Annotated in this window: 53 protein-coding genes and 2 pseudogenes (1 of these 55 running past the window's edge); 5 read left to right on the top strand and 50 right to left on the bottom strand. The window is 34.1% G+C overall.

The window, feature by feature from the left end; genetic code table 11:
* Nucleotides 1-196: 196 nt before the first annotated feature.
* From OCV48_RS05125 to OCV48_RS05210, 18 genes and pseudogenes are all read right to left on the bottom strand, one after another.
* Nucleotides 197-1909, bottom strand: a complete 1713-nt coding sequence (locus tag OCV48_RS05125; RefSeq protein ID WP_262559106.1) for an alpha-amylase family glycosyl hydrolase — start codon at nt 1907-1909, stop codon at nt 197-199.
* A gap of 76 nt (nt 1910-1985) precedes the next feature.
* Nucleotides 1986-2567: a hypothetical protein gene (locus tag OCV48_RS05130; protein WP_147591318.1), complete on the bottom strand. Its 582-nt coding sequence runs from the start codon at nt 2565-2567 to the stop codon at nt 1986-1988.
* A 286-nt stretch (nt 2568-2853) separates the two neighbouring features.
* Complete coding sequence (locus OCV48_RS05135) at nt 2854-3750, bottom strand: Bax inhibitor-1/YccA family protein (protein ID WP_021982119.1); 897 nt, start codon at nt 3748-3750, stop codon at nt 2854-2856.
* A 133-nt stretch (nt 3751-3883) separates the two neighbouring features.
* Nucleotides 3884-5422, bottom strand: a complete 1539-nt coding sequence (gene cls / locus OCV48_RS05140; protein ID WP_147591319.1) for a cardiolipin synthase — start codon at nt 5420-5422, stop codon at nt 3884-3886.
* The gene (locus OCV48_RS05145; RefSeq protein WP_147591320.1) at nt 5422-6702 is read right to left on the bottom strand and encodes a glutamate-5-semialdehyde dehydrogenase; all 1281 of its coding nucleotides are present in this window, start codon (nt 6700-6702) and stop codon (nt 5422-5424) included. Before OCV48_RS05145 ends, cls begins: the two co-directional genes overlap by 1 nt.
* Before the next feature lie 146 nt (nt 6703-6848).
* Entirely contained in the window at nt 6849-8690 is a 1842-nt protein-coding gene (gene asnB / locus OCV48_RS05150) for an asparagine synthase (glutamine-hydrolyzing) (protein WP_021982116.1), read from the bottom strand.
* Nucleotides 8691-8774: 84 nt separating this feature from the next.
* Nucleotides 8775-9881, bottom strand: a complete 1107-nt coding sequence (locus OCV48_RS05155) for a Fic family protein (protein ID WP_147591321.1) — start codon at nt 9879-9881, stop codon at nt 8775-8777.
* Nucleotides 9882-10100: 219 nt separating this feature from the next.
* Nucleotides 10101-12137, bottom strand: a complete 2037-nt coding sequence (locus OCV48_RS05160) for an ABC transporter permease (protein WP_147591322.1) — start codon at nt 12135-12137, stop codon at nt 10101-10103.
* 105 nt (nt 12138-12242) lie between these two features.
* Nucleotides 12243-12997 (bottom strand): annotated as a pseudogene (locus tag OCV48_RS05165) (ABC transporter ATP-binding protein).
* A 105-nt stretch (nt 12998-13102) separates the two neighbouring features.
* Nucleotides 13103-14053 (bottom strand): sensor histidine kinase, encoded by a 951-nt coding sequence (locus tag OCV48_RS05170; protein ID WP_021982112.1) that lies wholly within the window; start codon nt 14051-14053, stop codon nt 13103-13105.
* A gap of 1 nt (nt 14054) precedes the next feature.
* The gene (locus tag OCV48_RS05175) at nt 14055-14735 is read right to left on the bottom strand and encodes a response regulator transcription factor (RefSeq protein WP_021982111.1); all 681 of its coding nucleotides are present in this window, start codon (nt 14733-14735) and stop codon (nt 14055-14057) included.
* Nucleotides 14736-14749: 14 nt separating this feature from the next.
* A complete protein-coding gene (locus OCV48_RS05180; RefSeq protein WP_021982110.1) occupies nt 14750-15886 on the bottom strand; it encodes a DHHW family protein in 1137 nt (378 codons plus the stop codon).
* 18 nt (nt 15887-15904) lie between these two features.
* Entirely contained in the window at nt 15905-17323 is a 1419-nt protein-coding gene (locus tag OCV48_RS05185) for an MBOAT family O-acyltransferase (protein ID WP_021982109.1), read from the bottom strand.
* A 72-nt stretch (nt 17324-17395) separates the two neighbouring features.
* A complete protein-coding gene (locus tag OCV48_RS05190; RefSeq protein WP_147591324.1) occupies nt 17396-18472 on the bottom strand; it encodes a hypothetical protein in 1077 nt (358 codons plus the stop codon).
* Nucleotides 18462-18686, bottom strand: a complete 225-nt coding sequence (locus OCV48_RS05195; protein ID WP_021982107.1) for an RNA polymerase sigma factor — start codon at nt 18684-18686, stop codon at nt 18462-18464. The genes OCV48_RS05190 and OCV48_RS05195 overlap by 11 nt, the downstream gene beginning before the upstream one ends.
* A 579-nt stretch (nt 18687-19265) precedes the next feature.
* Nucleotides 19266-20621, bottom strand: coding sequence for an MATE family efflux transporter (locus OCV48_RS05200; RefSeq protein ID WP_147591325.1), 1356 nt, complete (start codon nt 20619-20621; stop codon nt 19266-19268).
* Between the two features lie 88 nt (nt 20622-20709).
* On the bottom strand, nt 20710-21309 hold the full coding sequence (locus OCV48_RS05205) for a GNAT family N-acetyltransferase (protein WP_147591326.1): 600 nt from the start codon (nt 21307-21309) through the stop codon (nt 20710-20712).
* Between the two features lie 80 nt (nt 21310-21389).
* A complete protein-coding gene (locus OCV48_RS05210) occupies nt 21390-21863 on the bottom strand; it encodes a GNAT family N-acetyltransferase (protein ID WP_021982104.1) in 474 nt (157 codons plus the stop codon).
* Nucleotides 21864-22251: 388 nt separating this feature from the next.
* Between OCV48_RS05210 and OCV48_RS05215 the strand changes: the two genes are divergently transcribed.
* Together OCV48_RS05215 and OCV48_RS05220 are read left to right on the top strand one after the other, a co-directional pair.
* The gene (locus OCV48_RS05215; protein ID WP_021982103.1) at nt 22252-22833 is read left to right on the top strand and encodes a xanthine phosphoribosyltransferase; all 582 of its coding nucleotides are present in this window, start codon (nt 22252-22254) and stop codon (nt 22831-22833) included.
* A gap of 81 nt (nt 22834-22914) precedes the next feature.
* Nucleotides 22915-24249 (top strand): uracil-xanthine permease family protein, encoded by a 1335-nt coding sequence (locus OCV48_RS05220; RefSeq protein WP_021982102.1) that lies wholly within the window; start codon nt 22915-22917, stop codon nt 24247-24249.
* 84 nt (nt 24250-24333) lie between these two features.
* On the opposite strand, the gene OCV48_RS05225 is transcribed toward OCV48_RS05220, so the two are convergent.
* From OCV48_RS05225 to rho, 27 genes and pseudogenes are all read right to left on the bottom strand, one after another.
* Nucleotides 24334-24585: a hypothetical protein gene (locus tag OCV48_RS05225; RefSeq protein ID WP_021982101.1), complete on the bottom strand. Its 252-nt coding sequence runs from the start codon at nt 24583-24585 to the stop codon at nt 24334-24336.
* Nucleotides 24586-24675: 90 nt separating this feature from the next.
* On the bottom strand, nt 24676-25101 hold the full coding sequence (locus OCV48_RS05230; RefSeq protein ID WP_021982100.1) for a hypothetical protein: 426 nt from the start codon (nt 25099-25101) through the stop codon (nt 24676-24678).
* Nucleotides 25098-26633: a Y-family DNA polymerase gene (locus OCV48_RS05235; protein WP_147591327.1), complete on the bottom strand. Its 1536-nt coding sequence runs from the start codon at nt 26631-26633 to the stop codon at nt 25098-25100. Before OCV48_RS05235 ends, OCV48_RS05230 begins: the two co-directional genes overlap by 4 nt.
* Nucleotides 26634-26775: 142 nt before the next feature.
* On the bottom strand, nt 26776-28380 hold the full coding sequence (gene pckA / locus OCV48_RS05240) for a phosphoenolpyruvate carboxykinase (ATP) (RefSeq protein ID WP_147591328.1): 1605 nt from the start codon (nt 28378-28380) through the stop codon (nt 26776-26778).
* Between the two features lie 216 nt (nt 28381-28596).
* Nucleotides 28597-29241, bottom strand: coding sequence for a DNA-3-methyladenine glycosylase family protein (locus OCV48_RS05245; protein WP_021982097.1), 645 nt, complete (start codon nt 29239-29241; stop codon nt 28597-28599).
* Between the two features lie 249 nt (nt 29242-29490).
* Nucleotides 29491-31818 (bottom strand): InlB B-repeat-containing protein, encoded by a 2328-nt coding sequence (locus tag OCV48_RS05250; protein ID WP_262559119.1) that lies wholly within the window; start codon nt 31816-31818, stop codon nt 29491-29493.
* Nucleotides 31782-35561, bottom strand: a complete 3780-nt coding sequence (locus tag OCV48_RS05255) for an InlB B-repeat-containing protein (RefSeq protein WP_262559121.1) — start codon at nt 35559-35561, stop codon at nt 31782-31784. The genes OCV48_RS05250 and OCV48_RS05255 overlap by 37 nt, the downstream gene beginning before the upstream one ends.
* Nucleotides 35562-35583: 22 nt before the next feature.
* Nucleotides 35584-36279 carry a TetR/AcrR family transcriptional regulator gene (locus tag OCV48_RS05260; RefSeq protein ID WP_262559122.1) on the bottom strand — a complete coding sequence of 232 codons (696 nt, stop codon included), beginning with the start codon at nt 36277-36279 and terminating at the stop codon, nt 35584-35586.
* Nucleotides 36280-36562: 283 nt separating this feature from the next.
* A complete protein-coding gene (locus OCV48_RS05265) occupies nt 36563-37672 on the bottom strand; it encodes a PDDEXK nuclease domain-containing protein (RefSeq protein ID WP_021982094.1) in 1110 nt (369 codons plus the stop codon).
* A gap of 182 nt (nt 37673-37854) precedes the next feature.
* Nucleotides 37855-38328, bottom strand: coding sequence for a hypothetical protein (locus tag OCV48_RS05270; protein ID WP_021982093.1), 474 nt, complete (start codon nt 38326-38328; stop codon nt 37855-37857).
* 129 nt (nt 38329-38457) lie between these two features.
* The gene (locus tag OCV48_RS05275) at nt 38458-38613 is read right to left on the bottom strand and encodes a hypothetical protein (protein WP_262559125.1); all 156 of its coding nucleotides are present in this window, start codon (nt 38611-38613) and stop codon (nt 38458-38460) included.
* A gap of 257 nt (nt 38614-38870) precedes the next feature.
* Nucleotides 38871-39617, bottom strand: a complete 747-nt coding sequence (locus OCV48_RS05280; protein WP_147591329.1) for a hypothetical protein — start codon at nt 39615-39617, stop codon at nt 38871-38873.
* 43 nt (nt 39618-39660) lie between these two features.
* Complete coding sequence (locus OCV48_RS05285) at nt 39661-40074, bottom strand: restriction endonuclease subunit S (RefSeq protein ID WP_147591330.1); 414 nt, start codon at nt 40072-40074, stop codon at nt 39661-39663.
* Complete coding sequence (locus OCV48_RS05290) at nt 40008-40343, bottom strand: hypothetical protein (RefSeq protein ID WP_262559128.1); 336 nt, start codon at nt 40341-40343, stop codon at nt 40008-40010. Before OCV48_RS05290 ends, OCV48_RS05285 begins: the two co-directional genes overlap by 67 nt.
* A gap of 128 nt (nt 40344-40471) precedes the next feature.
* A pseudogene (locus tag OCV48_RS14040) lies at nt 40472-40696 on the bottom strand (restriction endonuclease subunit S); the annotation flags it as partial.
* A 34-nt stretch (nt 40697-40730) separates the two neighbouring features.
* Nucleotides 40731-41528, bottom strand: coding sequence for a hypothetical protein (locus tag OCV48_RS05295; RefSeq protein ID WP_147591331.1), 798 nt, complete (start codon nt 41526-41528; stop codon nt 40731-40733).
* A complete protein-coding gene (locus OCV48_RS05300; protein WP_147591332.1) occupies nt 41528-42982 on the bottom strand; it encodes an AAA family ATPase in 1455 nt (484 codons plus the stop codon). The genes OCV48_RS05295 and OCV48_RS05300 overlap by 1 nt, the downstream gene beginning before the upstream one ends.
* A gap of 207 nt (nt 42983-43189) precedes the next feature.
* Complete coding sequence (locus tag OCV48_RS05305) at nt 43190-43459, bottom strand: hypothetical protein (RefSeq protein ID WP_147591333.1); 270 nt, start codon at nt 43457-43459, stop codon at nt 43190-43192.
* Nucleotides 43428-43715 (bottom strand): hypothetical protein, encoded by a 288-nt coding sequence (locus tag OCV48_RS05310; protein WP_147591334.1) that lies wholly within the window; start codon nt 43713-43715, stop codon nt 43428-43430. Before OCV48_RS05310 ends, OCV48_RS05305 begins: the two co-directional genes overlap by 32 nt.
* Nucleotides 43716-43897: 182 nt before the next feature.
* Nucleotides 43898-44209 (bottom strand): type II toxin-antitoxin system RelE/ParE family toxin, encoded by a 312-nt coding sequence (locus tag OCV48_RS05315; RefSeq protein ID WP_147591335.1) that lies wholly within the window; start codon nt 44207-44209, stop codon nt 43898-43900.
* Nucleotides 44199-44459 carry a type II toxin-antitoxin system Phd/YefM family antitoxin gene (locus tag OCV48_RS05320; RefSeq protein WP_147591336.1) on the bottom strand — a complete coding sequence of 87 codons (261 nt, stop codon included), beginning with the start codon at nt 44457-44459 and terminating at the stop codon, nt 44199-44201. Before OCV48_RS05320 ends, OCV48_RS05315 begins: the two co-directional genes overlap by 11 nt.
* A gap of 273 nt (nt 44460-44732) precedes the next feature.
* Nucleotides 44733-44864: a hypothetical protein gene (locus tag OCV48_RS05325; RefSeq protein ID WP_262559132.1), complete on the bottom strand. Its 132-nt coding sequence runs from the start codon at nt 44862-44864 to the stop codon at nt 44733-44735.
* 365 nt (nt 44865-45229) lie between these two features.
* On the bottom strand, nt 45230-46303 hold the full coding sequence (gene prfA, locus OCV48_RS05330) for a peptide chain release factor 1 (protein ID WP_021983850.1): 1074 nt from the start codon (nt 46301-46303) through the stop codon (nt 45230-45232).
* Complete coding sequence (gene prmC / locus OCV48_RS05335) at nt 46296-47162, bottom strand: peptide chain release factor N(5)-glutamine methyltransferase (protein ID WP_021983851.1); 867 nt, start codon at nt 47160-47162, stop codon at nt 46296-46298. The genes prfA and prmC overlap by 8 nt, the downstream gene beginning before the upstream one ends.
* Before the next feature lie 30 nt (nt 47163-47192).
* Nucleotides 47193-48140: a DUF1385 domain-containing protein gene (locus OCV48_RS05340; protein WP_147591337.1), complete on the bottom strand. Its 948-nt coding sequence runs from the start codon at nt 48138-48140 to the stop codon at nt 47193-47195.
* A gap of 119 nt (nt 48141-48259) precedes the next feature.
* Nucleotides 48260-48469 (bottom strand): 50S ribosomal protein L31, encoded by a 210-nt coding sequence (rpmE, locus tag OCV48_RS05345; protein WP_021983853.1) that lies wholly within the window; start codon nt 48467-48469, stop codon nt 48260-48262.
* Between the two features lie 93 nt (nt 48470-48562).
* Entirely contained in the window at nt 48563-50008 is a 1446-nt protein-coding gene (gene rho, locus OCV48_RS05350; RefSeq protein ID WP_147591338.1) for a transcription termination factor Rho, read from the bottom strand.
* A 269-nt stretch (nt 50009-50277) separates the two neighbouring features.
* Between rho and OCV48_RS05355 the strand changes: the two genes are divergently transcribed.
* The 3 genes from OCV48_RS05355 to OCV48_RS05365 are packed head-to-tail and all read left to right on the top strand — an operon-like array spanning nt 50278 to nt 52865.
* The gene (locus OCV48_RS05355) at nt 50278-51453 is read left to right on the top strand and encodes an NAD(P)-dependent malic enzyme (RefSeq protein WP_021983855.1); all 1176 of its coding nucleotides are present in this window, start codon (nt 50278-50280) and stop codon (nt 51451-51453) included.
* Nucleotides 51431-52357 (top strand): TIGR01212 family radical SAM protein, encoded by a 927-nt coding sequence (locus OCV48_RS05360; protein WP_021983856.1) that lies wholly within the window; start codon nt 51431-51433, stop codon nt 52355-52357. The genes OCV48_RS05355 and OCV48_RS05360 overlap by 23 nt, the downstream gene beginning before the upstream one ends.
* Nucleotides 52347-52865 carry a DUF4364 family protein gene (locus tag OCV48_RS05365; RefSeq protein WP_021983857.1) on the top strand — a complete coding sequence of 173 codons (519 nt, stop codon included), beginning with the start codon at nt 52347-52349 and terminating at the stop codon, nt 52863-52865. Before OCV48_RS05360 ends, OCV48_RS05365 begins: the two co-directional genes overlap by 11 nt.
* Here OCV48_RS05365 and yihA read toward each other — a convergent pair.
* The 5 genes from yihA to OCV48_RS05390 all read right to left on the bottom strand — a co-directional run.
* On the bottom strand, nt 52843-53427 hold the full coding sequence (gene yihA, locus OCV48_RS05370; protein ID WP_147591339.1) for a ribosome biogenesis GTP-binding protein YihA/YsxC: 585 nt from the start codon (nt 53425-53427) through the stop codon (nt 52843-52845). The two genes, OCV48_RS05365 and yihA, sit on opposite strands and share 23 nt — an antisense overlap.
* 136 nt (nt 53428-53563) lie before the next feature.
* Nucleotides 53564-54841, bottom strand: coding sequence for an ATP-dependent Clp protease ATP-binding subunit ClpX (gene clpX, locus OCV48_RS05375; RefSeq protein ID WP_021983859.1), 1278 nt, complete (start codon nt 54839-54841; stop codon nt 53564-53566).
* 28 nt (nt 54842-54869) lie between these two features.
* On the bottom strand, nt 54870-55451 hold the full coding sequence (clpP, locus tag OCV48_RS05380; RefSeq protein ID WP_147591340.1) for an ATP-dependent Clp endopeptidase proteolytic subunit ClpP: 582 nt from the start codon (nt 55449-55451) through the stop codon (nt 54870-54872).
* A 97-nt stretch (nt 55452-55548) separates the two neighbouring features.
* Nucleotides 55549-56835: a trigger factor gene (gene tig / locus OCV48_RS05385; protein ID WP_021983861.1), complete on the bottom strand. Its 1287-nt coding sequence runs from the start codon at nt 56833-56835 to the stop codon at nt 55549-55551.
* 133 nt (nt 56836-56968) lie between these two features.
* Nucleotides 56969-57671: the 3' portion of a hypothetical protein gene (locus tag OCV48_RS05390; RefSeq protein ID WP_147591341.1), read on the bottom strand. 179 nt of this gene lie beyond the right edge of the window; 703 of the gene's 882 nt are visible here — the last part of the coding sequence; its start codon lies beyond the right edge, outside the window; the stop codon is at nt 56969-56971.

Genomic DNA, 57671 nt, shown 5'->3' on the forward strand with positions numbered 1-57671 from the left:
CTGCGGCGGGTTGCTATAGCAACCCGCCGCAGTGCAATCCTCGCGGAGCGTTTTTTACTTACCAGTACAATTTCAACGAAATTTCCTGGTAAGTTAAAAATAATGTGACAAATAATCCCCCTGGACTATTTGTCACATTAAGTTTGTTCAAATAAATTAGTTTATCCTGACTTTATTAACATTAATTTTATTCACATTATTTAAGAATTACTATTGAATATGGTGGAAGAACTATTGTGTCCTCTACCTGATATGGTTTGTCTTCACCAACTGTTAACATTCCCTGAATACATGTGTAATTATTTTTTTCTCTTGATAAAGTTACTGTCTTTGTTTCTTCTTTATCTGTATTAGCAAGAATTATTATCTTACTGTCATTGTATGTCTTAGAAACTGCGAATATATCCCCATCCTCAACATCTGATAATATTTCAATTGTTCCTCTTGCTATTTCTGGGAAAATATTTCTTAATTTTACTGACTGCTTAACATATGAAAGAATTGATGTCTCATCTTTCTCCTGTTCTTCTACAGAAGCAAATTTGTTAATTACATAATTCTTATCCATATTAATAGGTCCTTTACATTCGCCTGTCTTATCTGTTGACGACCATATCATTGGTGAACGTTTATTCTCATCTGCACCTGTTCCACCGATACCGATTTCATCACCATAGTAAATGTATGTGCAGCCATTCATTATTCCTAACAAACCATGTACAAATTTAATCTTATTTTCATCAAATGCAAGATAATGTGCAGCTCTGTTTAAATCGTGGTTACCAACGAATGTTGCTGAAATTGCATCTTTAGAATATCCCGCAAGTGTATCTTGTGTATTCTTAAGTGCTGTTGCAAAATATTTCCCATTATAAGCAGGATCAACGCCCTGTGTTACAAGACTTATATTTCCATCAAAACTTGAATAACTAAAATCAAATGCACTGTCAATTCCGCTTTCAACATATCTTGCATAGTCTGCACACCATGTTTCAGCTACTATATATGCATCTGGTTTTACTGATTTAACGTAACCATTAAACCATCTTAATACTTCTATATTCTTGTCTGTTTCACCTGAATAATACTCTTTTGCTCCATCTAATCTGAATCCTGCTGCACCTAAGTCTAACCAGAATTTAGCAATATCTTCGAATTCTTTTCGCACATCTGGATTACCAAGATTTAAGTCTGGCATCTGCTGTGAGAATACTCCCTCATAATAATATGCTGAAGTTCCTGCCTGATAATAATTACCAGTCTGCTCGCCTTTTTTAAAGGTATAATAATTAACATATTTACATTCTGATGCATCCGGTTCTTTATCATCAGGAAGATTTTGTAAGTATTCTCTCGCTTCCTTGAACCAAGGATGTCCGATTGATGAATGGTTCATTACAAGGTCAATGATAACCTTAATTCCACGTTTATTACACTCTTCAATTAACTGCTTGAAATCATCAAGTGAACCATATGCTTTATCAATATCGCAATAATCTGTTATATCATATTTGTGATATGATGGTGAGGGAGATATTGGCATAAGCCATATACCATTTATACCAAGGTCTGTATCTGTTGAATCGTCACCATCATTCAGATAATCGAGCTTACTGATTATTCCCTGAATATCTCCCATTCCATCACCATCACTGTCACAGAATGAACCAACAAAGATTTCATAAAAGTTTCTGTTCTTATCATCAATTACATTAAGTGTAGACTGTAACTGTGCCGGAACTTCCTCTCCGTCTATCTTAATCTTCTCAGTTGTCTTATCATTAGCTGGTTTTTTCTTAGTATTGTCTGACTTATTACTCTTTCCACAACCTGATAGTGCAACCGATGTTGCTAATAAAAGTGCTAATGCACTGGTGGCAAGTTTCTTACCAAAGAATCTTTTTCTCATTTTGTTCTTCCTTTCCATAGTTCTTTATATTTTCATTTTATTATGATTTATAATTTATATTTTATTTGATAATCGTCTATTTTTCAATCTTTTTCATTCCTGATTTTTCTTTTAATTTCTTCTTATATGTCATATCAGACGTAAATATATAGCAAATAAATATAACCATTATCGCTTTTTCAAATATAAAGAATGTTAATGCTACTGATTCTATCGGCATAGAAATGTATTCACATAATATGCATAAGAACATTATCTTCCATAACATATTCATCCTCTTAATCTGATAATTACTTTCATTTCCCTGTAATGCGGAAAGATTCTGTATAAACATAAATATATTAAGTAAAAATGCCAATTCCAATATAGCACTTAACATCACTATTATATTAGCATTAATCTTATATAATATTCCGTACATATCAAGAATATATGCAGCATATGATATCACAAATGTTATCACTGCCGTAATCATTCCCTGCTTCGCGGCCACCTTAAGTGAATCATTTTCACTGTTATCTTTCCATAATTTAAAAAATTGATATATCAATATCGCATATCCTATGAAATCAGGTAATAAATCAAGATTTGCTTTCTTGTCCGGACTTACAACGATATCTATCGATATAAACAAAAATGCAACTATTACTTTTAACACACTAAACTCCATTCCGCAGACGTTTACGTCGGAGGAATCGCGAGCAAAATTTAAGATTTTGCTCTGCGATAATGCTATTTGTGACGCCTGCGAAACAAATAGCGGTGCGAAAGGATTGGCGCATCGGCGCAATCCTTTCACACTATCTCCATTCCGTATATACCATTTTAAGAGGTAAGGAGGAGCTGCATATGCAGTTCCTCCTCTGCCATAAAATGTCTGTTATTATCTGTAATCTTACATATACCAGACTTATATTCTATACTTTATAACCGGTTGTATACTATTAGTTCTTCTGTTTTCCAAATATACTTAATAATCTTAAGAATAAGTTAATGAAATCAAGATATAATTCCATACCACAATATAATGCAATAATATTCATATCTGACATCTCACCACTACTTGCAAGTTTCTTCATCTTCTGTGTATCATATGCTGTTAAGCCTACAAAGATAGCTACTCCGACATAATCCATAAATAAATCAATGCCTGAACTATGAATGAAAAATATATTAGCAAGTGTAACAAGTATAACACCCCAAAGAGCCATCATTAAGATTGAACCCATCTTAGTTAAGTTAATACGTGTTGTTGCACCAATTACTGCCATTCCGGCAAACATTCCAGCACAAAGTAAAAATACTTCCTGTATTGAACCAAAATCATATGCATAAAAGATAACTGATAATGTCAGACCATTAATTACTGAATATGCTGCAAATAACACTGCTGCAAGTACTGTCTTTCTCTTTGCAATTGCAAATGACGAACCCATTACTACCGCAAACTCAAGTACAAGCCAGGCTGTAAATCCGGAAAATACCATTTCCTCAATACTTTTGCTGACTAACACTAATGATGCTGAAATTGCTGTAACTAATAATGCAGCTAATACAATTATAAACGACCTTGTCATAATCTTTGACTGTGTCTCTGCTGAATCATAAACTGTTCCATCGTAATAATTACTTGCATTGTAGTTATTATTATAATTATTGTTATAATTATTATAGTTGTTATTATTGTATCCACCATCATTTCCATAATAATTATATCTGTTATCATTAGAGTAATTGTTGCCTGAATAATTATATGTGTTATTATTGTTATTATTCGAATACTGATTACTGCTTGAGTTATCATAGTCCGAATAATAATTGTTATTATCTTCGTTCCTCATATCACTCAGCCCTTTCCACGCTTTTATAAACGTTATTAAATTATATTTTTATTCTTTCGTATCATAGCATAGCGAATTTTTATAGTCAATGCATTTTATACTTTTTTAATAAGCATTTTAGATATGTGATACATTATAACAATGGCGACAACACTCGTAAAAGTGCATCAATGATTCTACCAATAATTCTCTGCTTTCTATCCTCTAAAGTTACCTGATATGATTTTTCAAATGTTTCTAAGCAATCTTCTTTTAAAGGCTGTATTGCTGAAGTCTTATACATATATGTTCCACATTCAAAATGTAGATACAGACTTCTATAATCCATATTAATTGAACCGACTACAGCGAATTTATCATCACATACATAACTTTTGGCATGTATAAATCCTGGCAAGTATTCATAGATTTTAACACCCGCCTTTAAAAGTGGTGTATAGTTTGACCTTGTAAGCCTGTATATTATCTTCTTATCAGGTATGCCCGGTGTGACAATTCTTACGTCTACGCCCCTTTTTACTGCAAGACAGAGTGCATTTAACATTTCATAATCTATAATCAGATATGGTGTGTAAATATATACATATCTTTCTGCCTGATTAAGTATTTCTATATATACATTTTCAGCTATTGGCTCATTCTCTAACGGAGTATCACAGAATGGCTGCACAAAACCATTTGACAGTCTGTCATCTTTCTTAAGTGGCTCTGTCTTGAATTTCATAATATCTTCGTCATCTTTTCTATATGCACGCCACGTTTCAAGAAACATTAATGTGAAATTCCATACCGCTTCACCTTTAATCCGTACTCCTGTATCTTTCCAATGTCCAAATCTTGAATTCTCATTGATATATTCATCTGACAGATTGATTCCGCCATTAAAAGCAACTTTACCATCTATTACCATTATTTTTCTGTGGTCACGATTATTCATAACCAGTGAAGCAATCGGTACAAATGGATTAAATGCAAGACAATGTATATTTGTTCCAAGGCTTTCTAAATATAAATCATATTGTGGTGGTAATGTTGCAACAGAACCAATATCATCATATATAACTCTTACTTCAACACCCATAGCAGCTTTTCGTACAAGAATCTCTAAGATTGAATCCCACATCTTACCCTCCTGAATAATAAAATATTCCAAAAAGATAAAATGCTCTGCTTTCTCTAACTCCTCAAGCATGTCCTCATACATTTCCTCTCCCACTTTATAGTAAGTAGTCTCTGTATTGGTCCATACCGGATAATCTGAATAGTTAGTTATATATTTTGATGTCTGTGCTGCTCTGATATTCATCTCTTCTAAACGTTCTAATGTATCATTATCCTGTGGCATAAATTTCTTAAGCTCATTATGTGCCAGATTAAATTTTCTTCTTAAACGTTTAGATGGCTTCTTATCGCCAAATGACAGGTATAATAAGCCTCCGAATAATGGCGATAATAATATCAGAACTATCCATATAATTCTATATTCGGGGTTATCGTCCTTACTTATCAGATATACGACCATGGCAAGACTTAATATTACTGAAATCACCTCGATAATATCTGAGTATTTCATCAACTTCATCACAAGTAATGTCCACCATGCGATCTGAAATAAAATAATTATAACTGTAAGAAAAATCCTGTTAAATACCTTTCTAAAATGTTCTTTCATTACATCAAATCCTTAAATTTAAAATTACGTTTTCCATCTGCATAATCAGCTACAACATTTCCATTTCCAAATAATTTGTATTTATAAGTACAAAGTCCCTCAAGTCCTACCGGACCTCTTGCGTGTAATTTACTTGTACTGATTCCGACTTCTGCACCAAAACCATATCTGTATCCATCCGCAAATCTAGTCGAACAATTCTGATACACTCCTGCCGAATCTACATACTGCATAAATTTCTCTGCTGCCTTATTATCTTCCGTAATAATGCAGTCTGTATGATGTGAACCATATTTATTGATATGATTAATCGCTTCATCTATATCATTTACTGTTTTTACAGAAATTATTAAATCGAGATATTCTGTCTTAAAATCCTCTTCGGTAGCTTCTTCACAGTCAATTACTTTTCTGATTTCATCAGTACCTCTTACTTCTACTGATTTTGCCTTAAATGCTTCATTTAACTTAGGCATAAGTTCATTTACTATGTCCTTATGTACAAGCAGTGTTTCTGTCGCATTACATACTGCTGTATATTGTGTCTTAGAATCTATTATGACTTTAACTGCCTTATCTATATCAAGATTTTTGTCTGCGTAAATGTGGCAGATACCGTCAGCATGTCCCATTACAGGAATCTTTGTATTACTCATTATATACTGAACAAATGCGTTTGAACCTCGTGGTATAAGTAAATCTACTGACTCATGGCAGGCCAACAATTCATTTATCTCTTCTCTTGCCTCTACCTGCATCATACAATTCTCTGGCAAACCTGCTTCTATTGCCGCATTATATATTGTATCAAATACTATCTTATTCGTATTCATAGCTTCGCTGCCGCCCTTTAATATCGCACAGTTACCACTCTTTATACATAATGTAGAAATCTGTACCATGGCATCAGGTCTGGATTCAAAGATAACTCCGATTACTCCGATAGGACATGATTCCCTGATTAATAATAAATCTGTATCAAGTTCTCTTTTCATCTGTACCTTGCCAAGCGGATCAGGTAATGCAATCAAATCACGTATGCCTTTTACCACATCATTTATCTTATCTTCATTAAATTTTAATCTCTTTAATATAGGTGCGGCAATTCCATCTTCTTTTGCTTTCTCTAAATCTGTTTCATTTGCCTTTTTAATGTTCTCTTTATTAGCCATAATAGCATCTGCTATCGCAATAAGTGCTTTATTTCTATCTTCAAATGTCAGAGCTGACATCTTTGAGCTGTCTAACTTCATCTTTTCTGCCTGTGTTTTGATATCCATTTTCATTCTCCATTTCTATATATATTTCTATTCATTTCTTTAAATGATTGCAAAATAATCGTAAAATTATTATTTTGCAATCACATTTATTAACTATCAACAATTCTGATTACTTCAGTTTACCATACTTTCTGTAAATTTGCACCTTACAAATTGAATTTTCTAAGCCAATAATTAATCTGCAACAGATATGCAAGCATCTGCGGACCTGCCATAAGCTGGCCATACCATGGCTTTCCATAGTCTTTCTTCTCATTAATGAATGCATATACTTTATTTTTGTCTACCAATCGGTTCACAGGTGATGACGTATCTTCGATTACTTCTATCAGGTTGCCTGCAAGAAGTTTCTCGTAATGCGGATCATATGTCTTAGGATATGGACTCTTTTTTCTAAATAATACTTCGTCAGGAAGAAGTCCTTTCATTGCATTTCTAAGCAGACTTTTTTCAACACCATTTTCGCTTTTCATCTTCCATGGAACATTGTACATAAACTGCATTATTCTGGTGTCTGCAAATGGAACTCTCGCTTCAAGTCCCGAACACATACTCGCCCTGTCCATTCGGTCTAATAATGTCTGCATAAACCATTTAATATTAAGATACGATATCTGTCTTCGTCTTGTTTCAGTTTTATCCTCATCATCTAATTCCGGAGTCTCATTTATCGTATTCTCATAGGCATTTCTTATATATTCGTCCATTCGAAGTTCTCTGATGACTTCATCTTTTAACACACTCTGTCTTGCTGTAATATCCATAGACCATGGAAATGTATCTGCTTCAAAACATTCCTTCTTATGGAACCATGGATATCCTCCAAATATCTCATCTGCACATTCGCCTGTCAGAACCACCTTATAATAAGGTTTTACCTGACTACAGAAATACAACATAGATGAATCTACATCAGCCATAGTCGGCAAGTCTCTTACATCAACTGATTCATAGAGTTTATCATAGAGATTACTGTTATTACATTCCAGATAATGATGGTCTGACTGCATATAATCAACCATTATTTTCACAAATGGTTTATCCTGCGATGGTTGAAATGAATTTGCCTTAAAATATTTATCATTATCCACGAAATCAAATGAAAATGTTCCAAGCACCCCTCCCCTTTTCTTTAATTCATCTGAACATATTGCAGAGACTACGCTACTGTCGATTCCTCCCGACAGAAATGTGGCAATCGGAACATCTGAAATCATCTGTCTCTTTATGGAATCTGATACAAGAAAACGGGTTTTCTCAACTGTTTCATCATATGAAAGGGTATGATATTCTGCCTCTAATCCCCAATATTTATGTTCCTGTATCTCTTCTTTATTTATCCTTATAAAATGTCCAGGCTTTACTTCAAGAATATTCTTAAACACACCTTTTCCATAGGTTTTTGCGGGACCTAAGGATAGCACTTCATTAAGTCCCTCTGTATCTATCTCCGGTCTGATACCCTCATATTCAAATATGCCCTTTATCTCCGAAGCAAAAATTACTTCTCCATCTCTAATGCTATAATAAAGCGGTTTTACCCCGACCTGGTCCCTTACTAAATATGTTTCTTTACTCTTGTCGTTAACTACCATAAATGAAAATATTCCGTTAAGCATTTTAAATGCATCACTGCCATACTCTGCAAATGTCACAAGTATTACTTCTGTATCTGAAGTGGTCTCAAAACTCCAGCCTTTACTAATTAAGTCATTTCGAAGCTCCGATGTATTATAAATCTCTCCATTGTATACAATACTAAAGGTATTCCCGCCTACTTTTAATGACATTGGCTGTTTACCATTTTTTAAATCTATAATTGACAATCGTGTATGTGCAAGTCCATAATTTTCTCTTAACACCCGCCCACTTTCATCAGGACCTCTATGGTATAATACCTGACACATTTTCATTAAGATATGTTCATATTTACCTCTGTCTGACAGATAATTTCTTCTATAATTCACAAAACCTGCAATTCCACACATATTCCGCTCCATTCCGCAGTGACTCGTCACTTCACCTGATACATTTGTATCTAGTATATGTGTCGAAATTACAGGTTATTCTTTTTAATCATTCCGTTTGAATTTATATTTTCCTTTACCATAACCCGATACATTTTCGATAATATCAGATTGTAATAATTTAGAAAGTAATTTAGAAACACTTGAATCTTTAAGTTCTAATAGTTCTCTGACAGCACTTCGTCCAAAGACTTCATTATATCCATACTTATTGAACATTTTATAAATATGAGCAATTGTCTTAGTTGAAAAACTACTTAATTTATCAGAAAATACACATTCATCTTCAATGTCTAAATCTTCCTTAACAATATCTGTTCTCACATTATCAAATTTACCACTTATGTGCAAATTACGATTATGAAGTTCATTTTTCTCATTTAAGAGCATATTTCTTAGAAATAATTCAAGATACTCTGTTGTTTCGTGAATACCTATTTGAAGATTTGTATAATTAGCACGTACAAGCGCATTTCTAAAATACCAGGCATTTTCAGCAAAAATATCATTCGTTGTGTAAAAGCCAAGTGTTCGCAGATATTTAATAAAAAATACTGCTGTTGTCCTGGTGTTGCCCTCTCCGAAAATATGAATTTGCCATAATCTCGATATAAATACTGCAAGATGATGAATAATCTCATTCATTGAAAGACCTTTATAACTAAAGTTCCTCTCTTGTGAAAAATCATACTCAAGCGTTGCACGAAGTTCTGAAGCGCTGCCATACATAACAGTTGCTCCATCTAAAACCCATTCTTTTTTAGTAATATTGTAATCTCTTATTCTGCCTGCGTGGTCATAAATTCCTTGAAATAATTTACGATGTATTGAGATATATTCATTTGGTGAAAACGAAAATGCGGTTTCTGACAATATCTCTGCAATACGTGATGCTACCTTATCAGCTTCTTCGGTCCTATCATCATCTGACATATGCACAGGTCTTTCCTCATAATAGCTGTCAATAAGATTCTTAGCTTCCCTAACAGTAATTTTACCATCAATATTCTGTATAGCAGTTTCAACCAGATACTTAGATGGTCGTAGTCCATCTACTGCCTGAAGTCCTATTGCCGTACTCCACGCATATCCTTTACTAACCTTATCAGGTTCAGACTCTTTCAAATACTCCTTAAATGGGTCCCTTTCCATATTCGCCTACCTCATTTCATAATCTTGCATTTTACAACAATAACTACAACTCATTTATACTGATAATTATACCACTTTTTACTGTACTTTTGTCTACTTTTTTGTTCTGAATATCTACTTTTTCGGATTGAATGTCTACTTTTTGTTTTGCAATATTTATTTTTTACACATCAATGTCTACTTTTTATTTTGCAATATCTGTTTTTTACATATCAATGTCTACTTTTTATTCTCTACAATATTATAATATACCTTAGATGTAAGAAGATATACCACTGCATAGACTATAACAAATATTCCTATTGTTCCAAGTGTACATCTTATGAATAATGAATCATTTTTAAGATTTAACGTCATAAGTATATTCTTTATCATTTTAAATGCTCCTGCTACATGAATTGTTGCTGCCACAATCGGAAGCATAAATACCATTAACACCTGGGTTTTAATCGACTTCTTCACTTCTGAATGGCTCATTCCGACTTTCTGCATTATGTCGAACCTTTCTTTATCCTCATAGCCCTCTGTAATCTGTTTATAATAGATAATCAGTACAGTAATGCTTAAGAATAATATGCCTAAAAATATTCCAATGAACAATAAGCCACCATACATTGTATAGAATTCATCTTTTACATAAGCACGACATGAAAACATCACATCATAGTTCAATTTGTCACAGGCATCTAATATTTTATTATAACAATCCGATATTTTTTCATCGGATGCATTAAAATCAATCTTCATCATATAACAAACAGGCTTTACATCTTCATCTTCTGAATTCTCTGCCGTAATTCCTAACTTATCACATTTATCAAGATAAATCTGTCTTAGGACTTCGCTATCTTTAACTACAAGCAAATGCATATTTCTCATATAATCAGCTTCCATATCGAATTTGGCGATTCGTCCTTTTACCTTAAAGCTATAATTACCAATGGTAAACTCGTCTTTTACTTTCTTATCGGCGCTGTATATGTATACTTCGTCACTATTAAGTTCAATCTTTTCTCCGGTAAGATTTTCATAATCCTTAGCTGATATGACATGAAACTCATGAGTATCATCATTTCCATAATATCCGATATAATTATATTTACCATTTTCATAAGTAGTTGTTATAGTACATTCTTCGTATGCTCTGAAATGCTTTACCTGGATCCCTGTTTTAGCTACTGTATTCAATATTATTTCTCTGAAATCTTCATTGGATTCATCCATACCTTCAATGTTATCAACTTCAGAAAATCTATATATTTTCTCAATAGTAATATCATTTGGATAGCGGTATTTCATCTCATCTTCAACACCAGCATACATAGATACCGTAGTTGACACAACGACTAATACCATAGTTGATAGAATACAGATACTTGCAAGACCGGTTGCATTCTTCTTCATTCTGTAAATCATTCCTGATACTGCCGTAAAATTATTAACCTTATAATAGAACTTCTTATTATTCTTAAGCATCTTAAGTATAGCTATACTACCTGCAATAAATAAAAAATATGTTCCAACAATTACGAATAATACTGCTATGTAGAATCTCTTAAGTGCCTCTGTTGCCGATTCCGTTGTCATTGCAAGATAATAACCGATAACTAACATCGTCACACCTAAAATAGCTATTAGTAACTTAGTTTTAGGCTCTTTTTCACCAACATTACTTCCACTAAGAAGCTCTATTGTCTTAGAACGTCCGATTGCAATAAGATTTCCAATCAGAATTATCATAAATATCATTACAAATACTGCCACAGTAATTAAAATTCCTGTTACACTTATGTCAAACTTAATTTTCGAATCAAAACGTACCATTTTGCTAAGAATCATAAGCATCAATCTGCTAAATACTATTCCACTCAAGATTCCAGCAATCAATGTTCCTATTGTTGTATATATATTTTCAATTACCATTATTTTGGCAATGTGTTTCTTCTCCATGCCAAGTATATTGTAAATACCAAATTCTCTTTTTCTTCTTTTTGTCAAAAAGCTGTTCGAATATATCAGAAATATAAATGAAAATATTCCGATAACACCCATTCCAAACTTTAAAATAATTCTTAATGATTCTCCACCTCTTATAACGTCAAGTCCGGTATTAAACGATAAGAAACTTATTATATAGAACATTGCAATTGTAAATATACATGTTATAAGATATGGATAATAAAATTTACCGTTTTTTCTGATATTTTCTAATGCAAGCCTTGGATAAAATGCTTTATTTTTACCTGTTTTCTTCATTTTTCCTCCATTTTCAATGCAATCTCTTAGTTCTGTATGTGTATATATTTAAGCAATTGCATTACACATTTATGATTAATTAAATAATTGTATTATAATATCTGTCTATTTCTGCGAAGTAATCATTGTAAGAGTATCCGAAATCTTTGCAAACATTTCTTCTCTGCTCAATGTGCCTCTGTATAACTGATGATACACCTCACCATCTTTAATAAACATTACTCTTTTCGCACTGCTTGCTGCTTTGGTCGAATGTGTAACCATAAGAATTGTCTGACCATCATTATTAATATCATCAAATAATCTTAAAAGCGAATCTGTTGCTTTAGAATCTAATGCTCCGGTTGGTTCATCTGCAAGTATGAGTCTTGGTCTTGTTATCAATGCTCTTGCCACTGCCGCTCTCTGCTTCTGTCCACCTGATACCTCATATGGATATTTATCTAAAATATCACTTATCCCTAACTTTTTAGCTATCGGCTCAAGTCTTGACTGCATTTCATCATATTTGCAGCCCGATAATACTAATGGAAGAAAAATATTATCTTTTAGTGAAAATGTATCCATTAAATTGAAGTCCTGAAATACGAACCCCAGATTATCACGTCTGAAGGCTCTTTATCTTTAAGTGTCATAATATTTTTTCCGTCTAATAAGACTTCTCCGTCACTTGCTTTATCAAGTGCAGCTAAAATATTTAATAATGTCGTTTTACCCGAACCACTTTCACCCATTATCGCAACGTACTCACCCTCATCAACTGAAAATGTAACATTACTTAATGCCTGGACTTTATTGCCACCGAACCTTGTTGTGTATATTTTCTTTAAATTTTTTACTTCTAAAATTGCTTTATTCATTTTAATCCTCATTTCTACTAGAATATATTACCTGATTACAGATAAGAGTATAATTAAATTTCTTTATTGTTTCCATAGATTTGACTTACAATACAAAAATAAACCTTACATTTTCGTAAGGTTTATGAAAATCTTTGTTCCCTTATGTATCTCTGAGTCTGCTGTTATGTCTCCGCCAATATTTTTCATCACATTTTTACACAGATATAATCCGATTCCTGTCGACTTCATCTCGATTCTTCCATTATAGCCCGTAAAACCATTTTCAAATATTCTTGGCAAATCTTCCTTAGCTATCCCTATTCCGCTATCTTCAATTACAAGCCTTTCATGAACATCCGTGTATATCTTTATCTTTCCCTCATTCGTGTACTTAAGCGCATTTGATAACACCTGTCCGATTACAAATAACAACCATTTCTTATCTGTTATTATTTCCATATCAAGATTGTTAAGTTCTACATTTATCTTCTTTCTGATAAATTGCCTTGCATATTTTCTTACAGACTGCTTTACTATGTCCTCTAAGCAATATTTTTCAAAATCATAATCCGTACTGTCACTTTCCATTCTAAGATATGACAAAACCATTTCCACGTATTGTTCTATCTTAAATAATTCGTTCTCTAATTCCTTATGGTTAGCTGACTCCTTAACTTCATCCTCCTGTAACAGAAAATTAAGTGCTACTATCGGTGTCTTGACCTGATGAAGCCACATTGTATAGAATTCCATCATCTCTTTACGCTTTATGCCATTTTCCGACTTAAGCTTTTCTATCTCTTCTACCTTTTCATTAATAATATCCACATATGCTTCTTCTATCGGAGTTAACTTCTTAGGAATTGATTTTCTCTCTAATACTTTGCTTTTCTTATAGAATCTGAACATACCAAATAATACAACCACAATTCCAATATACAGAATTACACTTGTCGAATACATTATTGCTGTTTTATCAACATTTTCGAAATATAAGATAACAGCATTTAAAATCATTATAGTTATATACAGACTTATCATTTTAATATTCTGTTTCAGATATTTATATAACATACTACTCTCCATTCGCTATATAGTAGCCCATTCCTTTTTTCGTTTCAATCAATCCTTCTAAACCTGCATTTTCTAATTTCTTTCTTAATCTGGTCACATTAACCGTCAATGTATTATCATCAACATAACTGTCTGATTCCCATAATACAGTCATTATATCTTCTCGGCTTACAGTTTTGCCCTTGTTATCCATAAGAATTTTTAATATCTTAAATTCATTTCTGGTAAGTTCGATTGCATTACCATTATATGTAGCAGTCGCATTTCCCATATCTAATATAAGTCCATTATGCTCTATAAGATTAGTCTGTGAAGCGAAGTCATAGGTTCTTCTAAGCATTGCCTGAATCTTCGCTAACAGAAGCGATAATTCAAAAGGCTTTGCAATAAAATCATCTCCACCCATATTTATCGCCATAACTATATTCATATTATCAGAACTTGATGAAACAAATATAATCGGTACTTTAGAAATCTTCCTTATCTCACTGCACCAATAGAAACCATTATAATAAGGCAGGGAAATATCCATTAATACCAGATGCGGATTATATTCCGCAAATTCATTCACTATATTATCAAATTTTCTTACATGTCTTGTCTCATATCCAAAACCATTCAGATACTTCTCAACCGATGATGCAATTATACTGTCATCTTCTATAATAAAAATTTTCTGCATTCTTTTCTCCAATATCAATTCACCAACTTATATATATTTTTATCTTCTACAAAATTTCCAACATTATACAGCACCAGAATATCTGTATAACCACCTTCTTCTATCATCTTTCTAATACTCTCATTATAATATCGCAAGTCAACTACATCTATCTTACTAAACCCACTAATCATAAATGGAATAAAGCAATGTGCAAATGAATCTTTTATAACCAGAACCTTTCTGTCATTCTCAGCATTAGTAGTGATTTGTACTAATGGATTATTGCCCCCAAGAAATATACTGTATTTATCTTTCTTATCAAGTGCTGACATTTCATACAGACTATCTTTAAGTTCTGTAGAATTATTATAACGCACTGATACCTCTTCTTCCTTATCCGGCTCATAGATGTATACCTTATCAGCTTCAATCTCTAAATTCGCCTTTGAACTCATTGTTCCGTAAAATTTATCCGTTACTAATTTAGTCATATATTTTTCTATATTAATTCCTGTTTTATCCGCATACTCCGTAAATGCATAATATGCTCCAAGTGTTGTCCAATGATGGTCTGTCTTATAATACAGATATTCGTCTTTATGAGCCTTAAGCATCTGATTTACATCTACTGTATTATCCTCTCCGATTTCCTTGTAAATGTCATTAATATACCTAGTTTCGTTGAAATTATATGCATACTTTGGAAGCTTTTTCTTTAAAATCTCCGAAGTATTTGGAACTAACATTACACATATATCGGTATTTTTCTTGTAATTATCCACAAATTCTTCTAAATATTCACAGTTTTTATCCGCATTTTCCGTTTCGAACTTATCTTTATCCTGTCTTGCTATCAGATAATTATCTTTACCAAAATACACTCCATTTACGTCCTTTTTAAGGCTTGCAAGCTCGATATACGTCTTTAATTCTATCCATTTATTTCTAAATATGGTCTTATCCGCAAGATACGTTTCGTAATCCTCCTGATATTTGCCATTTAACAGATTCCCGCTGTCTAAATCAGGCTTTATCGCAAGATAACGGTTCTCTTTTTCTGAATATCTTTCATCACCTGCCGCAAAGCCAAATACTGACATTCCTGATAAAATTAATAAAAATATTGTAACTGTAACTTTACTTCTTATGCTTCCTTTTAATTTCTTCATTTTTCACGCTATCCTTATTCAAAATCTGAAATACAGAAATGGATTATAGCTTGAATCAACAAGATAAGCTATTACCATTGCAAATACAACAACATAGAAAACATTTGCAAGGACTGTTTTAACTGCCTCACTCTTTATAATTTCAAACAGCCTGTTTACTAATTTCTTAGCAGCAGGTGTCGATGCCACTATTAATATAATCAATAAAACTACGTGTGTATATAACAGATAAATTGACTGGTCATCATAGATTTTTCCGCCTGTAACATTAAACATTGTTTTAAGATATCTTCCTAACTGTCCCATATCTTCAAACGAGAAAATTACCCAGCCTGTAATTATAATAAGTAAAGTGTATATATGCTGTATAAATGCTGGAAGTCTGTCTATGTATTTCTTAAGAAATATCTTCTCTAGGATAAGAATTACACCATAATATAATCCCCACAACATGAAATTATAACTTGCACCATGCCACAAGCCTGTAAGTATCCACACCACCAAAATATTACGGATATGTTTATATGTAGAGCAACGGTTTCCTCCAAGCGGAATATAGACATATTCCCTGAACCATGTGCCAAGTGAAATGTGCCATCTTCTAAAGAATTCCGTAACACTTTTAGAAATATACGGATAATTGAAATTCTCCTCAAAATTAAAACCAAACATCTTACCTAACCCGATTGCCATATCTGAATATCCTGAGAAATCGAAATATATCTGGAATGTAAATGCGATAATTCCAAGCCATGCAGATAACACCGACATATTTTCCGGATTAACAGCCTTTATTGTGTCCCACAGATTACCAATGTTATTAGCTAATAACACTTTCTTACCTAATCCGGTTATAAAACGCCCTATTCCATCTGCAAATGTATCAATATTTCCCTTGCGGTTATTAAGCTCGTCTGCAACACTTTTATATTTAACAATCGGTCCTGCTATCAATTGTGGAAACATTGTTACATATGTTCCAAATGTAATAATATTTCTCTGGGCTGCAACATTTCCCCTGTATACATCAATCGTATATGACATTGTCTGAAATGTATAAAAAGACACGCCAACAGGAAGTGCAATTTCAAGTAACTGAAACCCACTTCCTGTTAATTTATTTGCTGTGTTAATAAGTAAATCTGCATATTTAAAGAAGCCAAGCACCGACAGATTAACAATAACTGATGCCACAACCATATATTTTGATGCAGAAATCTTATCTTTTTTCTTAAAATCTTCTATTAATATTCCGAAAATGTAATTTACAAGTGTCGAGAAAATCATTATAAGAACATACTTTGGCTCGCTCCAAGCATAGAATACAAGGCTTCCTGATAATAAAACCATATTCTTAAATTTTCCTGGTACTATATAATAAATCAGTAATATTAAAGGTAAAAATCTAAATAGAAATATTAAACTGCTAAAAACCATCTTTATCCTCGTTTACAGTAAACTCTTTTCCGTCATTATAACATCATTGTGTTTAACTGGCTAGGATTAATTCTATTGTGTTACCGAATAGAATTCTGATACAACAATATTTCCACCATCCGATACTCTAAATACTAATTTATGGGTTGTAACATTCATATTTTCTGACATACCCTTATTTGCTATATAATCGAAATATGCTTCCTGATTCTGCGGATATCCCGAACCTTTGAATGTTCCATACATATTTATGCCATTTCTGTCTTCTAATGCATTATTATAAGTAAAATATAATCTGCATTTAGCCCATTCATTTTCAAAATCTGATACCATATCACCAACATATAGAATTGTAATATCTGCCACATATTGGTTATCACTTTGTCTAAGGCTGTCAAGTTTATAATATGCCGGTACTGCTAATGATACACCTCTGGCTTTAAAATCTTCATTATAAATAAATGTATCACTTTTCTTATCGTAATTATAGATAATATCACTGCTGCCATAATATCCGATATCCGTAAGTTCAAGCCCGCTGCTGCTTATACAACTCTTCTGGAAGTAATTTCTTATAAGTTCTCCACTTATTTCCGGTTCACTAAATATGTCAATTTTTTCACCATTACCTACAAGGTTAAGTATATACCATAGTTTATCGGCATTAGTAAGGTTAGTTCCTTTTTCCGCAGATACTTCATTTCTATATAACCATAGGAAATTATTATTATATACTGTCTCTTCTATTATATTTTTAATTATATCCTGTGGAATATCGTTATTATTTGTATTAGTATTCTTAGTCATCTCCTCAGATGTTATATTCTCAGTGGTACTTGTATTTTTACTGTCTGTTTCTTTATCATTTGATTCATTAACAGTATCAAATTTTGTTGCCACCCTCTTAGTAGTCTGGGGTTCATCACCTAACTTAGTTCCATTCTTGATCACAACGGTTAATAAAATAACTATTGCCGCCATCTGTACACATACAACTCCGATGAAAAATACACTTTTTTTCTTCTCTTTCTTATCCTTTACTGCTGCCATAATATCACCTAACATTCTTTCTGTTTTGCTATTATCAACTGCAATTTTGGAATATGAATCTTTTATTTTTGCTTTTAATCTATCATTACTATTCTTCATTATTCTCACCCAGTCTTTCTTTTAAAATCTCTCTGCCACGTTTAAGCAGACTACATACTGTTGATTTATTTTTCTTCAATATTTCACTTATCTCCCGGGTAGAATATTCTTCATAATAGTACATATAAATAACAGTTTTATATTTAGGTGGTAATTTCATAATCTCTATGAAAGTCTCATCAATATCAAAACAATATTCTCCAATCCATTCCATCTTGCAGTCAGATAAAACTGTAAATTATTTGCAAAACACCACCTGATACTATCAGTTCATATTATTATTCGCGAATGTATGTGTTTTGTCTTTCACTATGTATACGTTTTAAGACTTCTTTTGATTGCATAAAATAAAAAATAATTTATATAAGCAGACTTCGCACATATAAGGACTCGTTTTTATTTACTGCTGTAGAATGAATTTGACATATATAAATATTAGAACTCATTGTAAGAATTGCGTAAATTTGTCAGATGTTATCTTTTTGCTCAAAGTTTGTGTACATTCACGATACAGACATTAAGCCGAGGTGTCCGTCTATGACACACTCTCTCATATTTCTTAATCTAGTGGGTGTAAATGCCCACACGATACGGCATAAATCGAGCGTGTGTCATAGACGGATACCTCGGTTTAAATGTCTGGATATTGAATGAACACAAATAATCAAAAGAGCAAAAAGATAATATCGACAAATTAGCAATTTGAAACACGAGTTCTAATATTTATATATGCAAAGTCATTCACCGGTAGTTTCTAAACGAATCCTTATATGTGCGAAATCTGCATTATAAATTATTTTTCTTTTATAGTTTTGCGTAAGAAGTCTTTATAAAAGTATATGCCTAGTGAAGACGTAAGTAATTCGGTAATTATGAACGTAAGCCAGAATTTATTAAGTCCAAATCTTGAGAATATATAGCCTAATGGAACAAATAATACGACAGTTCTTACTATTGTTAATACTGAACTTTTTACTGCACGGCCTATCGCCTGAAAGAATACTGGAAATATTAATGAAGTTACCATCGGAATAAAGCTAAAACCTATAAATCTTAAGCCTATTGTTCCTATTTCTATTACTGTTTTATCGCTTGTGAATACAGAAAGCATCTGTGACGGAATGGTTTCAAAACACAATGTTCCGACTGCCATAAGGCATACCCCTGCTATTAAAGAGGTCAATAATGTCTTTCTGCACCTGTCCAAGCTTCCTGCTGCATAATTGTAGCTTATTACAGGCACTATGCAGGTCTGCAATGCTCCTAATGGAATAAAGAAAAATGTCTGCCATTTATAATATAATCCAAGTGCGGTCACTGCCTGGTCTGAAAAGCCTGCCAGAATAAGATTTAATCCCAATATGTAAAATGTATATGCTGACTGCATTAATATATTAGGTATTCCAAGTATATATATTCTCTTGATTTCAGGAAGAAATTTAGAAATATGTGGTGGTTTATGATATGCTTTTCTGAATACAATTACGGCTGCCACTATCTGTCCTGCCACTGTTGCAATTGCTGCACCTGCGATACCACATTTTCTTACACCAAACATTCCAAAAATCAAAACAGGATCTAATATTATATTAGTTATCGCTCCTGCAATCTGGGCATACATAGGTGTTTTCATATCGCCTCTTGCCTGAAGAATTTTACTCCATATGCTCTCAAGAAATAATCCTATACTTGCCACGCACACAATTCGCCCATATATCACTACATATCTTATGACTTCTTTCGAATCTGTAGACATTTTCGCATACACCGGCATAATAAAAAAGCATATTACCGCAAATAATATCCATAGTACAAGTGCTAACGGAGTTCCGATTCCTGCGTTTTCGTCAGCCTTACCTTTCTTCTTTATTCCAAGATAATAAGCCATATTTGTATTAATACCCACACCCGTTCCAACACCTAAAGCTATCATTAATAACTGCATCGGATAAATTATTGATAATGCTGTAAGACCACTTTCTGAATATTTTCCCACAAACAGGCTGTCAACAATATTATACAATGCCTGAATTAACTGTGCGAGCATCACGGGTGGTGCAATTTTTAGTAAAATCTTCCCAATTTTCTCCTTACCATATAACTCACCCTCTGGAACTATATTTTGTTTATTTTCTGATTTATTATTCATTTTCTTTCACTTCTGCTTACTTATTTTTTATTATCTCTCTACTTACAAGATTCTCTGAAATTGAATAGGATATTTGTCATCTATTTATCTAAATTTCCAAATCTTCAAATTTAATGACTGCCGGCTGGTTATCAGTATGTTCTCCGAGTATTTTCTCTAACCACACCATATCATACCATCTGTTAAATTTATATCCACATTTATGAAATTCGCCAATCCATTCATATCCCATATGTTTATGGAATTTTACACTTGCATTTGTTAAATATTCGTCTTCAACCTCCGTATATGCGATGCAGGCATAAAGATTTACAATATTCTGTTTCTTCAAAATCTTCTCTAACTGGGCATATAGTAATTTACCAAGTCCCATTTTTCTCATATCTTCCTTGATATACACACTTGTCTCAACCGCCCAGTCGTATGCTGCCCTTCCCTTAAATGTACTGGCATAAACATATCCAGTCACTTCTCCATTAATTTCTGCAACTAAATATGGATATTTCTTCAATGTTTTCTCTATACGGCTTCGAAATACATCTACTGCAGGTACATCATATTCAAATGTTATTGCAGTCTTTTCTACATATGGTCTGTAAATATCTAACAGTACTTTTGCATCATCTAAAGCAGCTGTTCTTATTATAATTTCATTTTCACCATTTTTCTCTTCGTATATTTTACTCATAATAATCTCCATTTCGCAGGTACCACAAATAGCTGTGTAAAAAATCAGATATCAATCTGTATTTTTCACACCATCATATTTTATAATTCCTTTGTCATCTGCATATATGGTAACTTTTTATATCCACATTTCTCATATACTGCAACTGCTCTTTCATTCTCCGGTTCCACCTCAAGTCTGAATCTGACTGAATCATCTCCGTACATATCCTGTAATTTTTCAAAGAATTTAGAGCCTATACCCATTCCCCTGTACTCATTTTTAATATATATATCCTCAATCCATACACACATTCCGCCATATTCCGTTGAATAACTCTTTGCAAGCATAGCATAACCTGCAAGTTTATCTTCTTCATTATGTCTCTTCATATTATCTGAATTACATTCAAATACATATCCCTCGATAAATGGACATTTACCAATACAATCGTCTATGTCCTTCTTCAATATTTCCTCAGAAGCTTTATGTAAAACAGCAGGTGATGCGTAAAACACTTTCATCATCTCTAGAACTTCTTCTTTATCTTTATCTTCTATTAATCTGATTAACATTATTTCATCTCCATTTTTATCACTTTATTTTATCGTTTTATTTTGTTTTTTCATTTATTTTTGTGTTTTCTAATATTGGTTTTTGTATTTCATATATATTATTACGTTTGATACTTTTAATTTGACTTTTCATTTTCTATTATCTTCTATATCTTACTATGTAAATTAAAAATGTCAATCCATATAAATACTACATATTATGTTATAAACCTAAACTTCACACACATATTGCAATCAAATCTTCTTTATTAAGTGAATTTGCAAATATAAATATAAAAATTATTGACTTTCCAATTTTTATAAGTAATTTTTCTTATCTTTTGGTTGCCATAATCCATAAAATTTGTTAACCTATTCTTAATATATTGTAGTAGAAAAGAGGATAAAGATGAATTTTTTAGAAGAACGAATTATTAAAGACGGCATTGTTAAAGAGGGTAATGTATTAAAAGTTGACAGTTTTCTCAATCACCAGATGGATATCAGCTTATTTGAACAGATGGGCGAAGAGTTTAAACGTCGTTTTGCAGATAAAACAATCAATAAAATCTTAACTATCGAAGCATCAGGTATAGGTATTGCCTGTGTTGTTGCTAAATACTTCAATGTTCCTGTTGTATTTGCAAAGAAATCAAAAAGCATAAATATCGAAGGTGAGATGTATATAGCTGAAGTAGAATCTTTTACTCATAAATGCAGGAATCAGGTTATAGTATCTAAGAAATTTTTAAATTCTGATGATAAAGTCTTAATTATAGATGATTTTCTTGCGAACGGCTGTGCATTACAGGGATTAATCTCTATTGTAAATGAAGCCGGTGGAACAGTTGAAGGCATCGGTATCGCAATCGAAAAGGGCTTCCAGTCAGGTGGACGTATCATAAGAAATCTTGGTTATCAGTTAGAGTCACTTGCTATTGTCGAAAGTATGGATGCTGCAAACGGTACAATACAGTTTCGTGAACAGTAATTTGGTGTCAGAAAATCTTTTGCCCAACATCACATCTGTAATATTACTGTAATACTATATTAAAAGAGGATAAGAAAATAAATGAAAAGTACAAATTCTACTGTTTCGACAGCTAATCTCTATAAACTTGATGGCAAAATTCCAGTTACTCAGGCTATACCATTTGGCTTACAACATATATTAGCAATGTTTGTTGCTAATATTTCACCTATTCTTATAGTGGCAGGTACTTGTAATCTGTCAGCTTCACAAACTGCAATGCTTATTCAGAGTGCAATGATAATTGCCGGAATAGGTACACTCATACAGCTTTTTCCTATATGGCGTATTGGTTCAGGACTTCCAATTGTTATGGGTATCAGTTTTACATTTGTTTCTGTTTTCTGCTACATCGGACCTACGTATGGCTATAACGCAATTGTTGGTGCAATTCTTGTCGGTGGTATTATCGAGGGTGTACTTGGTCTTTTTGCCAAATATTGGATTAAACTTATTGCACCAATTGTAGCGGCAAGCGTTGTAACTGCTATTGGTTTCTCACTTCTTTCAGTCGGTGCCTCATCATTTGGTGGTGGTTCAGGTACAGAGAATTTTGGTTCAGCTAAGAACTGGATTATTGGAACAGTTACTTTATTAAGCTGTATTGTATTCAATATATTTGCTAAATCTTATTTAAAACAGCTTTCGGTATTATTCGGTTTAATTGTCGGCTATATCGTTGCTGCCTGTATGGGTATGATTGATTTTTCTGCATTACAGAATACTTCGTTTATTGCATTACCATCAATTATGCCTTTCAAACCTGAATTCAATATTAATGCAATTATTTCCGTTACATTAATCTTCTTAGTATCTGCAACGGAAACTATCGGTGATACATCTGCATTAGCTGCTTCAGGATTAAATCGAGATGTGACTCTTAAAGAAACATCCGGCTCTATTGCCTGTGATGGTTTTATAAGTGCATTATCATCAATATTGGGTTGCCTGCCAATTACTTCATTCAGCCAGAATGTCGGTCTGGTAGCTATGACTAAGGTTGTCAACAGATTTGCAATCGCTGCCGGTGCTGTTATAATGCTGCTCGCAGGCATCTTCCCATTCTTTGGTTCGTTGCTCGCAACTCTTCCTGATGCAGTTCTTGGTGGTTGTACACTTATGATGTTCGGTAACATTGTCGTAAGCGGCTTACAGATGATAGGAAAATGCGGATATACACAGAGAAATATCACAATTGCTGCACTTTCATTAAGTATTGGAATCGGTTTCACACAGGTACCTGAAATCTTTTCTATTTTTCCAAAGATTGTAGAAACTGTATTTGCTGAAAACTGCGTAGCTGTTGTATTTATAGTCTCTATTATATTAAACCTTGTATTACCTAAAAATATGGACGTAACACCTGCTTCGAAATAACAATGTCCGTCTATGAAACATACACTATTATTTATAAGTGTGTTCCATAGGCGGACATTTAATTTTCACTATACCAGATTTATCTTAACCTTTAAGTCCTCTTGCCTGTCTGTCCATATCTTCAACTACGATATCATATATCTCGCCTAATGATGAACAGTATTCTAATACTTTCCAAGGCTCATTTGTATGAAAATGAATCTTAATTAATTCATCATCACCTACTGCTAACAGGCAGTCACCTTTAAAATTGTTTGTAAAATAATCACTAATGACATCTTCGTCAAGGTCTTTTCCCTCAATTAATAACTGGGTATCATATTTGAATTCTAACATTTGTCCTCCATTCCACAATGCGTATTAAATTAATTCTCTCTTTGGTAATAACAGATTTTACCATTTATGTCAAGCTATAAAGAATATCATTCAATCAAATGTAACAATTTTCTCATTTATGGAGATATCAACTATCTTAGAGATTTCTATTGATGTCTTATTCTCCATAATTATACAGCCATTATCTTCATCTATTTTCCGGACATTTCCTCTGTATTCAAGATATTTTCCTCCTGCTTTCCTATCATCAGGCTTAAAATATCTGATATATACATTTACTGATTGCCGGTTCTTTAGTTTCTCCCTCAATAGCTGCAATTTCATATCTATTTCAGATTTGATATATTCGTCCATATCAGTTAATTCATCTGTAAGCCTTGCAGTTTCATTTATTACCTCTTCATAACCTGTTAATGCCGAAAATGGTGCAAACTGGGCAGCTCTGTCATGAATTGACATCTGCATATGGTTCTTTGAAACGTGATGTGGAAGATTAATTATATCATCATAATTCACGCTTTGTGTCCTCCTATCTGGCTGTTTCTCTCTCTTCCTGTTGCACCCTCTTCAAAGTTAATTCCTTTAAGCATTGAATTTTTACCATATTTATTTTTAACAGTAAGCATAGCTTCCTGTAATTTTCTTTCTTTATCTAATGCAGCTTTTTCTTTCTTCTTCTCTTTTTCTAATGCCTCATAATCCGTAAATAAGTCCATCTGCATATATTCTTCTACTGCATCCTTTACTTCATCTTCATTTACAATTCTATTCGCTGTAATATTTATTCGTCGTACTAGCAGATTATAATCTACTATTTCATCAAATAGCTTTGAAACTGCATTCATGATAACATTTGAAGATGATGTTTTCATCTTAAGATTTGTAGTTCCATGTGCATGTTTAGGTATGGAACGTCCATATCTGTCTATTGTGATTTCGCCCGAATATTTCTTACGTCTGTTGACATCAGTAATATTTTCTATGTCATATCCAATTGTTAAAACTATCTGGTCGGTAAGAAGCCGTTTCTCCACAAGGCTCAATGCTAACTGGTCGCTCATCTCCATTACAACTACCTTTGCTTTATCCATTGTATAAGGACAAGTAAGCACCTGTCCTGCCCCAAGACTCTTTGTCTCCGGCTTATAAGCTTTAATATCTGCAATTGTACAGGGTTCATATCCCCAGCTATGGTCTATCAGCAATTCCGCATTTATTCCAAATAATTTATATAACAATTCTTCATTGTAGAAATCTCCAGCTTCACCAATGCTGCATCGTGCTACATCTCCCATTGTATATATGCCATTTTCTTCTAATTTCTTTGCATATCCTCTTCCAACTCTCCAGAAATCAGTTATCGGTCTGTGGTTCCATAACATTTTCCTGTATTTCATCTCATCTAATTCTGCAATTCGTACACCATTTTCGTCCGGTTCAATATGTTTTGCCACCACGTCCATAGCTACTTTACATAGATACAGATTTGTTGCAATTCCTGCTGTAGCTGTTATTCCCGTATTCTTTAATACGTCCTCAATTATTTTCATCGTTATCTCTTTAGCAGTCATTCCATATATTTTCAGATATCCCGTAATATCCATAAACACTTCATCGACTGAATATATATGAATATCCTCAGGTGCTACGTATTTAAGATAAATATCGTATATTTTCCTGCTATATTCCATATATAATGCCATTCTTGGCCTGGCAACTATATAATCAAGTTCATACTGTGAATTTCTCAATTCTTCTGAATCATATGAACTGCCTGTAAATCTTCCATCCTTTGTTCTGCCACGCCTTATACGGTTGACCTCTTTAACTTTCTGTACTACTTCAAATAATCTTGCACGTCCCGGTATTCCATATGCTTTTAATGAGGGTGATACTGCTAAGCATATTGTCTTTTCAGTTCTTGACCTATCAGCAACCACAAGGTTCGTTGTTAATGGATTTAAACATCTTTCCACACATTCTACAGAAGCATAGAAAGATTTTAAATCAATTGCAATATAAATTCGGTTATTATTATTTATTTCCATCTTTCCATCTCCTCCTATTAATACTAAAGGTGTCTGATAATTATACCAGACACCTCTATATTCGTCTAATGCTTTATATATCTATAGTCTATACAATTTGTACATTTTCTATATAATATTCATCAGATTTATTTTATTCAGATTATAACTGTGGACCTGCTGAAACAAGTGCTTTACCTGCTTCATTTCCTTCGTATTTAGCAAAGTTCTTAATGAATCTGCTTGCAAGGTCTTTAGCTTTTGTCTCCCATTCAGAAGCATCAGCGTAAGTATCACGAGGATCAAGAATTGCGCTGTCTACACCTGGAAGTTCTGTTGGAACTTCAAAGTCAAAGTGTGGAATCTTCTTTGTTGGAGCTTTATTGATGTCACCGCTAAGGATTGCATCGATAATACCACGAGTATCTTTAATAGAGATACGTTTGCCTGTACCATTCCAACCTGTGTTAACAAGGTATGCTTTAGCACCACTCTTCTCCATCTTCTTAACAAGTTCTTCAGCATATTTTGTAGGATGTAACTCAAGGAATGCCTGTCCGAAGCATGCTGAGAATGTTGGTGTAGGCTCTGTAATACCACGTTCTGTACCAGCTAATTTAGCTGTGAATCCTGAAAGGAAGTAGTACTGTGTCTGCTCAGGTGTAAGGATAGATACTGGAGGAAGTACTCCGAATGCATCTGCTGATAAGAAAATAACATTCTTAGCTGCTGGAGCAGAAGATACTGGACGAACGATGTTCTCAATATGATTAATTGGATAAGATACACGAGTATTCTCTGTTACACTCTTATCTGTGAAATCAATCTTACCATTCTCATCAAGTGTTACGTTCTCAAGAAGAGCATCACGTTTGATTGCATTGTAGATATCTGGCTCTGAATCTTTATCAAGGTCGATAACTTTTGCATAACAACCACCTTCGAAGTTGAATACGCCATTGTCATCCCAGCCATGTTCATCATCACCGATAAGTAAACGCTTAGGATCTGTTGAAAGTGTTGTCTTACCTGTTCCTGATAAACCAAAGAAGATTGCTGTATTTTCGCCATTTAAGTCTGTATTTGCTGAGCAATGCATTGAAGCCATACCTTTAAGTGGTAAGTAGTAGTTCATCATTGAGAACATACCCTTCTTCATTTCTCCGCCGTACCATGTGTTGATGATAACCTGTTCACGGCTTGTAATGTTAAATGCTACTGCTGTCTCTGAGTTAAGACCAAGTTCTTTGTAATTTTCAACTTTAGCTTTAGATGCGTTGTAAACAACGAAATCTGGCTCGAAGTTCTCTAACTCTTCTGCTGAAGGTTTGATGAACATATTTGTTACAAAATGTGCCTGCCAAGCCACTTCAACGATGAAACGGATTGCCATACGTGTATCTTTATTAGCACCACAGAATGCATCAACTACGAAAAGTCTCTTATTAGAAAGCTCTTTCTTAGCGATGTCTTTTAATGAAGCCCATACTTCTTCTGAAAGTGGGTGATTATCATTCTTATATTCATCAGATGTCCACCATACAGTGTCCTTTGAATTTTCATCCATTACAATATACTTGTCTTTTGGTGAACGTCCTGTGTAAATACCTGTCATAACATTTACTGCACCAAGTTCACTTTCCTGACCTTTTTCATAGCCTTCAAGACTTGCCTTTGTCTCTTCTTCAAATAATACTTCGTAAGAAGGGTTGTGAACAATTTCAGTTGTTCCATTAATACCATACTTGCTTAAATCAATTTTTGCCATTTGAATCTAACTCCTTTTCTTTAATAGTTAGTAGAAAGTTTTACATCTGCATGTGCAGAATATGTCATTTCTTTCTATCGAAGTCTTTTTTCAACTTCACTCATAATATTATACATTATTACAAAACAAAATCAACAAAAAATCTTGATTTTCTGAAAATTGTTAATTTTTTATCATTTTTATTCTTTTTTTGCACTATCCTTTATTCATTTTATTTTAATTTTTCCTTTTCTTAGGTGCATAATCTTTCATCTCAGTTATCGCCCCACCTGAAACTGCCCACAAATACAGACTTGCTACGCTACAATACGGACTGAAACGTCTGCGATATTTTTCAAATAATTTTCTGTCAATCTTCCTATGATGATATACCATTCGAAGCCCTCTCTGTATTGCCAGATCATCAAAGCTGAAGATATCTGGTCTTTGCAGACAGAATAGTAAAATCATTTCTGCTGTCCATACGCCAATTCCCTTTAAAGAAGCAAGTGCCTTAATGGCTTCTTCATCAGACATCTCTGAAATATCCTGTAAATTAAAGTTTCCACTATGTACCTTATCCGCAAAGTCTTTTATATACTCAGCTTTTCTAAAGCTCATTCCCAAGGACTGTAATCTTGATATGTCTGTTTTATAAATATTTTCTGCATTAACTTCTCCTAACTCATCCTTCAGACGTTGCCATATAGTCTCCTGTGCTTTAGTAGAAATCTGCTGTCCTATGATATGATGTACAACCGATGAAAATAAATCGGTATCTGTTACACGTTCAATGTGTCCAATTTTCTCAATGACCCCACCTAATATTTTGTCTTTACTTTTTAAATATTCAATTTCTTCATCTCCATATATAAAATACAAACCGATTACCTCCAATTTGACTATTCATTTTGATTACATTATCTTATCACTATTTTACAGAAAAATTGAATATTCGCCAAGAGAATACAGAAAAAAGAACGGATAAATGATTACTTCATAACTTCATCATTTATCCATTCTATAATACTTTATATCTTAGAGTTATAGGGCTAATCGTGTTAATGACTAATCTCAGCCATCAAATGCTTTATCCTATAACTCTCTTTATAAAATTACTTCTCTATAAATTTATTTCTTTGTAAATTTTGCCGTAAGTGTTATCTCATCTGTACCATCATCTGGTATTCTAACTTTGCCATCAGTAACTGTCAACGTTTCACTTTCATAACTAAGTGTATATCCATTGCGTTTAATATCAGGCAGTGTTATTATTTCGCCTTTATTTACAAACAGGCTATAATAATTGTCTGTAACACCATCAATGCTTATCTCGATACCAAGAATAATCGTGTTCTCTGTATCTTCGCAATATCTGCCCCAGAAGTAAACATCACTGTCAGGCATAGTATATATTCCCTCTTTGTTGACAAGTGAAATATCTGTCAGACATATCCATGTTTCATTAAACATATATCCATCTTTCTGCGGCAAATCAATATATGAAAACATTTCTTTACCTACAGGAACATCTGAAATAGTACAATATGGTTCAGTTTCACCATCTATTATATAGTAGATATTATGTGTTGCTGTTGTATAAATACATTCCACACTGACATCATTATGTGGCATTATGAATTTATATTCACCATTTTCTTCATAAATATCTACATCATCCGATTTCCAGTAATAAGTATAGCCACTCTTCTGTGGCGGAACCGGAAGTGTCACAACATTCATGTATTGCTCACTTAAAGGACTATCCTCACTTATTGAACCGTCAATTGTGATACTTATATCATAGAATTTAGGTGATGACGTTGCTCTAAATATAACATCATGAGCAGGCATTACAAATTTTCCATCTGTTACAACTATACCATCTGCTGACCATTCCGTAACATCATAATAGTCTTTTACCGGTTTATCAATAACCGGAATTGTATCACCTATTTTTGCAACTTCCTTAGTCTTATAAATCTGTCCGTCAAACTCATAGGTTATATAGCATTTTGTAGTTGTTGCAATTGCAGTTAATCCTGAAGCAGGCATTGTTTCCGGCTGTTTTACTAAAGCACCTGCTGCCCCTGACCATGACCAGCCATTGAAAATATATCCTGCTGCCTCTGAAGGTGCACCAAATACCGGAAGCATATCGCCATAATGATAATTCTTCCTTTCAATAACTGTACCATCAATCCATATTGCAGTAAGTGTTACATCTTTAGTAAGTGTTATTGTGTCATCTGCTCCATAGATATTTCCATCTTCATCTATCCAGCCTCCGAATATATAATCACGCAAATCATCTGTCTTAGATACCTCTGCCATATCTGACAATTTAATCTCTGCTCCGTAAGCTTCAGTTCTTTCATCATTCCCCGTCAGCTTACCACCATTAACATCAAGTTTTAATGTATGTCTGTGTACATTCTTTTTCCAATTGCCAAATATTATCTCAAGTGACAGCCCATCTGCTGATGGAATACTTGATGAACCCTGATACTCAAGAGTATAACCTTCACCCTCAACATTCTGAGGTATATAGTTGTTATATTTCTCAACAAATGCCAGGTAATCATCATAACCGCCTGTAAATGTATCAGTAGTTTCACCATTCAGAAGCTCACCATATGGAGTTGAAACTTTTACAGTATATGTCTTAGGATTTACTTTATAAATTGCTGTAAGTGTTGTAGCATAATCAATTTTAACCTGTTGACCGATACTATAAACCTGTCCTGTTTTATTATCTTTCCAGCCTATCGGCTCGTAATCATTATATTTATCAGAATCTTTTACAGCCCATCTTGAAATAGTCACTTCATAATCTTCTGAGTCAAAGCTATCTAAATAATCATAGAACAGATTTCTTCCATCACCTGCATCAAGATTAATCCTTACATTACGTCTGATAATCGGACGTATTCTAAGGTCTCTATATATAAGCTTATCTAATTCAAATTCTCCAACATTGTAACCATATTGGTCTTCACACCATTGTATAAATTGATATGAAGTTCCTTCCTGCCAGTTACATGCGGCAAATGCTTCATCTAATTCAGACTTTGGTACAGACGTTCCACCATCAACCTTTAATGTCTTATAAATCTTGAACTCGCGTGCTATGTCATCATAATAGAACAAGTCTACATTGTATACATTGGTTTTATATATAGCTTCATAAACCGTATCTTCATATACTTTTGGTAATTGAGACCATAATTTATAAATTGTCTTACCACCATCTGAACTATATCCAAGTAATGTTTTGCCAAGCGGTGTTGCTGCATAAGGCATATCAGGTGATTTACCATAAGGTACTTCCATTTCTCTGACTACCGGCTCTCCATACATTGTCTGCGATTTGAATTTAACTGACATATTTTTTAATGTATAACCGGCTCTGTAATAATAAATTACCTGATGATATTCCTTGTTATAACTATAAAACAATTGTCTTTCTGCTCCATACAAATCAGATGATGTAACCTAACCGAACACAATGCCTTATCAGTAGGAAGTCCGCTCTTAAGATAGTATTTATCTACCTTATAATCGATTTTCTTCATATTATTTGCGGCATATTTAAACATATTATAATATCCTTGTGGCACACCATTTATTGAATACCAGCCACTAAATTTTATATTTTCATTATCGACTATATCCGGAGGTGTTGCATCATCACCAACATTAACAGCTCTTACTTCTGTCGTCCATATGTCTTTATTAACATCATAATAAGTGAAGCTGACTAATGCCTGCGCTCTCTTTGCATGGTATATAATTTCTGTATTATCTTTAGATACCGGAGTAAAATACGGATCACTTTCCCATTCTTCATCCATGTATTTCCAACTGTCTACAGCTCCATTTGTATCAAAACTGCCTGCATAATTTCCAGCCGGTACCTGTCTTGTACCAACAAGTGTTTTTTCTCCATCAACTTCTCTGAAGAAATTAACAGTGTACATCTTACCTATGTCATCAAAATTAACTCTTGATTTATCATACCATATTACTCTAACTGTTTTAGTTGTACTTGCTTTAGAATCAGCAGTCTTTGTAAACTGTAATGTATTGCCATAATAGTGGACCTGAGCTGTACATTCGTCAGAACTTTGCCTATATGATGAATATGGCTGGTCATATGTCAGATGCCTTCCCTGACGGTCATAAACTACTCTGAATCCCTTACCCGAAACTTTTAATGTCACCTTATTCCATGGTATAGTCGCATTTTTATCAAGTACTCCGGTAGTAATATCTACTACCTGTCCGGACATTGGTGAAAGGTCATTCACGTCTATGCTGGCATATGAGCTTCCATTAGAATAAAATACTATTGGCGTTACCGGATCATTTAAGCATACAACAAGTTTCTTATCACCCATTGAGAATAACGGCCACTTACATTCCGGTATCAATGGTGCATCAACTCTTATATTAAATACTTTAGATTCCGCTACCAGATTTACCTCCAGATAAATACCATCTTCTAAATAGAAGCCGCCCATAAGTGTACTATATACTGTATCATATCTGTGGTCAGGTTTTACAACATGATAACGTGCGTATCCATAGATATCAAGATAAGCCCCTACCTGTACTTCGACTCCGACTTCGCCAAGTCGTCTAAGCCCAATAAATGATACTGTAAGCTGACCTGCAATTCCCATCTTAATTCCTGTATATCCGCATAAAGTCAGATCAAAGCTATATCTGTCAGCTCCAATCAGCTTATTCTTGTACATACTGAATTCTTTTTCTTTAGAATTACCATATGCACCCACCTGTCTTGCATCAAGTACAGAAAATTTACTTCCTATACCACCTGCAAAACTCATTTTTACCACAAAATCAAGTTCAAAGTTAAGCTGGAATAATGCTAACGGCTTTGCCGTAGAGAATAATGGCAGTCTGCAAAGTTCTATATAACCGCCTTTCTTGTTAAGCATGTCCTGAACTTCTTTAACAAGTCCCTGAGTATCATTTTCTTTATCACTTCTAAGCATCTTTGTAACTTCATCAGTGATATTTCTATAACTGTTTGCCCCTACAGAACATACAAGTACCTGCAATTCGATATCAGTCTGCGTATACATATTAGCCGCATAGTTAAATTCAAGTTCAGGCGTATCAAACCATTTAAACTCAAATTGCTTATATCCCTGTAAAGATACATTAATATATTCGGTAATGGTAAATGTTGCATCAACTTTTAATTTACCTTTGACATTTCCCTTATAACCGAGTGTAAATGTAATTGCTGTCCAATAGTCAGGATTAGGATATGTAAAATTATTATTTTCTGCCTCTCCTATCTTAACAGATACCTTAAGGTTCTTGCCTAACCTCTTAGCAAGATCAGCAAGTGTATCCTCCTTAGGATGCGCATAATCAGAAAAATCCTTCAGCCTGTCATCATCCAGCGTACTTCCTACCAGTGATTCCCCATCTAACTCTTCTTTTACTGTCTCACTTTCTGCAAGCACAGCTGCAAGTACATAATTTAATTGTTTTGCTCCCTCGCTGTTATAGATTTCCTGTTCAAGTGCTGCAGTATCGATACCATCTACAAGATATTTATTCTGTGCAGGATCAGTAAAATATATATCAACCTTATCATATACATCTTCAACATCACAATCATCTGTCTGTATATAATACTCGTCATCATCCTTTATGCTGTCAATGATTTTAACAAAAAGACAATCGTCCGTAATATTATTTGTACCATCTCCAATACAGATAACATCATCTACTGCAAGCGTATTTGCCTCGTAATAATCTTTCTGAATAATATATTCATATTCATTAGGTGTCTCTGTAAGCTTCGCTTTATCAAGATATTTAATGCCATCCCTAAGCTCTACTATATTAGATTCTTCTTTATATATTTTAAATGTATATTCTGAAACTACTTCATTAAGTCCCTTAAAATGTACCCCATCATTGGCTGTCATACGATACATACAACCCTTTGTATATGGAGTTTCAGGAACTATGGTGTACTCATTTTCACCATTTGGTGTAACCGTAAATCTCTCCGGAGTATCACCTGTATATGCAAAAAGTGTAATAAAACTGTTAATATTATCAGCAGTTATTACTTCATCGCTGATAAGAGTTATCGAATGATTTTCATCGCAATTTTCCTCATAATAAGTTGTATCTTCCACAGGTTCATAATCATCCGAAGAATCCTTAAATGATGCATAAACTGTCATATCTTCATTTACAGGCGTATCTGAAAAGAATTCATCGGTAAATCCTGTGTCGGTAAACCATCCCATAAATGCCTTACCTGCTCCGAAAGACTGTGGAAGCTGTTCTATTGTTCCGCCTTTTTTCACTGTAATTGGCTCAACAGGTGTTCCATCTCCCGTATCAAAAGTTACAGTAACCTCTTCGCCCTCGGAAGGCTCATTGTCTGTATATGCAACCTTTGCAGTTATCGTCTTTTTAACACCATTTACTGTTATATCCTTGTTTGCAATTACACTTCCACCTGAAGCAGTTGTGTTTGTACCATTGTTTGCAAATGCATCAGCAGGTAATATCGAGAATAACATTATCATACATAAAAATATTGAAAATATTTTCTTTAATTTTTTATTTTTAATGCTGAATGCCAAAAATATTATTCCTGATAAAATTGCGAGTATTATCCATATATTACTGTGTGAATCTCCTGTTTTAGGATTAGATGATTTATCAGGTGTTGTTGTCTTCTCATCTGATGTTGTCTGTTCCTGAGTAGTTGTCTCTCCTGATGTCGTTATCTTCTCTGGGGTTGTTGTCCCTTCTGTTGTCAACTCTTCTGATGTTGTCTCCTCTGGAGTTAATTTCTCTATGTACGCTGTTAATTCTGTTATTCTGTCTTTCCCGGCTGCCAGCGAATATTCCCCCTCAGAAAGCCCTCCACTTTTAAGAGTCAATCCATCAGGTAGTGTAATTTCAGATATTATACCACCGACATCATATGTACTGTTATTTGTAACCTTAAGTACGATATTGATATCTTCGCCTTCATTATAGCTGTCCTTGTCCGTAGTCAATACAGCTGATACAAGTGCAGATTCCTGTGCCTGTATCACTGTGGTTACCGCCATCACACATGAAATCGCAAAAAACACTGCTGAAATTAGCCATGCAATTAGTCTTTGCCTTTGCTTTAATGCTTTTCCATTCAATAAGATGCACCTCCTTGATCATTTAAGTTATCTTGTTACCTATAGCTTCTTCAAGTCCTGTTTCTGCCTTTGCTACAATCTCCTCTATCAATTTAGCTGCAACTGAATTAAGGTCAACAGCAAGTACTGCCTCAATAAGGCTATTGCGTTTTTCTGTTGGTACATTATACAATTTAAGACAACAATCCAGATATCTTCTTAGCTTTCTATCTAATGTAAAATACATATCGCAAGGTTTTGCCATAAATCCTCTTGTTATACTTCCCGATGCTATATCCATTTCGTAAAAATCCTTATCCTCTGCATCTGGCATATATGCCGCAAATATATTTTTAATCTGAATAGCTGTACTACGATAGATATATTCAGACGTACTAGGCAATGTATATGCCATAACATATATTTCTCTAAGTGATTCAGATAATTCTGTTATGTTTATCTGTAGTGCCGTTTCGAGGCAATATACCATAAGTGGTTCATGATTTTCGGCAAATGAACGTGCCTTTTCAAACTGATTTTCGAACATTATCTGTGTCAATTTCAAGAGCAATGCCTCTTTATTTTCAAATGCTGCAAAAAAAGATGTTGGTGACATTCCTGCTGCCCTTGATATCTGGGCTGTAGTCGTTTTCTCATATCCTTGTTCTAAGAACAGCTGTATCGCAGCAAGCAACATTTTATTGCGTCGTGCTATCCCTTTAGGTTGTAGTCCTTTCAATGTATTTTCTCCTTTTGATTGTAATTATGAGTTTAGTTTTGAGTGTACTCAATTATAACATTTTCTACCAAAAATGTAAATATCTATTGTAAAGAAATGATGAATTAACAATATTTTACACTACTTTTATATCGAATTATGCGATATTTTTTTCAAAAGAAAAAGGTAGCTATCGAAATGATAACTACCTGATACTTCTTGATTTATTCAATTGATTTTATTTTTTCGCAGTGCCCTCAATCTTCTGTGACTCACCTATAATTACAATCGGAATGTAATACACTTAGACCTCTGTTTCTCCTCCGACTTTTTTCTCTTCATCCTTCTGTTGTAAATAAAACATAGCTTTTTGTGTTTCTATCTCTTCTCTCAGTTCTTCTTCAGTTGGTAAATATAATTTATATTTGCTGGCAAATAATTGCTCATTACCATGTAAAATCGAATATCTAGCAATGTCTTCATCCGTCTCAGAACACAGTACAATACCCAGTGTCGGATTGTCATCTGGAGATTTCTTTAATTCATCATACATGCGAATATACATATCCATCTGCCCTACATCCTGGTGGGTAATACGTTCCGTTTTCAAATCTATAAGTACAAAGCATTTCAAGATATAATTATAAAAGACCAAATCTATATAATAATCCTGTTTTTCTGTATGAATATGTTGCTGTCTTGCTACAAATGCATACCCTTTTCCCATTTCCATCAAAAATTTTTGCAAATTACTGATTATACTTGTCTCTAGTTTCGTCTCATTAAAAGATGTATCTGGTGTTAAGCCCAAGAACTCCACTACTACAGGATTTTTTATAAACTCAAGTTTATCATTCTGATATGAGGATGTCTTTTCTTTCATTTCAGACTCTACAGCATTCTTATCCTGTGATTGAAGCATACGATAATAATACTGGGTATCAATATTTCTCTGTAAGGTACGAACACTCCATGTCTGCTCATAAGCTTCTTTCTCATACCATTTGCGAGCTGTTTCATCATGAACTTGAAGCAAAGTACGATAATGCGACCATGATAAACACATATTAGATTTTCCACACGCTGTGTGGAAAATCTCTGGAAAGCATTTATAGAATCTGTAAAAACTATAAAGATTTGTTTTTGTAAACCCTTTTCCATATTTTGTTGTAAGTTCCCTTGACAATCTTTTAATAACTTCAGCACCATATTCTGCACGTTGTTCACTAGCTAATTCTTCTTCTGCAATTCGATATCCAATCAGCCAATTCCTTTGCGTTAATATCATATTTACAGTACGGTATGCCTCTTTTTGAGATACTTCAATAATATTTTGTACATCATTTAATATGTTGTCTGTTTTTTCAAAATTATTCATAATAGCATTATTTACACTATTCATAATTTCATTCATCGGTCTGCTCTCCTTTCAGTAGATTATAAATCTGCCATATTTTCTATATAAATCCATTGTATATGTAGGTTTGATAGTCTGGCTCTGATTTATCTAATCATTACAATTTATTTTGATAATTCTCTAACTTAATGAAAATTCTAACTACATTTACTTATCTATATTGCAACCTAAATGCTCAATTACTTCTTTTCTTCCTCTTTTGTATCAGAATCTATAAGCATTTTATATCTTTCAAAAGACATTGACCTAAGAATTCTTATGTTAAGCTTGACATTACTATTTTCAAATACTTTTCCCGCCACATCAATTAGCCAACCAAATAATAGTAAAGCAATAACATTTCCTATTAATACATCATTTACTTCACCTCTACTGTTATCAGTAATTATTGTTGCACACATACCAAGCAAAAATGTTATTGAAATTTGAAGCCATCTTAAAGCGCCACTACCATATTCATTAAATAAATATTCTAAAATAACACTTACTCCTGCTTCTTCATTCTTTATTAACATTTCTTTTGCTAATTCAAAGCCTGCTTCACATTCTGACAAATCTGCATCTTTTATAGTATCTCTTACTTTCCTTGCCGCTTCACGTTGCTGTTCTACTTTGTATGCTATATTTTCTTTTTCAAAATTTCTAAATTTCATTTCATTCTCCTTATCCTTTAAGTACCTATAAGTGGTTGACAGACACCACAAACCTCATAAATATTTCATTTCTTATTAAAATAGAACCATCTAAAGATGACTATATCTCTTATCTTTTGCATAATCGTATCATTTTGCCAGTTCCTCATAAGCCTCCATATTTTGTTTAATAAAGCACTCCGAAATTGCAAATACATCTTCTGTTGATGCAATTTTTTCCTGTTCCGCTTTACTAAAATCAATAGCCTGTGTATTAGAAACCATTGTATTAGTATCAACTGACATAATATCCACCTCACTTATCCATATTCTATATTACTGAATAATTATGTTACTTTTTAACCCCTTTGCAAATTTTTTAAATTCAATTATTTTCTAAACTTATACTTAAAAACAGTCAATTTATACAATCGACCGTTTTCCATTGCTCATTTTACTTCTAGCATCAACAAAACATCTGATTCATAATATCTATATTATTCAGTTACCAAAACTAAAGCCAAAATATACTATATTGATAGCAATCTCATAAATTCTTCTAACTATGCATTACCCTTTGGCATAACTGGCATATCAAATTCATTTAATCCTCCAGCTTTTTTGAGTTTTTGAATCTTTGAAAAACTTTCTTGATTAAAACTACACCATGTTTCCAAATTATAAAGGACATTTATCTTTATACAGGCATCTTGATGATTTTGTAGCGACTCATAAAAATTAATGCCATCCTCAATTATTACTGCATACTCATTTTTATCCTTAATTGTTCTGATATCCTCAGTCTCCTCAAATACTTTCTTTGTTATAAAATTTCCTGACTGTGGTATCTTGCCATATTCAGGATACTTTATACATTTTATTTCTTCTTCCTTTTCAGCAGTAATTCCATATATTAAACGAAATAATTCCCTATCATGTGATACAAAATCCAATGTAATATTATTAGGAAGTGAATCCTTGCAAACCACAAGTACTTGCTGTATCTGTTGTTTCATCGTTTCAATCATATCACTCAATTGATTGAACTCTGGAGATTTGTAATCATCATCTCTATGCGCACAATTCTTATCACGTTCATAATAAATCGCCTCAATCAGCTTGTCTTCACAAATTTTCTTTTTGTTTTTAGGATGTGATTTATCAAGTACAACACAGCAGTTTATGTAGAATTCTCTCCTTAATTCCTCAATTTTTCGTCTAAGGTTAAGATTGCACACCTTATCAATGTTTTCTTCTATAAAAAGAATGCTATCCACATTCTTTTTTGCATCAATCAAATACTTTGCCATACTCCATTTATCTATGACAATACACCTCCTCGCACAATTCAATTTACTTGATAAGCTGGTCACAAAATGGTAAAAACTCCTCTATCTTGGCAACGATACGCTTCTGCTCCTCAAGTTGTGGGAGTGACACTATAACATTACTTAGTTCCTTAGCAGGAAGTTGTTTTACTGCAGTTCCTGTTGTTTTCAATTTAATTATTTCAAAATAGTATGGTGATTTTAATACACTATACAAATATTCCACACTGTCTTTACATATAGAACTTAATATTACCATTTGCGCACATATAGATCCTGTATTAGGGGTTTCATCTGATTTGAAAATTTCAACCTTTCCTACAGAACCTCTTAACAGGCAAACAAAATCCTCATATTTAAGTTTTCCATTCCCTAATACATTAAATTTTTCTTGACTGATGTACCTAACATTATCATAAGACAAGTATTTTTCGCCCATATCTTTTGCACCAAAAAAGAAATTCCATTTTCTACATAGTCTGACTCTACAGGGTATTTGCTACTTCTATCTCCATTTTGCAATATAGCAAGCTCTCCTAATCTCACCCATTTCCAACTACTAGGAATCTCAAAAGGAATTTCATCCTCAGTAATCTCAGGCAATGGCTTTTCTTTCTTAATCTTGCCATCCTTGATAAGCTGGGTTTTCTCAGCAACAATCTGCTCATAAAGCTCATCGGCAGTTCCTTCTTCTGGTTGTTGTTCCACAGCTTTCCCTGCATAGCCATTTGCAAGATACTCTTCTTCATATCCTCTGGGAATTTTTTATTAAATGTTTCCAACTTCGTATAAGCCTTGTCATACTGGTCAATATATTGAAGAATTCCCTCTATCTTGGCAACAATGCGATGCTGCTCTTCAAGTGGCGGGAGTGGTATCAAAGATATAACTATTTTTTCTTTTGATATGTTTGGTTGTGCACCTCCGGCTCCCATTTTAATATAATTTCTTCTTTGTGACATCAAATAATAAAATAGGTACTTATTCATAACACAACTATATGGTATACAAGCACAACATGCTTGATTAGTAGTTGCCTCAATTTTAAGAATACCAAGCATCACTCAATTACAGGACTCTCCCACATCCAATTCTTCAGCTCTCCGCTTTTGCTAGCAGTTTCTCAAAAAGCAAATTCAGATTGGTATGTCTATGTAACGAATTCTTATCTTCTTTAATATAATTCCAAGATTCGTCATAACTCATACCTTTTACTGCTCCTGGATCATCAGAAATTTCTTTAACGAACCCTTCGACATCACCAATATACGTTCTTGCAAATGTATCAGCTAATGAACGTTTAATACGATAGTCTAAATTAGCTGATTGATGAAGGTAATGATCCAAATTACAAGAAACATAGTATACCGAATACGGAACTGTTTTCTGCTTAACCTTTATATTTTTGCAAGAACTTAAATAATCCAAATTCTCACTTTTTTGCTCGTTTCTCTTAACAATCTTATCCACATCCAAACAAGCAATTTTATCATCCTTATAAAATGGAGAATCTTCTTCAGATAACGATGAATCTAAAACCACACATTCATCTGGGATATAAGCCCCATCTGTATCGACAATTTGAATTATCTCTGAAATGTCCTTTGGTAATATTTTCTCTTTATCAAAGAAATCATCTAGGAATAATTCATAAATCGCTTCTTCGATGTTGCTTGGATGTACCCAGTAACGCTTTCCTTGCTTATTCACATAATTTGTAGATGTGATATCTCCGCCCTTTTCTTCCTCTTCTTTTCTAATTATAGGAAAATAGACTTCAATATCCTCATCTATCTCATCATATAATTCAGGAATGGCAAGTTGAAGCGCCTCTCGATCAGATTTACCTTCTACAAGGAACAAAACAATCTTTCTCTTTGGTCTTTTTCCCATTAACGTTCTCCTCCTGCCTTCTTCAACGCAGCAATTATCTTAAAGCGCTTGGTTTTATTGTATATTCCTTCTTCCTGCTCACATAGAATTATTTCTCTAAAGTATGTGTCTCTCAAATTATTTGTAGCAGAAATATTTTTCAGTCTAATATATCTGTTATCTGGATTAGTCGTTGTAAAGTATAAGAACTTTTTATCAATTACTTCCAATGGTCTGAGATTATGAGAAGTAAAGATAAACTGTCCTCTTCCAGACTCCTCAAGTGCCTGAAGGATTTCTCCAAGTAAGTATTCGAAAATGCCTGCATCAAATTCATCAATTGCAACAGTGACCGACTTCTGATTGAATGCTGCAATGATCAAACTTAATACAGAAATAATCTTTCGTACACCATCAGACTCATCTCTAAGTGGCAATTCTTTTCCATCTCTATAAGCTGTCAACATCATTACTGTTGCCGGATTGCCATCTTTGTCCAATGTTTGCGAAAGTTCCTTAAATCCGATAGCTAAACCTGGTACCAATTGACCTAACACCGAACTAATATTATTTAAATCAGCCCTTAAATCTTCCACCATTTCTGCTGGAATAACTTCCGGTCTTTTTGCATTGAACATCATCTGCCCATCAGTTGTATATATAGGAAGCGCAAAATTAAGGCGAATTAATCCCGAAGACTTTGTATCAATCACATATAGATAATGACGTGCATACAGTCTCAACTCTACAAGCACCCTAAAGAAAACAGACTTATCGTCATTTTCCGAAAACAGTTTCAGCGTGTCATGCATAAAAATAAAAGACCGAGACTTGCTACGTGCAAGTTGTTTGTTTACTTCTAATGCAACCAATACCTTTTTCCCGCCACCCGCAATTTCTTTTCTTTTAGTTGTTGGTACAAAGGCATTTTCTTCTGAAGAAGTATCAATTATCACCTGACATTTAGATGCGTCTTCCCATAGTAATGAAAACTTCTCATCAAAAATAATAACCTTGGAGTCTTCATCCGGAATATCGAACTCATCTGGTGCGCCCTTATATTTTTCATCTATCTCTTCCTTAGACAATGCAGCACTGGACATGCAGAATGAATAGGCCGCCTCTCGTATAACTCCGTTTTCATATTGCAAATCAAAAACAAATTCCAATTTAGCAAAATCCTTACCAACCGCAACGCAGTCAGCATATACGCTAGGCACGGAAGCTCCAGCCATAAGCCCTTTTAAAATGGAAAGTGCTTCGATAAAAGATGTTTTTCCAGATCCATTCTGTCCATATATGCCTAAAATGTCCGATTCTGTATCGCATGGAATGAATTCACGACCACAATTGAATGTAATCATCCCATGTCCAACACTCTTAAAATTATCTAATACTACTTTTTTTATTCTTACAGTCGGTAAGTTATTACCATGCTCTTCAGTAATAAATGACTGTTCTGTAATTTGTCCCATTGTGTTCACCTTTCCGTAAATACTTTTACCACTATAATGCATTATACACCTTCCTTATAAAATGTCAAGCAAATCCTCGTTTTTGTATTTTTTACTTGTTTTTTCTATTTTGATTGCACTTTTGATGTGATTCTATTTATAAATATATGCCTCTAACTCAAAAAAATACCTGGAATCGTCGACCAACTTCCCAGATATTCCTAAATATTATTTCCTTCCGCCCATCTGCCACTTATCATGGCTCTTAATCCCTCTCACCGCCTGTCTCAGCGTATTCGCTCTGCCATGCTGATGATATGGATGTGAAAACTTATGCTTATGTAAAATAACCACTAAGTCCTCTCCCGGATACTCTGGATTATGAAGGTGACAGTAATGTCCAGTATTTCTGGACATTACTGTCACATCATAATCATCAACTGATATGATATTAAAATATCGGGGATCAAGGCACTTCAAATCTTCTGCACTGAACAACCGAAGCCTCATTCCCTTCAAACCACGCAGCCAAAGCCTGCTCCACAACTGCTTCCATCTGCTTTGAATCCATTCCATCAAAATACTTACTACCGATAGACTTTGGAAGCCTAAAGATTACACCGTCATTGCCATCCGTGTGCTTCACCTGCAACGTTTCAAGGATTTCTGCCATCTTCTCTTCTGTCAGATTTCCGGATGCCTTACGAAGCTTTTCTGCGTATACAGGCTTCACCTTAAGTCCCTGACGCTCCACAATATTCCAAAGCTCTGCTGCTCTTCCTCTGTGAGATAAGACACATCCACTGCTGCCAACAGAGCAATCTTGTTTTTGCCCATCATATCCTTAAATGGCTGAATCAGATGATTGAGTCGCAGATACCTTGCCGCATTTCTGCTTGAAAAGCCATATTCGGAAGCTGATCTACCCCCAGCATATTATAATTTATTTTGGTAATTCTCTAACTGGTGGAAAATACCAACTACATTTACAACATCATCTCTCACATCGAAAATGATAATATAATTCATCTGTGGCACAACTGCTTCTCTATACCCTTTCTTTACAAGATATGAATCCCTACATTCTGCAAATTGAAAAGGATTGACCTCCAATCTATCATAGATTACATCTATACAATCTAACAAATGCTTCGCTGCCTGTTTATTCTTTAATCGATAAATCAAATGATATATAAGATTATCAAGCAATTCATCAGCATGCTCTGTAACATTTAATTTATAAGCCATACTTTGCCCTCGTTTCTCTAAGTGCTGTTCTGGCATCCTTTACCTGTCCTGCCTCTATCTGCTTTTCAGATATCTCTATATCTCTGTACATGGCAATCTGTCTCATTGTTGACTCATAAATCTCCATGCTCATAATTACCATATCACCATAGCCATTTTTCGTAACATAAATTGGCTCCTCTGTCTTATGGCACATATCAGATATCTCCGATGTATTCTTCAAGTCTTTAATTGGAATTATTTGTGGCATAATATACACCTCCTTATTTATGGTTTAATTATACCATAATTATGTCTTTTTTCAACCTCTTTTATTCATAAAAATCACATTAAAAACAGAATAACCCATCAGAATTTTAGAATAATTTCTTGACCTGAAAACTACATAAAAATACCAATACAATCACATATTTCACATCTTCCTGAAAATACCCGTTATTCGACAACTACACATAAAAACCATAACCAATCAACATTTGAAGTTTTTAAAATGCTTTCTATGCTGGACACCTGCAAGAAATATTCATTCACAAATAACAACCAGTATTGCTTGATACACCTGATATCCAAAATTACCGATAGTTGTATGCAGTTTTTCAACCATATCTCCATTACAGCCTCCGCCAAATGGATACTGTACAGAATAGACTGCCACTTCTACTAGTCCTATCTGGCATCAACAGTTCTGTCTCTACACAAATATCATATCCCTGAATTTAACAGAAGCCAGAATACAACATGCATATTCCACTGTAGAAAAACATTCTAATGAAATAAACTCTATAGATACATTATTTGACCTTCTAAATTTTAAAGAGAAGTCAGCTCAAACTCAACTAACTACAGGACTTTTAAATTTGTATATGAATGCAAACAATAAAATTAACTAAAGTTAACCATAGGTCTATAAATAAATACATCCAAACCAAAAAATAAGGGTGTACAGTGCATCTAAACTATATGCTCAAAAGAAAAACGGTCGATGACATATGTCAAAGACCGTTTCAATTACGATTTTATTTAATCCTCATTCATCTTCGCTAACTTAGCAGCCTGGTCAGCTGCAATACAAGCATCAATTATCTCCTGAATGTCTCCATTCATAATCTTATCTAACTTATAAAGTGTAAGACCGATTCTGTGGTCTGTAACTCTTCCCTGTGGGAAGTTATAAGTTCTGATTTTCTCTGAACGGTCACCTGTACCAATCTGGCTTCGTCTTGCCTCAGCCTCAGCATCATGGGCTTTCTGACATTCAATATCATATAATTTAGAACGTAATAAAGCAAATGCCTTAGCTTTATTCTGTAACTGCGATTTTTCTGTCTGGCTGTATACAACAATTCCTGATGGAAAATGTGTTAAACGAACCGCTGAATCGGTTGTGTTGACACACTGTCCACCATTACCTGAAGCACGCATAACGTCGATACGGATATCTTTCTCATCAATCTGGACATCGACTTCTTCGGCTTCCGGCATAACTGCAACTGTAATTGTAGATGTATGGATACGTCCGCCTGATTCTGTCTCCGGTACACGCTGTACACGATGCACACCTGATTCATATTTAAGAACTGAATAAGCACCCTGACCTGTTACCATAAATGTAACATTCTTCATTCCGCCTATTCCGATTTCTTCACATTCCATTAATTCAACTTTCCAGTTCTTGCTTTCTGCATAATGCACATACATACGATAGATTTCATAGGCAAATAATGCTGCCTCATCTCCACCTGCACCTGCACGAATCTCCACGATAACGTTCTTGTCATCATTAGGGTCCTTTGGAAGTAAAAGAATCTTAAGCTGTTTTTCTAATTCTTCAATTCTTGCTTTAGCTTCATTTAATTCCTCTTTAGCAAGTTCTTTCATCTCTTCGTCACTCTCTTCATCGAGAATGGCAAGACTGTCCTGTACAGTTTCCTTGCATTTCTTATATTCTTTATATGCTTCAACAATAGGTGCAAGGTCTGCCTGTTCTTTCATAAGCTTTCTAAATCTGGCCTGATCATTTGCAATTGACGGGTCATTAAGCTCAAGCATTAACTCTTCATATCTTCTTACAAGATCATCTAATCTGTCAAACATAAATCTGTCTCCTTTTTCCTGTTACAACTCTGTCATTTCCTGACAAATCTTTTAGTACCTCTATATCAGTAAACCCTTTTTGACGAAGCAGTTCCTTAACCTGCTCGCTCTGGTCATATCCGATTTCAAATATAATGTAACCGTCTTTTTCCATATATTCCTTACATTCATCAATTATTTTTCTGTAGAATTTAAGTCCGTCTGCATCACCATCTAATGCCATTCGTGGCTCGTATTCCCTTACCTCCGGCATAAGCTTTTCTACTTCTTCTGACTTAATATATGGTGGGTTTGATACAATAATATTATATTTTCCCTTGATATTAGTAAATAAATCGCTTTTTTCAAAATGTACATTGTCCACCTTATTCAAATTCGCATTTTCATTAGCTACCTCTAATGCTTTTTCTGACAAATCCGAACCTGTTACTTTCGTATTTGGACACATTTTCGCAATGGATATAGCTATACAGCCACTTCCCGTACACAAATCAAGCACATTTACATCCTGTTTATCCACATAATAATCAGCACCGATGACTTCAACCGCTTTTTCAACAAGCAGTTCGGTGTCCTGACGAGGAATCAATACATTTTCATTCACCTTAAATGGCAAACCCATAAATTCCCATTCTCCAACTATATATTGAAGTGGATAATGTGTCATTCTCTTCTCAATTGCCTGAAAATACTTCTCTTCAATATCTAATGGTACTTCATCATGCATTTTGATAAAATACTCCGTCCTTGATATATCACATATTTTCTCTACGAGAATCCACGCATCATAATCATGGTCATTAATCCCTGATCTAAATAGTTTCAATTGTCCCTGTTTTACCAATTCTGCGTACTTCATACTTCCTCCGCCTATTGATTCATATAACAGTTATTGATTAGTTTCTTCACTATTTTCTGCTAAAAATGTTCTCCAGTCGAATACTGCTTCGACTGCCTTAATTGCCACTTCTGCCATTTTCTCATCCGGCTCTTTAGTTGTAAGCTTCTGTAATGCCATACCCGGCGCACTTACTATATCCACTAATTTACCCTCATGTTGTCCGGCAAATCTAAGCACTTCATAAGATACTCCTGCAATAACAGGTATCATTAATATTCTTACTACTATCTTCATAACCGGCTGCTGAACCGGAATAAGAATAAAGAATATAATACTGATTGCCATTACAAGGAATAAGAAGCTCGTTCCACATCTCTTATGCAGTCTTGAGCTTTTTAATACATTATCTACATTTAATTCCATACCATGTTCAATACAGTTAATACATTTGTGTTCTGCACCATGGTACATAAATGTTCTCTGTATATCTTTCATTCTCGATATTAAGAATATATATATAAGAAATAATGTAATTCTTATCAATCCCTCGATTAACGAAATTATTGTATACGAAATAATATGGAAATGTTTCTTAATTAAATCAGAAGCAATGCTTGGCAATACTACAAATAAACCAATCGCAATAAGTGCCGCCACAATTACCGTTATCGTCATTACCGCACTTTCTGCTTTCTCCTTGAATAAAGAATCGGCAACTTTATCACCTTTCTTTACTTCTTCTGTTTCCTCTTCTTCATAAAATTCAGCCGAAAACATAAGAGTTGACATTCCTATGATTAACGAATCTATAAAATTAAATACACCTCTAATAAAAGGCAGATTAAGTATTTTATTACCTTTCGTTATTCCTTTGTATTCTTTAACACATACTTCTATTTCCTGATTAGGTTTTCTGACAGCTACGGCATATTTGTCTTTATTCTTCATCATTATGCCTTCTAATACTGCCTGACCACCAATTCCTGATGGTTTCATTATGTCACCTCCCTGATGTGATTATTATATCATATCTTTTATGATAAAAATAGAGGCTGTCACAAGAAATTCCATTCATTAAAATAGAACATTCATGCGACAGCCTCTATAACTATTACTTATTTATTATCTGCCATACCATATTTACGATTGAACTTATCAATACGTCCACGAGCAGATGCAGCTTTCTGCTGACCTGTGTAGAATGAGTGACATTTTGAACAAATTTCTACGTGGATATCTTCCTTAGTTGATCCTGTTACGAATTCATTACCACAGTTGCAAACAACCTTTGCCTGGTAATATGCTGGATGTATACCTTCTTTCATTTCATTTCACCTCTTTACAAATTAATGATATGCAAATGGCTTTCGCCAATCATATTCTAAAAACAGCTTTTATATTGTAGCATATATCAATTTTTAATGCAAGCACTTTTTAATCATCTGTATAAATTCTCTGTTATTTCTTGTTCTTGCAAACATATCCAGTATTTTTTCTACTGCATCATCAGGTTTCATACCATTTGTAGCCTTTCTTATAAGATATACAGCTTCCGCTTCTTCTTTAGAAAGCAATAAGTCATCTCTACGTGTACCTGATTTAAGAATGTCAAGTGCCGGAAATACTCTCTTCTCAGATAATTTTCTGTCTAATACAAGTTCCATATTACCTGTACCCTTAAATTCTTCGAATACAACATCATCCATCTTACTTCCTGTATCCACAAGTGCTGTAGCTAATACGGTAAGACTTCCGCCCTCTCTCATATTTCTTGCTGCGCCAAAGAATCGCTTTGGCATATGAAGTGCTGCTGGATCAAGACCTCCTGATAAAGTTCTTCCTGATGGTGGAACTGTCATATTATAAGCTCTTGCAAGTCTTGTAATACTGTCTAACAGAATTATTACATCTTTCTTCATCTCGACAAGTCTCTTGGCTCTCTCGATAACCATTTCTGAAACTCTCTTATGATGCTCTGGTAATTCATCAAATGTCGAGTAGATAACTTCTACATTATCTCCCTGAATCGCTTCCTTAATATCTGTTACTTCCTCAGGTCGTTCATCTATAAGAAGAATTATCATATGCATATCAGGATTATTTATCTGGATAGACTTAGCAATCTCTTTTAATAATGTAGTCTTTCCGGCTTTAGGCTGTGATACAATCATACCTCTCTGCCCTTTTCCTATCGGAGAAATAAGGTCAACTATTCTCATAGCCATATTCTCACTGCTAGTCTCCATTCTCAATCTCTTATTAGGAAATATAGGTGTAAGTTCTTCAAAATTTGGTCTGCCCATAATCTCATCAGCTAATATTCCGTTTACTTTATTCAAATGTGTCATCGCACCGAATTTCTCGTTTATATTCTTCTGGCGCATATTACCATTTAATATATCACCTGTTTTTAACCTAAATCTTCTTATCTGAGATGGCGAAACATATACATCATTTTCGCCCGGCAGGAAATTCTCACATCTGATAAAGCCATATCCGTCTGGCATTACCTCTAATATTCCCTCTGCAACTGGCTCTTCTTCCTTAATCTCCGGTTCTGGATTTTCCTCTATAATAAATTCAGACTTTGGCTCAGTATTATCCAATTTGGAATTTGTTCCATTTGTTCTGCCATCCTCTGTTTTAACTGATGATTTATTCTCTTTATTATCTGATTTTGAAACCGATTTCGCTTTCATCTTATCTGCACCTTGCAACTCACTTTCCTTAGCCATCTTCATTCCAGCAGCTAAAATCTGTTCAATCAGTTCTGTCTTTTTTAATTTCATTACATATTTAATATTCTGACTTTTCGCAATTTCACGTAACTGAGTTACTGATAAAGTTTCTAATTTTTCTCTCATACATTTATTGTGGCACATTCATATATGCCATTATCCTCCTAAATATATTAAATTATAATAACGGGATTGTATCTGATTATAGATTATTTAATCAGACTTAATGATTCTCATGATTTGCAAAACACATTATACACCAATGTTTTCAAAATTGGTAGTATAAATTTTCTAAATATTATGATATTATAGATTATATATGGTTTCTATATATGTTTCTGCATTTAGCGACCACTTATCAGGATAAAAATAAATATACGGAAATGGAGATTACAATGACAACTAACGAAAAAGCGTTAAAGCTTCATGAAGAATGGAATGGAAAATTAACTACTGAACCAAAATGTACAATTGCTTCAAGAGAAGACCTTGCTCTTGCATATACACCGGGCGTTGCTGAACCTTGTAAAGTGATTGCCGAAGATAAAGAAGCAGCATACAAATATACTATTAAATCCAACACAATTGCCGTTGTTTCAGACGGAAGTGCCGTTTTAGGGCTTGGTAACATCGGACCATATGCCGCTATGCCTGTTATGGAAGGTAAAGCCGTATTATTCAAATCTTTTGGTGATGTTAATGCATTTCCAATATGCTTAGATACACAGGATACTGAGGAAATTATTAAAACTGTTGTAAATATCGCACCTGCATTTGGCGGTATTAACCTTGAAGATATTTCAGCTCCAAGATGTTTTGAAATCGAGACAAGACTCAAGGAACTCTTAGACATTCCTGTATTCCATGATGACCAGCATGGTACAGCAATCGTTGTTCTTGCAGGTATTATCAACGGACTTAAGATTACTGGTAAATCTAAAGAAAACTGTAAGGTAGTAATAAATGGTGCCGGAAGTGCAGGAATCGCAATTACTAAATTATTATTAACATATGGCTTTAAAAATGTTATTATGTGTGATATCAACGGAATTATTAACGAGGAGTCACCTAATTTAAACTGGATGCAGAAATCAATGTTAGATGTAACTAATCCCGACAGACTTTCAGGTACTCTTAAAGATGCCTTAGTTGGTGCTGATATATTTGTCGGTGTTTCTGCTCCTAATATCGTTTCTGCCGAAATGGTTGCTTCAATGAATAAAGACTCTATAATATTTGCAATGGCTAATCCTGTTCCTGAGATTATGCCTGATGTTGCCAAGGCCGCAGGTGCAAGAATCGTGGGTACCGGCCGTTCAGATTTCCCTAACCAGGTTAATAACGTAATCGCATTTCCAGGAATATTTAAGGGTGCTTTAGAGGGACGTGCTTCACAGATTACAGAGGATATGAAGTTAGCCGCGGCACATGCAATCGCCAACTTAGTTCCTGATGACAAATTATGCGACGAATTTATTCTTCCTGAAGCCTTTGATCCTGATGTCAAAGATGCAGTTGCTAAGGCAGTTATGGATAACATTAAACCTGATGGCAGAAATATACACGCTTAATAAATATTATCGTGAGCGTTTCGGGCAAAAAGTGTATAAACTGTCTCTTGACGGTGGTATGACCTGTCCTAATCGCGATGGTACTTTAGATACACGCGGGTGCATTTTCTGTAGTTCGGGAGGTTCCGGTGATTTTGCCGCCTCCCGTTTTTTATCCGTTAAGGAACAGATAAACGAAGCAAAGAGTCGCATTTGCAATAAGATTACAGACGGTAAATACATAGCCTATTTTCAGGCATATACCAATACTTATGCCCCCATTGATTATCTTAGAAATATATTTTATGAGGCTGCATTCTGTGATGACATCGTAGGATTATCCATTGCCACAAGGCCTGACTGTTTAGGCTCCGAAGTTTTAGAATTACTTGACGAACTTAATTCAAAGATTCCGGTATTCGTAGAATTAGGCTTACAAACAATCCATAAAGAGTCAGCACATTTCATAAGACGTGGCTATGAACTTGAAGTATTTAACTGCGCTGTCGCTAATCTCCATAGAATAAATATCAATATTGTAGTTCACCTTATATTAGGGTTACCAAATGAGACTTTTTCTGATATAATAGCCTCTGTACGTTATCTTAACAACCTGCCTGTTAATGGAGTCAAATTACAGCTATTGCATATTTTAAAAAATACCGATTTAGCTGACTATTACCTTAATAAAGAAAATGATTTTCATACATTATCACTAGAGGATTATACCATACTGTTATCTGAATGTATCGAGAATCTCAGACCGGATATCGTTATCCACAGAATGACAGGTGACGGCAACAAGAAAGAACTTATAGCTCCTTTATGGAGTGGAGATAAAAAAAGGGTATTAAATTATATTAATACCTACTTTACTAAAAACAACATTATCCAGGGAAGGAAGTACAGAAAAAATGGCACTTGAGTCATCAACACTTTATAAACTAATTATATTATATATGCTGAATAAGGTTAATTTTCCATTAACTAATTCGCAGTTATCAGAATTTTTTCTTGAGAAGAATTATACAACCTATTTCACATTCCAGCAGGTTATAACTGAACTTGTGGACTCACATCTTATAAGTGTAGAAATCGTCCGTAATTCTTCTTACTATCATATAACCTCTGATGGCAGCCAGACCCTTGGTTTCTTCGTTAATAAGATTCCTGGAGCCATCGTAGATGATATGGATATCTATCTTATGGAGAACAAATATGAACTTCGAAATGAAGTCGGAACAATCGCTGATTATTATAAGTCTACTAATCAGGATTACATTGTACATTGTCAGGTTAAAGAGGGTGAGGGAACTTTAATAGAAATCAACCTTTCTGTTCCTACAAAAGAAGAGGCATCTTCCATGTGTAACCAATGGAAAGATGCCAGTCAGCAAATCTATGCATTTATTATGAAGTCACTGATGAAATAAAATCAAGAATTTCTTCTCTTCCCTGCTTTGTTTTAGCAGAAAACGGTAATATAACCGTATCAGGCAGCACATTAAGACCTTGTCTAATCATCTTAATGTGCTTATCTTTTTGACTTCTGTTAATCTTATCTAATTTAGTTGCTATAATAACAGGTTTATAGCCATTGTAAACTATCCACTCATACATATTTCTGTCATTAGCAGATGGCTCATGTCTGATATCAATAAGAAGCATCACAGCTTTAAGCTGCTTAGAGATCTTTAAATAATTCTCTATCATTGCGCCCCATTTCTGCTGCACTTCCTTCGATACTTTTGCGAATCCATAACCCGGTAAATCTACAAAATACAATTCTTTATTAACATTATAGAAATTAATTGTCTGTGTTTTACCCGGCTCCTGTGATGTTCTCGCAAGAGATTTTCTGTTAAGCAATCCATTTATTAATGAAGATTTACCAACATTTGACTTACCCGCAAATGCTACCTCAGGCATCTGATTATCAGGAAGTACACTGGTAATTCCACATACTGTTTCTAATTCTGCATTCTTTATAATCATATTCTAAATTCCTCTCAGGTTTCTATTTTATCCTGTTATAATTCTTTTATTATGCACTTATTTTACTTTAAGCCGGCTTTACTAAGACTTTAATCTTCTTAAACCGGCTTTAAATATTTAAAAATAGCTTATTATTTTATGCCTTAAATCTCTTCTTTACGCCATTTTTCTTAATCTGTGTTTCATCTAATCTGACTAATTCAGGTTCTGCTTTATTCTCGATAACATCTTTAGTTATCGTACACTTATCGATTGTCTCATCTGATGGTACAGTATACATTATATTCATAAGTGCATCTTCCATAATTGAACGTAAGCCTCTTGCACCTGTCTTTCTCTCAAATGATTTCTCAGCAACAAGTTCTAATGCTTCGTCTGTAAATTCTAAGTCTACACCATCTAACTCTAAAAGCTTCTTATACTGCTTAACTAACGCATTCTTAGGCTCTTTAAGTATTCTTATGAGTGCTTCCTTATCTAAAGATTCTAATGATACTGTTACAGGTACACGACCAATAAATTCAGGAATTAAACCGAATTTAACTAAATCCTGTGGCATTACCTGTGGGAACAATACATCTATTGATTCTTCTTTATGGTCTGCTATCTCAGCATTGAAACCGATAGATTTTCTGTCCATTCTTGTCTCTATAATCTTCTCTAATCCATCAAATGCACCACCACATATGAATAAAATGTTAGTTGTATCAATATGAATCATCTCCTGATTAGGATGCTTTCTTCCACCCTGTGGTGGAACTGAAGCCTGCGTGCCTTCTAACAATTTAAGTAATGCCTGCTGTACACCCTCTCCTGATACGTCTCTTGTTATAGAAACATTCTCACTTTTCTTAGTAATCTTATCTATTTCATCAATATAGACAATTCCGTACTGTGCTTTTTTCACATCATAGTCAGCTGCCTGAATTATCTTAAGTAAGATATTCTCAACATCTTCACCTACATAGCCTGCTTCAGTAAGTGTTGTAGCATCTGCAATAGCAAATGGGACATTAAGTATCTTAGCTAATGTCTGTGCAAGATATGTCTTACCTGAACCTGTAGGTCCTAACATCAGAATATTACTCTTCTGAATCTCTACACCTAAGTCTCTTCCTGACAAAACTCTTTTGTAGTGATTATACACTGCAACTGACAAGACTTTCTTAGCTTCTTCCTGTCCTATGACATATTCATCAAGAAATTCCTTTATCTCCTGTGGCTTGTATAAATTAATGTCGAAATCAACATCATCATCTGTCTCATATGCCATTTCTTCCATCATTATATCACTACATATCTCTATACATTCATCACATATAAACACACCGCTTGGTCCGGCAATAAGCTTTCTTGCCTTACTCTCCGGTTTACCACAAAACGAGCATCTGCTCTCATCATTATTCTTTGCCATATGTTCTCCAATCTAAATTAATGATTAATTAACGATTTTCAATCACCTTATCTATTAAGCCATATTCCATAGCCTGATAAGCATCCATATAGTTGTCACGTTCTGTATCCACTTCAATCACTTCTAATGGTTTTCCGGTATTCTTTGCTAAAATTTCATTTAACTTCTTACGTGTCTTTAAAATATGATCTGCTACAATCTTAATCTCTGTTGCCTGTCCCTGTGCTCCACCAAGTGGCTGGTGTATCATAATCTCTGCGTTAGGTAATGCGAATCTCTTACCCTTAGCACCACCTGAAAGTAAAAATGCTCCCATACTTGCTGCCATTCCCATACAAATTGTAGATACATCACATTTGATATAATTCATTGTATCATAAATAGCCATTCCTGCTGTTACAGAACCACCCGGGCTGTTTATATATAAATGAATATCTTTATTAGGGTCTTCTGACTCTAAGAAAAGTAACTGTGCTACAACAAGACTTGCTGTTGTCTCATTTACTTCTTCACCTAAAAAAATAATTCTATCCTTTAAAAGTCTTGAATAAATATCATAAGATCTTTCGCCTTTTCCAGTCTGCTCTACGACATAAGGTACCAAACTCATACAAAATCCTCTCCTATCTACTAATTTTATTTATGGGTCCGCCATAGCGAACCCATTTTCTTTATCTCATTTTATAAACTTCTGATCAGGCTATTGATTATACTTCCTTAGCATTCTCTGTTACGAATTCAACTGCTTTCTTAACCTGGATATCTCTCTTCATATTCTCTTTATCAGCGTCTGTTAATAAGTCTTTAAGCTTATCAGCTTCCATCTGGTATGCTGATGCCATATCATTTATTTCATTATTAACGTCTTCATCTGTAACTTCAAAGTTCTCTTTATCAGCAACTGCTTCAAGAACAAGTCTGCTCTGGATACGTTTTAATGCCTGTGGTCTCATCTGTTCTAACAATTTATCAGATGTTAATCCTGTATATTGGAAGTACTGGTCGATTGTAAGTCCCTGTGCACTGATTCTTCTTGCAAAATCTTCTGCCATCTGTCTAACCTGTGAATCTACCATTGCATCAGGTATCTCCATCTTAGCACCTTCGATAATCTTCTCGATTGTTGCTTCTTCTTTTGCTGATTTAGCTTCATCAGCCTTTTTCTCTTCGATTTTTGTCTTAATGCTTGCTTTATATTCATCAACTGTTGAGAATTCTGAAACATCTTCTACGAAATCATTATCAAGTTCTGGTAATTCTTTCTTCTTAATCTCTTTAACAGTAACTTTGAATAATGCTGGTTTACCCTTTAATTCTTCTGCATGATATTCTTCAGGGAATGTAACGTTAACGTCAACCTCTTCTCCAATGTTCTTACCAATTAACTGTTCTTCAAATGTATCAATAAATGAGTGAGAACCAATTGTTAATGGATAATCTGTTCCTTTTCCACCTTCGAATGCAACACCATCAACAAAGCCTTCGAAATCGATAACTGTCATATCGCCATCTTCAACTGCTCTGTCATCTACAGTGATAATTCTTGAGTTCTGTTCTCTTTCTTTGTCTATTTCAGCCATAATCTCTTCATCTGATACTGAAACATCACTCTTAGGTACTTCTACGCCTTTATATTCACCTAACTCAACTTCTGGTTTAACTGCAACTTCTGCTGTGAAGATAAATTCTTTACCGGCTTCAATCTGTACAACATCAATCTTAGGCTGTGAAACTATCTCTAATTCACTTTCCTTAACTGCTGCTTCGTATGCTGTAGGAATCATATCATTAACAGCATCTTCATAGAATACACCGACACCGTACATTTTCTCTACCATTTTACGAGGTACTTTACCTTTTCTGAAACCAGGAACGCTAATTCTTGATTTCTGTTTCTGATAAGCCTTTTCAATTGCTTTTTCTACCTCTTCTGCTGATACTTCAATTGTAAGTTTAGCCATATTTTTTTCCAGTTTCTCAACCTGTAAACTCATTAAACTTCCTCCATTCTGCCGTATACTACGGCTTAGCTATTTTTAGCAGTATATCTGCAATATTTTCTTTCTAACCTTTTCATTTTAACTAAAGGCAATGTGACATCGTAGTATTATATCATAAAGAAATCTTTTAGTCTATCTTTTTTTCTACAGTTTCTAAAGTCTGTTCTACACCTGTGTTAAATAATACAATTAATTTTGTCACTTTATAATTATGTCCATTCTTCTGCACCGTACTTTCATCAGTCCTTGTCGATACGATATATTTATTAGTAGAACAGCTTATTGTCACTACATCTCCTGATAACAATTCGATAGTAGCATTAGGTATCTTAGATACTCTATAGGTCTTACTTCCGTCTGTAATAAGCTCCTTCGGTGCTGTCGGCTTAGTCTGACTGCCTCCGTTACTTTCTGAATTTGAATTATTTCCAGAATTACTGTTTCCATTATTGTTTGAAGTGTTTCCATTATTGTTTGAAGTGTTTCCATTATTAGAAGTGTTTCCACTACCTGCACCATTATTGCCGCTGTTACTTCCACTATTTATATCGCCTGCATTGGCAGCTGAATTGCCTGCCTGGCCATTTTCCGAGTCACTATTTCCATGATTCTCAGCTTCCTGTGCGTTCTTGCCATTATCAGATATTGTTACCTTAATGCTGTCTGTATATGTACTTCCACCTGATTTGACAGTATAATTAGCAGTATATGTTCCTGGTTTATCATTTCTGACATTCACTGCATTTACCTCGAGTGAATAATCATCTGTTTCACCCGATGTCTTAATACCTGATGTGTAATCTATGTCACTTCCCGCTGGTGCAATTACA

Source organism: Bovifimicola ammoniilytica, from assembly GCF_025567085.1.
Classification (GTDB): domain Bacteria; phylum Bacillota; class Clostridia; order Lachnospirales; family Lachnospiraceae; genus Bovifimicola; species Bovifimicola ammoniilytica.

Excerpts from the sequence above, each read along its gene's own strand:
- OCV48_RS05180 (WP_021982110.1), bottom strand. The coding sequence starts at position 15,886 with ATGAAGAAATTAAAAGGAAGCATAAGAAGTAAAGTTACAGTTACAATA.
- OCV48_RS05205 (WP_147591326.1), bottom strand. The coding sequence starts at position 21,309 with ATGAGTAAAATATACGAAGAGAAAAATGGTGAAAATGAAATTATAATA.
- OCV48_RS05365 (WP_021983857.1), top strand. The coding sequence starts at position 52,347 with ATGGCACTTGAGTCATCAACACTTTATAAACTAATTATATTATATATG.
- OCV48_RS05220 (WP_021982102.1), top strand. The coding sequence starts at position 22,915 with ATGAAAAGTACAAATTCTACTGTTTCGACAGCTAATCTCTATAAACTT.
- tig (WP_021983861.1), bottom strand. The coding sequence starts at position 56,835 with ATGAGTTTACAGGTTGAGAAACTGGAAAAAAATATGGCTAAACTTACA.
- OCV48_RS05275 (WP_262559125.1), bottom strand. The coding sequence starts at position 38,613 with ATGTCAGTTGATACTAATACAATGGTTTCTAATACACAGGCTATTGAT.
- OCV48_RS05190 (WP_147591324.1), bottom strand. The coding sequence starts at position 18,472 with ATGAAGAATAGTAATGATAGATTAAAAGCAAAAATAAAAGATTCATAT.
- OCV48_RS05155 (WP_147591321.1), bottom strand. The coding sequence starts at position 9,881 with ATGGAAAGGGACCCATTTAAGGAGTATTTGAAAGAGTCTGAACCTGAT.
- OCV48_RS05295 (WP_147591331.1), bottom strand. The coding sequence starts at position 41,528 with ATGGGAAAAAGACCAAAGAGAAAGATTGTTTTGTTCCTTGTAGAAGGT.
- OCV48_RS05340 (WP_147591337.1), bottom strand. The coding sequence starts at position 48,140 with ATGAAACCATCAGGAATTGGTGGTCAGGCAGTATTAGAAGGCATAATG.
- OCV48_RS05170 (WP_021982112.1), bottom strand. The coding sequence starts at position 14,053 with ATGTTATATAAATATCTGAAACAGAATATTAAAATGATAAGTCTGTAT.
- OCV48_RS05160 (WP_147591322.1), bottom strand. The coding sequence starts at position 12,137 with ATGAAGAAAACAGGTAAAAATAAAGCATTTTATCCAAGGCTTGCATTA.
- rpmE (WP_021983853.1), bottom strand. The coding sequence starts at position 48,469 with ATGAAAGAAGGTATACATCCAGCATATTACCAGGCAAAGGTTGTTTGC.
- OCV48_RS05285 (WP_147591330.1), bottom strand. The coding sequence starts at position 40,074 with ATGGGCGAAAAATACTTGTCTTATGATAATGTTAGGTACATCAGTCAA.
- prmC (WP_021983851.1), bottom strand. The coding sequence starts at position 47,162 with ATGAAGTACGCAGAATTGGTAAAACAGGGACAATTGAAACTATTTAGA.
- OCV48_RS05215 (WP_021982103.1), top strand. The coding sequence starts at position 22,252 with ATGAATTTTTTAGAAGAACGAATTATTAAAGACGGCATTGTTAAAGAG.
- OCV48_RS05200 (WP_147591325.1), bottom strand. The coding sequence starts at position 20,621 with ATGAATAATAAATCAGAAAATAAACAAAATATAGTTCCAGAGGGTGAG.
- OCV48_RS05300 (WP_147591332.1), bottom strand. The coding sequence starts at position 42,982 with ATGGGACAAATTACAGAACAGTCATTTATTACTGAAGAGCATGGTAAT.
- OCV48_RS05175 (WP_021982111.1), bottom strand. The coding sequence starts at position 14,735 with ATGCAGAAAATTTTTATTATAGAAGATGACAGTATAATTGCATCATCG.
- prfA (WP_021983850.1), bottom strand. The coding sequence starts at position 46,303 with ATGTTTGACAGATTAGATGATCTTGTAAGAAGATATGAAGAGTTAATG.
- OCV48_RS05320 (WP_147591336.1), bottom strand. The coding sequence starts at position 44,459 with ATGCCACAAATAATTCCAATTAAAGACTTGAAGAATACATCGGAGATA.
- yihA (WP_147591339.1), bottom strand. The coding sequence starts at position 53,427 with ATGATTATAAAGAATGCAGAATTAGAAACAGTATGTGGAATTACCAGT.
- OCV48_RS05265 (WP_021982094.1), bottom strand. The coding sequence starts at position 37,672 with ATGAATGAAATTATGAATAGTGTAAATAATGCTATTATGAATAATTTT.
- clpP (WP_147591340.1), bottom strand. The coding sequence starts at position 55,451 with ATGAGTTTGGTACCTTATGTCGTAGAGCAGACTGGAAAAGGCGAAAGA.
- OCV48_RS05235 (WP_147591327.1), bottom strand. The coding sequence starts at position 26,633 with ATGGAAATAAATAATAATAACCGAATTTATATTGCAATTGATTTAAAA.
- OCV48_RS05225 (WP_021982101.1), bottom strand. The coding sequence starts at position 24,585 with ATGTTAGAATTCAAATATGATACCCAGTTATTAATTGAGGGAAAAGAC.
- cls (WP_147591319.1), bottom strand. The coding sequence starts at position 5,422 with ATGAAAGAACATTTTAGAAAGGTATTTAACAGGATTTTTCTTACAGTT.
- rho (WP_147591338.1), bottom strand. The coding sequence starts at position 50,008 with ATGAGAGAAAAATTAGAAACTTTATCAGTAACTCAGTTACGTGAAATT.
- OCV48_RS05355 (WP_021983855.1), top strand. The coding sequence starts at position 50,278 with ATGACAACTAACGAAAAAGCGTTAAAGCTTCATGAAGAATGGAATGGA.
- OCV48_RS05195 (WP_021982107.1), bottom strand. The coding sequence starts at position 18,686 with ATGGAATGGATTGGAGAATATTGTTTTGATATTGATGAGACTTTCATA.
- OCV48_RS05210 (WP_021982104.1), bottom strand. The coding sequence starts at position 21,863 with ATGTTAATCAGATTAATAGAAGATAAAGATAAAGAAGAAGTTCTAGAG.
- OCV48_RS05185 (WP_021982109.1), bottom strand. The coding sequence starts at position 17,323 with ATGGTTTTTAGCAGTTTAATATTTCTATTTAGATTTTTACCTTTAATA.
- pckA (WP_147591328.1), bottom strand. The coding sequence starts at position 28,380 with ATGGCAAAAATTGATTTAAGCAAGTATGGTATTAATGGAACAACTGAA.
- asnB (WP_021982116.1), bottom strand. The coding sequence starts at position 8,690 with ATGTGTGGAATTGCAGGTTTTGTGAATTATAGAAGAAATTATCTGTCA.
- OCV48_RS05270 (WP_021982093.1), bottom strand. The coding sequence starts at position 38,328 with ATGAAATTTAGAAATTTTGAAAAAGAAAATATAGCATACAAAGTAGAA.
- OCV48_RS05145 (WP_147591320.1), bottom strand. The coding sequence starts at position 6,702 with ATGGATATCAAAACACAGGCAGAAAAGATGAAGTTAGACAGCTCAAAG.
- OCV48_RS05125 (WP_262559106.1), bottom strand. The coding sequence starts at position 1,909 with ATGAGAAAAAGATTCTTTGGTAAGAAACTTGCCACCAGTGCATTAGCA.
- clpX (WP_021983859.1), bottom strand. The coding sequence starts at position 54,841 with ATGGCAAAGAATAATGATGAGAGCAGATGCTCGTTTTGTGGTAAACCG.
- OCV48_RS05280 (WP_147591329.1), bottom strand. The coding sequence starts at position 39,617 with ATGGCAAAGTATTTGATTGATGCAAAAAAGAATGTGGATAGCATTCTT.
- OCV48_RS05360 (WP_021983856.1), top strand. The coding sequence starts at position 51,431 with ATGGCAGAAATATACACGCTTAATAAATATTATCGTGAGCGTTTCGGG.
- OCV48_RS05135 (WP_021982119.1), bottom strand. The coding sequence starts at position 3,750 with ATGAGGAACGAAGATAATAACAATTATTATTCGGACTATGATAACTCA.
- OCV48_RS05315 (WP_147591335.1), bottom strand. The coding sequence starts at position 44,209 with ATGGCTTATAAATTAAATGTTACAGAGCATGCTGATGAATTGCTTGAT.